Source organism: Pseudomonas sp. F220 (assembly GCF_057813935.1).
On sequence record NZ_JBVASJ010000018.1, the window covers coordinates 1 to 56,863 of the forward strand.

Below are 56,863 nucleotides of genomic sequence, written 5' to 3' on the forward strand. Positions count from 1 at the left end.
AAAGGAGTGCTTTCCCAAGTCGATGGCAGCAATATCTACTTTGTTCATGGCAACGGTCTCCGGTGAGCCCCCTGTGAAAGCTTAGTGGGCGTTCACAGGGGGCGGCGGGGGTAGCCATTTCATTACTTGATCTTCGCTGCTCGCTTAATTACCGGTATCAGGTTAAGCCTACTCAGGGGTTTTCGGCTTCTCTAAAGCCCTGAATTCCAAGGGGTGGCACCGTGCTAGTAAAAAAAATCAAAAATTCCCTCAAGCAACGCCGGTTCACGACGATAACCATTACGAAGGTTCTCTAGGCCACACCCGGCGGTTGCCAGGGCCGGAAGCCGCAGCATCCAACCCACGAGGAATTCGTCATGTCGTTAACCGTTAATACCAACATCACCTCTCTTTCTGTTCAGAAAAACCTGAACAAGGCTCACGATGCTCTGAGCTCCTCGATGAACCGCCTGTCTTCCGGCCTGAAAATCAACAGCGCCAAAGATGACGCCGCCGGCCTGCAGATCGCCAACCGTCTGACCAGCCAGATCAAGGGTCTGGGTGTAGCGGTAAAAAACGCTAACGACGGCATCTCCATCGCCCAGACTGCTGAAGGTGCGATGCAAGAATCCACCAACATCCTGCAGCGTATGCGTGAACTGGCTCTGCAATCGGCCAACGGCTCGAACAGCGATAACGACCGTACTTCCCTGAACCAGGAATTCACCGCGTTGTCGGGTGAGCTGAACCGTATCTCCAACACCACTACCTTCGGTGGCAAGAACCTGCTGGACGGTTCGTTCCAGAACACCAGCTTCCAGGTAGGCGCCAGCGCTAACGAAAGCATTTCCTTCGGTATGGGTAACCTGAGCGCATCTGGCCTGAAGGGCGATTACAAAAGCGCCTCCGTGACCAGCGGCAACCTGTCTGGCATGGCCGCATCGCTTTCTGGTGGCATTGTTTCGAACGGCGCAACTTCGGTTGTAGGTAGCGCTGCTGCTGCATTCGTAGCGGTTGGCGGTGAGAAATTCAGCGTCAACGGTAAAGATGTCGTTCTTGTAGCGGGCGACACCACTGCTACGGCGACAACAAAAATTACTACTGCATTGGGGGCCGGCGCTGCAACAACAGCTACAGAAGCCGCAGGTGTCATCACACTTACCAACGCCTACGGTCCAATTTCCATCGCAGGTACTGACGCTGAAAAGTTGGGTTTGACCGTAGGCACCACAAGCCAACCATCCACAGGCGCTTCCAAGATGTTCGCGCCCGGTACTATCAACGTCAACGGCACTGATGTAGTTTGGGCTAAGGACGATACCGTTAATACGATCCTCGGGAAAATTAATGCCCTTCCCGGCGTTGGCACTAACAATGCCACCATTACCAATGGTCAGATTTCAATCAAGTCTCAAAACGGCACGAGTCTGGTCCTGATGGACGGCACTGGCGCTAACAGCGGCTCGCTGAAAGCTCTGGGGCTGACCAGCGGCACCACTGACGTCAAGACCACTGGCGATACGTCGTTAAAGATTGGTGCAACTGAAGTCAAGATCAGCAAAGGTAGCGACCTGGACGCAGTAGTTTCGGCTATCAACAGCGCCAGTGCTGGTGTTGCTGCAAGCAAAACTAATGGCCAGATCACCCTGTCGGGTATCAAAGACATCACTATCAGCGCCGGCTCGACGGGTAGTTTGACTGACCTCGGTCTGGTTGCAGGTACCACAAGCGCCCTCTCGACCCAAACATCGGTCGGCGATCTGGACATCCTGAGCGCTGCGGGTTCCCAGCAATCGGTTCAGGCGCTGGATGCGGCCATCCAGCAGATCGACAGCCAGCGCGCCGCGCTGGGTGCTGTTCAAAACCGTTTCGACAGCACCGTCGCCAACCTGCAAAGCATCTCGGAAAACTCCACCGCTGCTCGTAGCCGCGTGCAGGATGCCGACTTCGCTGGTGAAACCGCAGAGCTGACCAAGCAACAAACCCTGCAACAGGCTTCCACTGCGATCCTGTCCCAGGCTAACCAGCTGCCTTCCGCTGTCATGAAGCTGCTTCAGTAATTTCGGCGTCTGGTAAATGACGGAAGGGCGCGGCGACGTGCCCTTCCGTTTTTTTTGATTGTGAGAAGTGCTGGGCATGGAGTGCAGGCCTGACTTGGCACGAGAATTGTTGCTGTCCGCTTTCAAGCGATGCTTTGTCAATAAAGCGACAGCCACCGAATAAGGAGCGTGATGATGGCGAGTTCAACTGTCAGTGGTATAGGGTCGGGGGTCGATACGCAAGGGATCGTCAAGGCGTTGGTGAATGCCGAGAAATCCCCGAAACAAACGCAGATCAATAGTCAAACCAGCACTGCGACCACGACATTGTCTGCCATCGGCACCATCAAAGGCGCCCTGGATACTTACCGGGCCGCCATCAGCAAGCTTAATACGCCAAGCAGCTTCAACGGCTTGGCGGGTACCTCGTCCGATATCACGATAGCCAAGGTTACTGTCTCCGATAGCGCCTCCAGTGGTAGCTATGCGCTGGAAGTGAAGCAATTGGCGACGGCGTCCAAGGTCTCGACCACCGTTTACGCTGAAGGTGCGTCGGCAGTTATCAACAATACTGGCGCTGCAACGACATTGACCATCGGGCAGTCAGGCAGCAACTATGACGTCAGTATCGCTTCGGGTGCGACCCTTCAGCAGGCGCGGGATACGATCAACAGCCAACTGCAATCCAAGGGTATCAGTGCCAATATTCTGACCGATGCCAGCGGTTCGCGGCTGGTATTCAGCTCTACCACAACCGGTGCAGGTACCAAGTTGACGCTTGCAGGCGACTCGGCTCTTGCTACGGGCTACACCACTGTTGCCACGCCACAAAATGCCAAGTACACCATCGACTCGATCGAGATGGAGTCGGCTTCCAGTTCGGTGACCAACGCGATCAGTGGCCTGAATATCGATCTGGTCAAGGAGGGCAAGTCGACCATTACTGTCGCGACCGGCACGGATACGTTGAAGACGTCGGTGCAGTCGTTCGTCAGTGCCTACAACGCGCTGATGACGTCTATTAACACCCAGACCAAAGTGACCACTTCGGCGGACGGTAGCGCCACTGGTGCGGGGACGTTAACTGGTGATGCAACCATGCGTGCGCTGGTGACCGCGGTCCGCGGTGAGCTGGTCAGAAGTTCGGGGACTGGTGCGCTCCAATCGCTGTCGCAACTAGGTATTAACACCGCGCAGAAGACTGGCTTGCTTGAGCTGGACAGCACCAAGTGGGATAAGGCCGTCGCTGCAAACGGGCCGGCTATCGCAGGCCTGTTTACCGGCAAAGACGGTCTGCTCAGCCGTATGACGGTCACTACCGACGGCTACGCGAAGGCCGGTGGGGTCCTGACTTCGCGCCAGGCGAACCTGACCACTCAGTTGGCTGATCTGACCAAGGCACAACAGACGCTTGACCGGCGCATCGAGTCGCTCACCACGACGCTGTCGAAAAAGTACAACGCTATGGATACCCTGGTCGCCCAGCTCAATGCCACGAGTACGAGCATCATGACCACGCTTAATGCACTGAATAACCCCAAAAGCAATTAACGGGGCGCAGGCCTGATTGCGCCCAGGTTCATTGCTGGACGGTGTCGACCTAAAGTTTTTTGTGAAAGCACCGACATAACAACTATGTGGCGAGCCACTCCAACATCAAGCGTTAACGAGGTAGCAACATGAATCCAATAAAAGCCCTTCGCCAGTACCAGAAGGTCAACTCCCATGCGCAAATCTCCGAGGCGAGCCCCCATCGTCTGGTGCAGATGCTGATGGAAGGCGGTCTCGACCGTATGGCTCAGGCCAAGGGTGCTCTGGGTCGTGGCGACATTGCGCAGAAGGGCCTCATGATCGGCAAGGCTGTCGATATCATCGGTGGATTGCGCGAAGGCATCGACCCCGAGAAGGCCAAGGAAGATGAATCCCTACAACGTCTCGATAGCCTCTATGGGTATATGATTCAGCGCCTGACCAACGCCAATGTGCACAATGACTCACAGATCATCGACGAAGTGATGGGGCTGTTGGTTACCGTCAAAAGTGGCTGGGATGAGATTGCAACGCAATAAGCCGGCAGGTTTGAGGATGACGTCATGAGCCATGCACTGCAGCGGATAGAAGAAGCCCGTGAAGCCTTGATAGGTGCGTTGGCCGAGCGCAATTGGGATGCGATCGGCGAGCTGGACGTGGCCTGTCGGGTCTGTATCGATGAGGTGCTCTGTGAGGCGCCGGTGGACGAGGCGGCTTTGCGCGAGAACCTTGAAAGTCTGCTGGTGGTTTACCGCCAGCTACTGGAAGTGACGACCGGGGAGCGTCAAGCGATAGTCGCTGAGATGTCGCAGATCACCCAAGCGCAGAGCGCGGCAAAGGTTTACCATCTGTTCGGTTAATCCTCAGTTAATCCGAACTTTGTGCGCCATAAATTTGACTGTGCACGCTTTTTTGACTTAACTAGTGGCTGTTTCAAGATTTCAGGCGCCTATCCGGCAGAAAATGCCTACACGCGTCTAGCTTGCCCCGCATTTTGGGCATTGAGTTGACTAGGGAAGTTGCTATTGCATGTGGCGTGAAACCAAAATTCTGCTGATTGATGACGATAGCGTCCGTCGCCGCGACCTTGCGGTGATTTTAAATTTTCTTGGCGAAGAAAATTTACCCTGTGGTAGCCATGATTGGCAGCAGGCTGTCGGCTCTTTGTCATCCAGTCGTGAAGTGATCTGTGTCCTCATCGGGACCGTAAATGCTCCTGGCGCGCTTTTGGGTTTGTTAAAGACACTCTCAACCTGGGATGAGTTCCTTCCAGTTTTGTTAATGGGCGATATTTCTGCCGTTGACCTGCCTGAAGACCAGCGTCGCCGAGTGCTTTCCACACTGGAAATGCCCCCCAGCTACAGCAAGTTGCTGGACTCCCTGCACCGTGCCCAGGTCTATCGCGAGATGTACGACCAGGCCCGCGAGCGCGGCCGTCATCGCGAACCCAATCTTTTCCGCAGTCTTGTCGGCACCAGTCGGGCGATTCAGCACGTCCGCCAGATGATGCAGCAAGTGGCCGATACCGACGCCAGCGTGCTGATTCTTGGCGAGTCCGGTACCGGCAAGGAAGTGGTCGCGCGCAACCTGCACTACCACTCCAAGCGTCGTGACGGGCCGTTCGTGCCGGTCAATTGCGGTGCGATCCCGGCCGAGTTGCTGGAAAGCGAATTGTTTGGCCATGAGAAGGGCGCTTTCACCGGGGCGATCACCAGTCGTGCCGGGCGCTTCGAGCTGGCCAATGGCGGTACGCTGTTCCTCGACGAGATTGGCGACATGCCGTTGCCGATGCAGGTCAAGCTGTTGCGGGTATTGCAGGAACGTACCTTCGAGCGCGTGGGCAGCAACAAGACTCAAAGCGTCGATGTACGGATCATTGCGGCGACCCACAAGAACCTTGAAAGCATGATCGAGGTCGGCAGTTTCCGCGAAGACCTGTACTACCGCCTGAACGTATTCCCGATCGAAATGGCGCCGCTACGCGAGCGTGTCGAAGACATTCCGTTGCTGATGAACGAGTTGATCTCGCGCATGGAGCACGAGAAGCGCGGTTCGATCCGTTTCAATTCGGCGGCGATCATGTCGCTGTGCCGTCACGGTTGGCCGGGCAATGTTCGCGAGCTGGCCAACCTGGTGGAGCGCATGGCGATCATGCACCCGTACGGGGTGATCGGTGTGGTCGAGCTGCCGAAGAAATTCCGTTACGTAGACGACGAAGACGAGCAGCTGGTCGACAGCCTGCGCAGCGACCTGGAAGAGCGGGTGGCCATCAATGGACATACCCCGAACTTCGCGGCCACCGCGATGCTTCCGCCGGAAGGTCTGGACTTGAAGGACTACCTCGGTGGTCTGGAACAAGGCTTGATTCAGCAGGCGCTGGATGATGCCAATGGCATCGTGGCTCGGGCTGCCGAGCGTCTGCGTATTCGTCGCACCACGCTGGTAGAGAAGATGCGTAAGTACGGTATGAGTCGTCGTGACGGTGAAGAACAGGCGGATGATTGACGCATACTGAAAGGTAAGTGCCCCCGTCTCGACAATAACTGTTCGTTTTTGACGGCGTCTCTTGCCGAGACGGCATAGGTATCTACACAATTTTGAGGGCTCGGTCTCTCGTAGCAGCTGCCGAGCCTGCGAGGCTGCGTTCGGCTGCGCAGCAGTCGTAAAACCGGCAACTGCGGTGCATCAGGGCAAACGCATCTGCCGGACTACGACTGCTGCGCAGCCGAACGCAGCCTCGCAGGCTCGGCAGCTGCTACGGGCACGGCTCAATATCGCGTTTCAAAGATGTGTGGATATCTATGGCCGAGACGGGGCACAGGTTTTTTTCGGCACGGGTATTGCTATAGCTCTCTTAACGTTCCGTTTAACTGACGGTCAGCCAAGCGAGAGAGCACGATGCCCCCAGCCGCCCAGATGTCTCCTGCCCCTGATGCTCAGGGGCAATCGTCGTCCGTAGAGCAGGTGAGTCGGCTTGGGCTTGAGCAGGCTTTTACACTGTTCAACCAGATGTCGAGCCAACTGACCGACTCCTACAGCATGCTGGAAGCGCGAGTCACCGAGCTCAAGGGTGAGCTGGCGGTGGTCAGTGCTCAGCGCATGGAAGAGCTGGCCGAAAAAGAGCGCTTGGCCAACCGTCTGCAAAACCTCCTTGATCTGTTGCCCGGTGGCGTCATCGTCATTGATGCGCAAGGCATGGTCCGCGAAGCCAATCCGACCGCGTGTGAATTGCTCGGCCTGCCGCTGGTGGGCGAGCTCTGGCGTCGGGTTATCGCCCGCTGCTTCGCGCCCCGTGACGACGACGGTCATGAAATTTCCCTGAAAGATGGTCGGCGGTTATCGATTGCCACTCGTTCGCTGGATGCCGAGCCGGGCCAGTTGGTGCTGCTCAACGACTTGACTGAAACCCGTCACCTGCAAGATCAGCTTGCCCGCCATGAACGCTTGTCGTCCCTGGGGCGAATGGTCGCTTCTTTGGCTCACCAGATTCGCACGCCGTTATCGGCGGCATTGCTATACGCCAGTCATTTGACTGAGCAGGAGCTGCCGGTCGCCACTCAGCAACGCTTTGCCGGACGGTTGAAAGAGCGTTTGCACGAGCTGGAGCATCAGGTGCGTGACATGCTGGTGTTCGCTCGTGGCGAGCTGCCATTGACTGACCGCGTTACCCCCAAAGCCTTGATGCAGTCGCTGCAAGCAGCGGCACTGACCCATGTTCAGGATTTGCCGGTTCGCTGGCAGTGCGACAGTCATGCCGGCGAGTTGCTGTGCAACCGCGACACGCTGGTGGGGGCCGTGCTTAATTTGATTGAAAACGCCATTCAGGCCAGCGCCGGCAATGTCCGTTTGAAGGTGCATCTCTATACCCGTGAAAGCATCCGTGAAAACACCTTGCGACTGTGCATCAGTGACAGCGGCAGCGGTATCGAAGCGGCTGTGCTGTCCCGATTGGGCGAGCCATTTTTTACCACCAAAACGACGGGGACTGGCCTCGGCCTGACCGTGGTCAAGGCGGTGGCACGTGCTCATCAGGGAGAATTGCTACTGCGCTCGCGGCTGGGTCGCGGCACCTGTGCGCTGGTGGTTTTGCCGCTTTTTTCTGGTGAGCAGTCCAGCGTTCAAGGAGTGGAATAAAGGTCATGGCGGTCAAGGTGTTGTTGAAGGTATTGCTGGTCGAAGATGATCGTGCCCTGCGCGAGGCGTTGGCGGATACGCTGTTGCTGGCCGGGCATGACTACAAGGCCGTCAGCTCGGCAGAGGAGGCGCTGGAGGCGGTCGCCGCCGAAGCGTTCAATCTGGTGGTCAGTGACGTGAACATGCCGGGTATGGACGGCCATCAGTTGCTTGGCGTGTTGCGTGCGCGTCATCCGCAATTGCCCGTCCTGTTGATGACGGCTCACGGCGCGGTCGAGCGGGCGGTGGACGCGATGCGCCAAGGCGCAGCCGATTATCTGGTCAAGCCGTTCGAGCCCAAGGCGTTGCTCGATCTGGTGGCGCGTCATGCCTTGGGTTGTCTGGCTGCACAGGACGAAGGCCCGGTGGCCTTCGAGCCCGCCAGTGCGCAGTTGCTTGAGTTGGCGGCACGGGTTGCCCGAAGTGATTCCACGGTGTTGATTTCTGGTGAGTCCGGTACGGGCAAGGAAGTGCTGGCACGTTATATCCATCAGCATTCCCATCGAGCCAGCCAGCCGTTTATTGCGATCAACTGTGCGGCGATTCCCGACAACATGCTCGAGGCCACCTTGTTCGGCCACGAGAAGGGCTCTTTCACTGGCGCCATTGCAGCTCAGGCCGGCAAGTTCGAGCAGGCTGATGGCGGCACTATTCTGCTCGACGAAATTTCCGAAATGCCTCTGGGGCTGCAAGCCAAGCTGTTGCGTGTATTGCAGGAGCGCGAGGTCGAGCGCGTCGGTGCGCGCAAACCGATCACCCTGGATATCCGCGTGGTGGCGACCACCAACCGTGATCTGGCTGGCGAAGTGGCGGCGGGGCGGTTTCGTGAAGATCTCTACTATAGGCTGTCAGTGTTTCCGCTGGCCTGGCGTCCGTTACGCGAACGCACCGCCGATATCCTGCCACTGGCTGAGCGTCTTCTGGCCAAGCACGTCAATAAAATGAAGCACGCCGCCGCGCGGTTGTCGGCCGAGGCTCAGGCTTGCCTGATCGGCTATCCGTGGCCGGGGAATGTGCGTGAGCTGGATAACGCAATCCAGCGTGCGCTGATTTTGCAGCAGGGTGGATTGATTCAGCCCCAGGATTTTTGTTTGGCGGGGCCTGTGGCCTGTGCGCCGCTTCCGGTTTTGGGTGTGCCCAGCCAGCCGCAAGTGCGCGCCACCCTGGTAGACCCGGCGCAGGGTGAGTCGGTGGGCGGGTTGGGCGATGATCTGCGTCGTCGCGAGTTCCAGATGATCATCGATACCTTGCGTTCCGAGCGCGGTCGGCGCAAAGAGGCGGCCGAGCGTCTGGGGATCAGCCCACGGACGTTGCGCTACAAATTGGCGCAAATGCGCGATGCCGGAATGGACGTGGAGGCTTATTTGTTCGCGACCTGATTCGTCTGTGCGCAGAAGCCGGGACCGGCTTTTTGTTCGGTGTCGCCATAGAGCTGGCACCCTTGTTGCTAACACCTCACTACCCGCTGCGTGAGCGTCAAAAAATTGCGGGTCGTCAGAGAGAGCAGACCATGAGCCAAGGTATTGAATTTAATCGATTGATGTTGGACATGCGTTCCATGCAGATGGATGCCATGGCTCAACCTAAATCGGCTGTCGCAGTGCCGGAAGTGGGCGGCAGCAGCTTCTCCGACATGCTCGGGCAGGCCGTCAACAAGGTCAATGACACTCAGCAGGCATCGAATCAATTGTCCAGTGCCTTCGAAATCGGCAAAAGCGGCGTCGACCTGACGGATGTGATGATTTCCTCGCAGAAGGCCAGCGTCTCTTTCCAGGCGTTGACCCAAGTGCGTAACAAGCTGGTTCAGGCATACCAAGACATCATGCAGATGCCGGTTTAAGGACGAGATTGAGTCATGGCAGAAGCAGTCTCCGATAACATTCCGGCCAAGGCCCGCTCAGCAGACGGCAAGCCGCCGCTGTTCGGTTTGTCCTTTCTGGAAAACCTCTCCGAGATGACCATGTTGCGTCAGGTTGGCCTCATGGTCGGTCTGGCAGCGAGCGTGGCGATTGGTTTTGCCGTGGTGTTGTGGTCCCAACAGCCCGATTATCGTCCGCTGTACGGCAGCCTTGCCGGTATGGATGCCAAGCAGGTCATGGATACCCTAGGCGCCGCAGACATTGCCTATACCGTTGAGCCTAACTCCGGTGCGTTGCTGGTCAAGGCTGACGATCTGCCACGGGCGCGACTCAAACTTGCCGCTGCCGGTGTGACGCCGAAAGACGGCAATATCGGTTTTGAAATCCTCGACAAGGACCAGGGCCTGGGTACCAGCCAGTTCATGGAAGCGACCCGTTATCGTCGCGGTCTTGAAGGTGAATTGGCGCGGACCATTTCCAGCCTGAACAACGTCAAGGGTGCCCGCGTGCACCTGGCGATTCCGAAAAGCTCGGTGTTCGTGCGCGACGAGCGCAAGCCAAGTGCTTCGGTATTGGTTGAACTGTATTCCGGTCGCTCTCTGGAACCGGGTCAGGTGGTGGCCATTATCAATCTGGTGGCAACCAGCGTTCCTGAACTGAGCAAGTCGCAAATCACCGTGGTCGATCAGAAGGGTACGCTGCTCTCCGACCAGGCGGAAAACTCCGAACTGACCATGGCCGGCAAGCAGTTCGATTACAGCCGCCGCATGGAAAGCATGCTGACTCAGCGTGTGCACAACATTCTGCAACCGGTGCTGGGCAACGACCGCTATAAAGCCGAAGTGTCTGCTGATGTGGACTTCAGTGCCGTCGAATCGACTTCCGAACAGTTCAACCCGGATCAACCTGCGCTGCGCAGCGAACAGTCAGTTAACGAACAACGCTCCAGCAGTAACGGCCCGCAAGGCGTGCCGGGTGCGCTGAGCAATCAGCCGCCGTCGCCGGCCTCCGCGCCGCAAACCACGGCCGGCGCTGCGTCTGCTGCCGGTATGGTGCAGCCAGGTCAACCGTTGCTCGATGCCAACGGTCAGCAAATCATGGACCCGGCCACCGGTCAGCCGATGCTGGCACCGTATCCGGCGGACAAGCGTCAACAATCCACCAAGAACTTCGAGCTTGATCGCTCCATCAGCCACACCAAGCAGCAGCAGGGGCGTTTGAATCGCCTGTCGGTTGCGGTGGTTGTCGATGATCAGGTCAAGGTCAATGCGGCCAATGGCGAAATTACCCGTGCACCGTGGAGCGCCGACGAATTGGCGCGCTTCACTCGCCTGGTTCAGGACGCCGTCGGTTTCGACGCCAGCCGTGGTGACAGTGTCAGCGTGATCAACGTGCCATTCTCCGCTGAGCGCGGTGAAGTGATTGCCGAAACTCCGTTCTACTCGCAACCGTGGTTCTGGGACATCGTGAAGCAGCTGCTCGGGGTATTGTTTATCCTGGTGCTGGTGTTCGGTGTGCTGCGTCCGGTGCTCAACAACATCACCGGCAAAGGCAAACAGTTGGCTGGCATCGGTAGCGACGTCGAGCTGGGTGGCATGGGCGGCCTGGATGGCGAACTGGCCAACGACCGCGTCAGCCTCGGTGGCCCGCAAAGCATCCTGCTGCCGAGCCCGAGTGAAGGCTATGACGCACAGTTGAACGCAATCAAGAGTCTGGTGGCAGAAGACCCGGGCCGCGTGGCTCAGGTCGTGAAAGAGTGGATTAACGCAGATGAGTGATAACCGAGCCGCCACCGCCAAACTTTCCAAGGTCGACAAAGCCGCGATTCTGCTGCTGTCCCTGGGTTCAACCGACGCCGCGCAAGTGCTGCGGCACATGGGGCCCAAAGAGGTCCAGCGCGTCGGCGTGGCCATGGCGCAAATGCGCAATGTGCACCGCGAGCAGGTCGAGCAGGTGATGAGCGAGTTCGTCGACATCGTCGGCGATCAGACCAGTCTCGGAGTCGGTTCCGATGACTATGTCCGCAAGATGCTCACCCAGGCCCTGGGCGAAGACAAGGCCAATGGCCTGATCGACCGGATCCTGCTGGGCGGCAATACCAGCGGTCTGGACAGTCTGAAATGGATGGAGCCGCGAGCGGTGGCGGACGTGATCCGTTATGAGCACCCGCAGATCCAGGCCATCGTCGTCGCTTACCTGGACCCGGATCAGGCCGGCGAAGTGCTTGGGCATTTCGACCACAAGGTGCGGCTCGACATCGTTCTGCGAGTTTCCTCGCTCAATACTGTCCAGCCTGCGGCCCTGAAAGAACTCAACCAGATTCTCGAGAAGCAGTTCTCCGGCAACTCAAACGCCTCGCGTACGAACTTGGGTGGTATCAAGCGTGCTGCCGACATCATGAACTTCCTCGACAGCTCGATGGAAGGTCAACTGATGGACTCGATTCGCGAAGTCGACGAAGACCTGTCCACCCAGATCGAAGACCTCATGTTCGTGTTCAACAACTTGTCCGATGTCGACGATCGCGGTATTCAGGCGTTGCTGCGCGAGGTCTCCTCGGACGTGCTGGTGCTGGCCCTCAAAGGCTCGGACGAAGGCGTCAAAGAGAAGATCTTCAAGAACATGTCCAAGCGTGCGGCCGAACTGCTGCGCGACGACCTCGAGGCCAAGGGCCCGGTGCGCGTCAGCGATGTGGAAACCGCGCAGAAAGAAATCCTCACCATTGCCCGCCGTATGGCCGAAGCCGGAGAAATCGTTCTCGGCGGGAAGGGCGGCGAAGAAATGATCTAAGGTCACTCTGTCATGTCGTCAAAAAATGATGAGTCCCCCAGCGACCTGATCCGTGCGCGAGACGTCGGTGGTTTCGACGTCTGGTCACTGCCCAGTTTCGACCCGCATCAACCGGAACCTGAACCCGAGCCGGTAGAAGCACCGCCGGAGATGGAAGAAGTGCCGCTGGATGAAGTCCAGCCGCTGACCCTCGAAGAACTCGAAAGCATCCGTCAGGAGGCTTATAACGAGGGCTTCGCTACCGGCGAGAAAGAGGGCTTTCACAGCACGACGCTGAAGGTTCGCCAGGAAGCCGAAATTGCCTTGGGTGCCAAACTGGCGAGCCTTGAGCTGCTGATGGGCAACCTCTTCGAGCCGATTGCCGATCAGGATTCGCAGATCGAAAAATCTATGGTCGGGCTGGTCGAGCACATCACCCGTCAGGTGATTCAGCGCGAGTTGGCTATCGACTCGACGCAGCTCGAAAAAGTAATGCGCGAGGCGTTGAAGCTGCTACCGCTGGACGCTGAGAACGTGCGTCTCTTTATCAATCCGCAGGATTTCGACCAGGTCAAAGCCCTGCGCGAGCGGCATGAAGAAAAATGGCGGATTGTCGAAGACGCCGCGTTGCTGCCCGGTGGTTTGCGGGTTGAAACCGCCCACAGCCGCATTGATGCGAGCATCGAAACGCGCATCTCACAGGTCATGGCCAAACTTTTCGACCAATTACATGAACAGGCCCTGCATCCGGCCGAGTCTGACCTGAGTGTCGAGCTTGCTGCTGTTGAGCAAGCGGTCGCAGATCAACGCGTTGGTGAGAAAAAACGCGCCGGCCTGGACACTCTGAATGCGCCTTGAGCGAACCAGCTTCAGCAAGCGCCTGAGCAGCTATGCCGATGCCACCGGGTTGGCGGGGCAGCCGATTCTTGAAGGGCGCTTGCTGCGCATGGTCGGCCTGACCCTTGAAGCCGAAGGCTTGCGCGCCGCCATGGGCAGTCGCTGCGTGGTGATCAACGACGACAGCTATCACCCGGTGCAGGTTGAGGCGGAAGTCATGGGCTTCTCCGGCAACAAAATCTTTCTGATGCCTGTGGGCAGTGTCGCCGGCATCGCGCCGGGCGCGCGGGTCGTTCCGTTGGCTGATACCGGGCGTTTGCCGATGGGCATGAGCATGCTCGGGCGGGTGCTCGATGGCGCCGGGCGCGCACTGGACGGCAAAGGCGGCATGAAAGCCGAAGACTGGGTGCCGATGGACGGCCCGACCATCAACCCGCTCAAGCGTAATCCCATCAGCCAACCGCTGGACGTTGGTATTCGCAGCATCAATGGATTGTTGACGGTCGGCCGCGGTCAGCGCCTCGGGCTGTTTGCCGGTACCGGCGTCGGCAAGAGTGTGCTGCTGGGTATGATGACCCGCTTTACCGACGCCGACATCATTGTTGTCGGGCTGATCGGCGAGCGGGGTCGTGAAGTTAAAGAGTTCATCGAGCATATCCTCGGTGAAGAAGGGCTCAAGCGCTCGGTGGTCGTTGCCTCGCCAGCGGACGATGCGCCATTGATGCGCCTGCGTGCCGCCATGTATTGCACACGCATTGCCGAGTATTTCCGCGACAAGGGTAAGAACGTTCTGTTGCTGATGGATTCCCTGACCCGTTTCGCTCAGGCCCAGCGGGAAATTGCTCTGGCTATCGGTGAGCCGCCGGCAACCAAGGGTTATCCGCCTTCAGTGTTCGCCAAATTGCCGAAACTGGTGGAGCGCGCAGGTAACGCCGAAGCGGGTGGGGGGTCGATCACGGCTTTCTATACTGTGCTTTCAGAAGGTGATGATCAGCAGGACCCGATCGCCGACGCGGCGCGGGGCGTGCTTGACGGTCATATCGTGCTGTCGCGGCGGTTGGCCGAGGAAGGTCACTACCCGGCCATTGATATCGAGGCGTCCATCAGTCGGGTCATGCCTTCGGTGGTCAGTGCAGAGCATATGTCGCGCGCGCAACACTTCAAACAACTGTGGTCGCGCTACCAACAGAGTCGCGACTTGATCAGCGTCGGTGCCTATGTGCCTGGCGGTGATCGGGAAACCGATACGGCCATCGCCTTGCAGCCGTCGATGGTCACCTACCTGCGCCAAGGGTTGAACGACAACATCAGCATGGGCGAGAGCGAGGCACATCTCGCGTCGGTGTTTGCTCCCGCGGCCGGCGGTTAAGTCGCCATGGCCCAATACCAATCGGTTGAGAGACTTCAGGCCCGGCACGTATCTGTAGCAGCCTGCGTCCGGCTGCGTAGCAGTCGCAAATCCTGCTTGCACGGTTCACCTGAAGCACCGCAGTGCCTGATTTTACGACTGCTACGGTCGAGCGCGACCCCGGTCCGGACGCAGCCTGGCGGCAGCTGTTACAGATCCCGTGTCACCTTAGCTGGCTGGCATTAGGTCGTGGCTCAGAGCCGTGCGGCGCGCCTGGCGCCAGTGGTCAACATGGCCGAAAGCGCCGAGCGCACCGCTGCCCAGCGTCTGGGGCACTTTCAGGGCCAGGTCCGTCTGGCGGAAAGCAAGCTGGGTGACCTGGAGCGTTTTCGTGCCGAGTATCAGCAGCAATGGATCGACCGTGGCAGTCATGGTGTATCCGGGCAATGGCTGATGAATTACCAGCACTTCCTCAATCAACTGGAAACGGCCGTCGGCCAGCAGCGGCAAAGCCTTGCCTGGCACCAGAACAACCTCAACAAGGCGCGAGAAACCTGGCAGCAGGCTTATGCGCGAGTTGAGGGGTTACGCACTCTGGTCCAGCGCTATATCGATGAGGCGCGTCAGCTCGAAGACAAGCGCGAGCAGAAGCTGCTGGATGAGTTGTCTCAGCGCTTGCCGCGTCAGGATCAATATTGACCCTGCATTTTAGGTTTTGCCGGTTGCCCATGCATCTGCGAGGTGCTAAACCTTGTAAACGTTGCCAATGACAAGGAAGCATTATCATGTCGGTTGTATCTGAAGTATCACCGGACGGGCAAAAGCTGACGATCTCGATCACGGGACGTTTTGATTTTGGCAAACATCAGGAGTTTCGCGACTCCTACGAGCACCTCAACCAGACGCCAAGCGCGATTGTGGTCGACTTGAAAGACGCGACCTATCTCGACAGTTCGGCGCTGGGCATGCTGCTGTTGCTACGTGATCACGCCGGCGGAGAGAACTCCGACGTGCGAGTGATCAACGGTAGCTCGGATGTTCGCAAAATTCTCGCCATCTCCAACTTCGACAAACTCTTCGACATCAGTTGATCGGCATGCAGTCGGTGTCTGAGCCGCTGACGGTGTTGATCGCCGAAGACAGTGCAGCCGATCGTATGCTGCTGTCGAGTATCGTCCGTCACCAGGGTCATGAAGTGCTGACGGCCAGCAACGGTGCCGAGGCCGTGGCAATTTTCGAGCAGCAGCGACCGCATCTGGTGTTGATGGACGCCATGATGCCGGTCATGGACGGTTTCGAGGCGGCGCGGCAGATCAAGCAATTGGCCGGCGAAACCCTGGTGCCGATTATCTTCCTGACCTCACTGACCCAAAGCGAAGCCCTGGTTCGTTGCCTGGAAGCGGGTGGCGACGACTTTTTGGCAAAACCCTATAACCAGGTGATTCTGGCCGCCAAGATCAAAGCGATGGACCGTTTGCGCCGGTTGCAGGCAACGGTGCTTGAGCAGCGCGACCTGATTGCCAGGCACCATGACTACTTGCTCAATGAGCAGCGGGTCGCCAAGGCCGTATTCGACAAGGTGGCACATTCCGGCTGCCTGAATGCGCCGAATATCCGTTACCTGCAATCGCCTTATGCCTTGTTCAATGGCGACTTGCTGCTGGCTGCCTTCACGCCTGCCGGCGACATGCACGTTCTGCTGGGCGATTTCACCGGCCACGGTTTGCCCGCTGCGGTCGGTGCCATGCCGTTGGCGGAAGTGTTCTATGGCATGACGGCCAAGGGCTATGGCCTGCCGGAAACCCTGCGCGAAATGAACGCCAAGCTCAAGCGCATCCTGCCGGTTGATATGTTTTGCTGCGCAACCCTGCTTTGCCTGAGTTTTCAGCGTCGGGCGGTGGAGGTCTGGAATGGCGGGATGCCGGATGGTTATCTACATTGCATCGCGACGGGCGAACGTACGCCGCTGGTGTCGCGGCATTTGCCGTTGGGTGTACTGAGCGCGCACGCCTTCAATGACCGGACCGAAGTCTTTCCTATGGCGCTCGGGGATAGGGTTTTCCTGTTGTCAGATGGGGTGATCGATACCTGTGATGCCAATGAGCAACTGTTTGGCGTTGAGCGATTAGAGCGGGTATTTGCTGCCAATCACCATCCAGCCCGGCTGTTTGAGGAGATCGAGCAAGCGCTGAAGGATTTTCGCGGTGAGGCCCGCGATGATGTCAGCATGGTCGAGGTGAGTTTGCTGGAGGCGGCACAGCTGAATCCTCCGGTGATGGTTTACTCCGACAGTGGGCAGTCCAGTCCTCTGGATTGGTCGGTGAGTTTCGAGTTTCGCGCGGCCACGCTCAAGCGTTACAACCCCCTGCCATATTTGCTGCAGTTGTTGCTTGAGGTGCATGGTCTGCGGGCGCAAAGCGGAGCGCTCTACAGTGTGATGGCCGAGCTTTATTCCAATGCTCTGGAACACGGCGTGCTGGGTCTTGATTCAAGCCTCAAGCGCGATGCCCGAGGTTTTGCGCAGTACTATCAGCAGCGCAACGCGCGCCTGAGTGAACTTGAAGACGGCTACGTGCGGGTGCACCTGCAGGTGGAGCCGCGAGGCGAGGGTGGATGCCTGGTGGTTCGGATCGAGGACAGTGGTGCAGGCTTTGATGTACAGCGAGTAATGGCCAGGCCCGTCGATATCGATAAATTGTCGGGGCGTGGGGTGAGCCTGATTCGCCAGTTGAGCCAAAGCGTGAGTTGGTCCGACGATGGACGGAGTGCCCGCGTGGAGTTTTCCTGGGAGGCTCTGGCATAATCCGCGAATTCTTGATCAGGGAGCGAACAAGTGGCTGAGATTCATCTGGACCACGATGTGTTGAGCGCATTGCAGGAAGTTATGGAGGATGAGTATCCGCTGCTGCTGGATACCTTCCTCTCTGATTCGGAAGAGCGTTTGAGGCAGTTGCATGCAGCTGATGATGCAGACCAGCTCATATCTACGGCCCATAGCTTCAAGGGCAGTAGCAGCAATATGGGCGCTGTCCGTCTCGCCGAGCTGTGCCATCAACTTGAGCAGCGGGCCAAAGAGCTGTCGCCTGCCGGTATCGAAAAACGGGTGGCTGAGATTGACGGCGAGTTCGCTATTGTCCGTTCTCTGTACAAAGAGGAGCGCGAGCGTTTCCATTGTTGAAAAAAAACCGCCGCCTGGCGGTTTTTAGCTTCGGCGAAGCAATCTGGCTCGACCTTTGCTTTATGTTCTCCAACTGTACCTACGATCCTAGTGCAGCGGAGACCGTTTTATGCCCCTTACCCCGAACATGCTTCTTCAGGCCGCGTCGAAGGCCAAGACTCAGGCTGCCACTGCCAATACCCCGTCAGTTGCTGCCGGGCCTGGGGATAAGGCTTCAAGCTTTGCTCAGGTCTATGCCAAAGAGTCGCAGAACAAACCCGTCGTGACAGGTGAGGGGGCTGCCAAGCCAGTGCGTGCCAAGGTCACGGATAATGCGGGCAAGAAGGACGCGGTCAGTGATAAGGCTGCCGCCCCGGAACCGGCAGTGGCCGATAGCGGCAAATCCTTGCCTGCCGATGGAAGTGCCGATTCGCCCGATAAGCTCGCCAGTGAGGATGTGCCCGCGACCGACACCCCGGTGGCTGGCAGTGTTGCGCTCGACCCAATGCCCGACCCAACGCTGGACCCCGCGTTGATGCAAGCAGTGCTGCCGGTCGTGCAGCCGGTTGTTCCGCCACCTGCGGCCGAAACGCCGCCTGCGGTTACGCAAGTGCAGCCGCAGGTTGAAGCTCCGCTTGCCGCAGCGGCAGCTGCCAAAGTGGTGGTGGCAGATCCCCCGTTTGACCCTCACGCCGACCCGCTCGATGCGCTGCCCGCAGTGCGTCTGGCCCTTGAGCAAAGTGGCCATGTTTCGGCTTCCAGTCAGCCTCAGTCCAAAGCTGCACCGGCTCAGGCTGAGCTGACTCCGGCACAAAACTTTGCCAACGGTCTGGTGACCATGGTTGATCAGCAGGCGAGTAAAGACAGTACCGGCCAGGGCAGTGACAAGGCTTTCAGCGGCTTGATTGATGAGGGTCTCAAAGACCTGAAAAATGCCTCCAGTGATACTCGTGTCGATGACTTCGCCAACCGTCTGGCGGCGCTGACTCAGGCTGCAACGCCAAAGACCGCCAATGCGCTGCCGGTGAATCAGCCGTTGGCCATGCATCAGAGTGGCTGGACCGAAGAGGTGGTCAACCGGGTCATGTACCTGTCCAGCGCCAATCTCAAGTCTGCCGATATTCAGCTGCAGCCGGCTGAATTGGGACGACTGGATATTCGCGTGAACATGGCCGCGGATCAGCAGGCTCAAGTGACCTTTATCAGTGGTCATGCCGTTGTGCGTGAAGCGCTGGAAGGGCAGATGCACCGCCTGCGCGACATGTTTACCCAGCAGGGACTGGGACAGGTCGACGTCAACGTGTCCGATCAGTCCCGTGGCTGGCAGGGCCAGGAGCAGGCCCGGCAAGGGCAGAACCGCAGTGGCGGTAATGGCGATCGGCTGGATTCGAGCGACGATGAGCTGCCGATGAGTGTGGCTGACGTCGCTGCCAGCACTACCAGTGTCGTGGGGTCCAGTGCGGTGGACTATTACGCCTGATTAATCTGCGTCGCCTGTGAAAAGATCGTCCGAACGCGGCCCGAACCTGCGGCAGCTCCTACGGATTAGCGTACGCCTGGATATCCCGGGTGCGCGCGGTCTCTCCCTGGAGCTGCAGCAGACTGGGATCTTTTGATTCATCCCTGCACCCCCCGATCCGTCCTACTCCCGACAACTCTGGCATAACACTTGCTCTTGCCTTGCCGTGCGACTGTGAAAACCCGAATAGTGACGGATTATTGGCATGGCGAAGAGCGAAGCAGTGAAAGACCCCGCCGGGAAAGGCAAACTCAAGCTTATTCTCCTGATTGTTCTGGCGTTGCTGCTGGTAATCGGCGTGTCCATTGGGGCGACCTGGTACGTCATGCACAGTGCCAAGAGCAAGCCTGAACCGACTTCGGATGTGGTCAGCAACGTAAAATCTGCAGCGATCTATGAACCGATGGCTCCAGCCTTCGTGGCCAACTTCAACCAGAACGGTCGTCAGCGTTACATGCAGGTGAGCATTACGATGCTTGCGCGTAACCAGGCCGATCTGGATGCGCTGAAAGTCCACATGCCGGTGATCCGCAATAACCTGGTCATGCTCTTCTCCGGGCAAAGCTTCGATGCCTTGGCGACCCCGATCGGCCAGGAAATACTGCGCCAGAAGGCGACTGCCAGCGTGCAGGAAGTGGCGCAGAAAGAAGTTGGCAAAGTGGTGGTCGAGCAGTTGCTCTTTACTAACTTCGTACTGCAGTAGGAACACGACATGGCCGTGCAGGACCTGCTGTCACAGGATGAGATCGATGCGCTGTTGCATGGTGTCGACGACGGTCTGGTACAGACCGACAACGCTGCCGAACCCGGAAGCGTCAAAAGCTATGACCTGACCAGCCAGGATCGCATCGTCCGCGGACGCATGCCGACCCTGGAAATGATCAACGAACGTTTCGCCCGCTACACCCGGATCAGCATGTTCAACATGCTGCGTCGTTCGGCGGACGTTGCCGTCGGTGGTGTGCAGGTCATGAAGTTCGGCGAATACGTGCACTCGCTGTATGTGCCGACCAGTCTCAACCTGGTCAAAATCAAACCGTTGCGCGGCACCGCGTTGTTCATCCTCGACGCCAAACTGGTGTTCAAACTGGTGGATAACTTTTTCGGTGGCGACGGTCGTCACGCGAAGATCGAAGGTCGTGAGTTCACTCCGACCGAGTTGCGCGTGGTGCGCATGGTGCTGGAGCAGGCCTTCATCGATTTGAAGGAAGCCTGGCAGGCGATCATGGAAGTGAACTTCGAGTACATCAACTCGGAAGTGAACCCGGCCATGGCCAACATCGTCGGACCGAGCGAGGCCGTTGTGGTCTCGACCTTCCACATCGAACTCGATGGTGGTGGTGGCGATCTGCACGTGACCATGCCGTACTCGATGATCGAGCCGGTCCGGGAGATGCTCGATGCCGGCTTCCAGTCGGATCTCGATGACCAGGACGAGCGTTGGGTCAAGGCGTTGCGCGAAGACGTGCTGGACGTCGATGTGCCGCTGAGCGCCACCGTCGCGCGTCGTCAGTTGCGTCTGCGGGACATCCTGCACATGCAGCCCGGTGATGTGATCCCGGTGGAACTGCCCGAAGAATTGATCATGCGTGCCAATGGCGTGCCGGCCTTCAAGGTCAAACTGGGCTCCCACAAGGGCAACCTGGCGTTGCAAGTGGTTGAGCCGATCGTGCGCCGTTAAGCGGTGCATGTACCCATTCGCTTTTGTTAAATGATTTTTTGCCCGCCGAGGACAACTGATGGCTAATGACGATGTAATTTCCGCGGAAGATCAGGCCTTGGCTGATGAGTGGGCTGCTGCTTTGGGAGAATCCGGTGATGCCAGCCAGGACGATATCGATGCCTTGCTGGCCGCCGATGCCTCAACCGGATCGGGCTCTAACCGTTTGCCGATGGAAGAGTTCGGCAGCGTGCCAAAAAATAACCAACCAGTCAGCCTCGATGGTCCGAACCTGGACGTGATCCTGGATATCCCGGTGTCGATTTCCATGGAAGTGGGCAGTACCGAAATCAACATCCGCAACCTGTTGCAGTTGAACCAGGGTTCGGTGATCGAACTGGATCGTCTGGCGGGTGAACCACTGGACGTGCTGGTCAATGGCACGCTGATCGCTCACGGCGAAGTAGTGGTGGTCAACGAGAAGTTCGGCATTCGCCTGACGGACGTGATCAGCCCTAGCGAACGCATCAAGAAGCTGCGCTAAGTGAAGAAGTTTCTCGGCGTATTGCTGGTCTTGCCGTTCAGCGTATTAGCGGCAGAACCGGTGGCGCAGGTCACTGCGCCGGTGGCCAGTAGCGGTATTGCCGGGCAACTGACGCAGTTGGTGTTGGGCCTATTGCTGGTGCTGGGCCTGATCTTCTTCCTGGCCTGGCTGTTGCGTCGGGTTCAACAGGCAGGACCTGCCGGCAAAGGGCAGGTGATCGAACTGATCGGCTCGCGGGCCCTTGGGCCGCGAGATCGTCTGGTGTTGGTGCAGGTCGGCAGCGAGCAGATTCTGCTGGGTCTGACGCCGGGCACCATCACGGCCTTGCATGTACTCAAGGAGCCGGTTCAAGTGCCGAGCACCGAGCAAGCGACACCCGAGTTTGCCCAGCGCCTGATGGAGCTGTTGGGCAAGGACAATAAGGATAAGAAGTAATGCCTTTGCGCATAGTGTTGACGCTGGTGCTAATGCTGGCGACGCCGCTGGCGTTCGCCGCCGATCCGTTGTCGATCCAGGCGATCACCTTGGGTACTGGCGCCAACGGGCAGCAGGAATACTCGGTCAGCCTGCAGATTCTGCTGATCATGACCGCGCTGAGTTTCATTCCGGCGTTCGTCATGCTGATGACCAGCTTCACCCGGATCATCATCGTGTTCTCGATTCTGCGTCAGGCCCTGGGCTTGCAGCAGACGCCGTCGAACCAGATTCTCACCGGCATGGCGCTGTTTCTAACCATGTTCATCATGGCGCCGGTGTTCGATCGGGTTAATCAGGATGCTTTGCAGCCCTACCTGGCAGAAAAACTCACGGCCCAGGACGCGGTGGCCAAGGCTGAAGTACCGATCAAGGACTTCATGCTGGCGCAGACCCGCAGTAGCGATCTGGAGCTGTTCATGCGTTTGTCCAAGCGCACCGACATCGCCACCCCGGATCAGGCACCGTTGACCATTTTGGTCCCGGCCTTCGTCACTTCCGAGCTGAAAACGGCGTTCCAGATCGGTTTCATGATCTTCATTCCGTTCCTGATCATCGACCTGGTGGTGGCCAGTGTGCTGATGGCCATGGGTATGATGATGCTCTCGCCGCTGATCATTTCCCTGCCGTTCAAGATCATGTTGTTCGTACTGGTGGATGGTTGGGCGTTGATCATCGGTACCCTGGCGAGCAGTTTTGGCGGTGTTTAAAACCTTGTTGGCGGGTGGTGCGTTATGACTCCTGAAGTTGCTGTAGACATCTTCCGTGAAGCGCTCTGGTTGACCACCATGATGGTCGCTGTGCTGGTCATTCCGAGTTTGCTGGTGGGTTTGCTGGTGGCGATGTTTCAGGCGGCCACGCAGATCAACGAACAGACCTTGAGCTTCCTGCCGCGTCTGCTGGTGATGCTGGTGACGCTGATCGTCGCCGGGCCCTGGCTGGTGCAAACCTTTATGGAATACATCCTGCAGTTGTACGGCAGCATTCCGCAGGTCATCGGCTAAACCATGTCGATGCTTGCGCTGACCGACACGCAGATCAGCACCTGGGTGGCGACGTTCATGTTGCCGCTGTTTCGTGTCGGTTCCTTGCTGATGGTCATGCCGATCTTCGGCACGACCCTGGTGCCCAAGCGCGTGCGTTTGTACTTCGCACTGGCGATCACCGTGGTCATCGTTCCAGGCTTGCCACCGATGCCTGAGGTGCATGCGCTGGACCTCAGTGCGCTGCTGCTGATTGCCGAGCAGATCATCATCGGTGCGATCCTGGGGTTCTCCTTGCAGCTGTTCTTCCAGGCATTCGTGGTGGCCGGGCAGATCGTCGCGATTCAGATGGGCATGGGCTTCGCCTCGATGGTCGACCCTACCAACGGCGTGTCAGTGGCGGTGATCGGGCAGTTCTTCACCATGCTGGTGACGCTGCTGTTTCTATCAATGAATGGCCACCTGGTCGTCTTCGAAGTACTCACCGAAAGCTTCACCACCTTGCCGGTCGGCGGTGGCCTGGTGGTCAACCATTTCTGGGAGTTGGCCGGCAAACTCGGCTGGGTGCTGGGCGCTGCCCTGTTGCTGGTGTTGCCGGCGATCACCGCATTGCTGGTCGTCAACATCGCCTTCGGCGTGATGACCCGGGCGGCGCCGCAATTGAACATCTTCTCCATCGGCTTTCCGCTGACGCTGGTGCTGGGTCTGGTGATTGTCTGGGTCGGTCTGGCCGACATCCTCAATCAGTATCAACCGCTGGCCGTCGAGGCCTTGCAGTTTTTACGCGAACTGGCACAGGCGCGCTGAGGCATGGCTGAGAGCGAAAGCGGTCAGGACAAAACAGAAGACCCCACGGACAAGCGCAAGAAGGATTCGCGCGACAAGGGTGAGATTGCCCGCTCCAAGGAACTCAATACCCTGGCAATCATGCTGGCCGGTGCGGGCGCTCTGCTGATCTATGGCGGCGCGCTGGCGCAGGACCTGCTTGAGCTGATGCGACTGAACTTTTCGCTGCCACGTGAGACGCTGCTCGATCAGCGCTACATGGGGATCTACCTGCTGCACTCGGGGGAAATGGCCATTCTGGCCGTTCAGCCGATTTTGATCACATTGCTGCTGGCGGCGCTGATAGGACCTATTTCGTTGGGCGGCTGGCTGTTCGCGGCGAGCAGCATGGCGCCCAAGTTCAGCCGAATGAACCCGCTCAGCGGCCTCAAACGGATGTTTTCCAGTAAGGCTTTGGTGGAGCTGCTCAAGGCTCTGGCCAAATTCATCATCACTCTGTTCGTGGCGCTTGCGGTGTTGTCCTCGGACATCGATGACCTGCTGCGCATCGCCCATGAACCCTTGGATCAGGCCATCATTCACAGTATTCAAGTGGTCGGCTGGAGCACCCTGTGGATGGCCTGCGGCTTGATTGTGATTGCTGCCGTGGATGTGCCGGTGCAGCTCTGGGAAACCCACAAGAAACTGCTGATGACCAAGCAGGAAGTCCGCGATGAGCACAAGGATCAAGAAGGGCGGCCAGAGGTCAAGCAGCGGATTCGCCAGCTCCAGCGCGAAATGTCGCAGCGGCGGATGATGGCGGCAGTTCCCGAGGCGGACGTAGTGATCACCAACCCGACTCACTACGCCGTGGCCCTCAAGTACGACCCGGAGAAAGGCAACGCACCGGTGCTGCTGGCCAAGGGCAGTGATTTCCTGGCCTTGAAGATTCGCGAAATCGCCGTGGCCAATAATGTGTTGCTGCTCGAGTCGCCAGCCCTGGCGCGTTCGATCTACTACTCCACCGAACTTGAACAGGAAATCCCCGCGGGGCTGTATCTGGCGGTCGCTCAGGTGCTGGCCTACGTCTATCAGATCCGCCAACACCGGGCGGGCAAGGGCAAGCGCCCTGATCCGCTCAAAGACCTGCCGATTCCGCCGGATTTGCGGCGCGATTCCTGAAAGTTGTAGTGATCGTTCCGGCCCCATCGCGAGCAGGCTCGCTCCCACATTGGAATGCATTTCAAATGTGGGAGCGAGCCTGCTCGCGATGGGTCTTCAGCTCAACGCTGAGCTGACTGATAAAACTCCCTACTGCTTGTCCCCTATGCACCCGCTGGCTTCAGCGGTTTTTCCTGCTCCAGCGCCTTTTCGATCAGCAGCAGGCCCAGTTCCAGCATTTGATGAATGGCCAGAGCGAGGTTGCGATCTTTACTTTCGAGATCGTCGGAAAGGTCGAGGGTCAGGGCGGTGGCCGAGCGGAAGGTTTCGTAGGCATAGGCCCGCAACGCTTGGGTGTTGATGTCGGGGGCGACGGCGAAGATCTGCAGGGGGCGATCGTTGCAGGAGCGAGGCTTGGCCGGTGAGTGTGGGTTTAGGTGGTGATCGAGGGCTCGGCGTACGGCTTGGTGGAGTTTTTTCGAGTCGAAGGATTAGTAGGGGGAAATATTTTCGGTTTCGGGGGGATTTGGAGTGACTTTGATCATGGTGAAGCTCCTTTCGTTGGGGAGCCGCCACCGTCTGCCGCCAAGCAGATTTGGGTGACGGATTGCACAAGGTTGGCGGACCGGAACGAAAGGAACCCGGCACCCCCGAAGGGGTCCTCGCGCAATCCGCCATGACACAAGAATGCGGGCGAAAAAAAACGCCTGCAATCGTGTTTGGGGGCGCTGTTGCGCCTTTCGAATATCGGACCGCCAAGCCCGTCCGCTGATTTTGCAGCGACCAGTGAAGGTTATCCGCCGACCTTCGCCAAAGCAAGCCTCAAACCCCCGTCGGAAAACTCTGTTTTGTGTTGCCTGCTTTTGATAGTTGCCAGCCGTACCGGCCTCATCGCGAGCAAGCCCGCTCCCACATCTATGATTTCATTACTAGATCGGCTGCGGACACTTTTTCTGTGTGCGCCATAGATTCAATGTGGGAGCGGGCTTGCTCGCGATAGCGTCCTCCCGGGCACTGCAAATCCCTGATCAACACACTATTTTCTGCCTCTGCAAAAGTTGGAAGGCTTCTTGCAATAGCCGCCTTGCGCCGCTTCAGGCGTCAAAAGTTTGCTTCAAGGAACGGGGAATACCGGTGGATCGCTCTCAGTTAATCAACAACGCCCGCAGCAACCTGGCTGACCTCACTCGAGGCAATCTGGGTGTGCCGCTGCTGCTGTTGGTAATGCTGGCAATGATGATGTTGCCGGTCCCGCCGTTTCTGCTGGACGTGTTCTTCACCTTCAACATTGCCCTGTCGATTGTTGTGCTGTTGGTCTGCGTCTACGCCCTGCGGCCGCTGGACTTTGCGGTGTTTCCGACCATTCTGCTGGTCGCGACCTTGCTGCGGCTGGCGTTGAACGTTGCATCGACGCGGGTGGTGATGCTCCACGGGCATGATGGTCATGCCGCTGCGGGCAAGGTGATTCAGGCTTTCGGTGAGGTGGTGATCGGCGGCAACTACGTGGTCGGTATCGTGGTCTTCGCGATTTTGATGATCATCAACTTCGTCGTAGTGACCAAGGGTGCCGGACGGATTTCCGAGGTGAGCGCGCGCTTTACCCTCGATGCGATGCCCGGCAAGCAGATGGCGATCGACGCCGATCTCAACGCGGGATTGATCGATCAGAACCAGGCCAAGTTGCGCCGTCTTGAAGTAGCGCAAGAGGCAGAGTTCTACGGCTCGATGGACGGTGCCAGCAAATTCGTTCGCGGTGACGCCATCGCCGGCCTGCTGATTCTGTTCATCAACCTGATCGGTGGGATGGCGGTCGGTATCTTCCAGCACAACATGACCTTCGCCGATGCGGGCAAGGTTTACGCGCTGTTGACCATTGGTGACGGTTTGGTGGCGCAATTGCCATCACTGTTGCTGTCGACGGCGGCGGCGATCATGGTGACCCGTGCGTCAGGCTCCGAAGACATGGGCAAGCAAATCCATCGGCAAATGTTCGCCTCGCCCAAAGCGCTGGCGGTGGCTGCCGGGTTGATGGCGGTGATGGGGCTGGTGCCCGGCATGCCGCACTTCTCCTTCCTCAGCCTGGCCGCGGTAGCCGGTGGAATGGCGTATCTGGTCTGGAAGAAGCAAAACATCGTCAAGGTTCAGGCTCTGCAAGAGGTCAAGCGCCAGCAGGAACTGCTGCCTTCACCGTCGCGCGCTCAGGAAACCAAGGAATTGGGCTGGGATGACGTGACGCCGATCGACATGATCGGCCTGGAAGTCGGCTATCGGCTGATCCCGCTGGTGGACCGTAACCAGGGTGGTCAGTTGCTGGCGCGGATCAAGGGCGTGCGCAAGAAGCTCTCCCAGGATCTGGGCTTCTTGATGCCGACTGTGCATATCCGAGACAACCTCGACCTGGCGCCGAGTGCGTATCGCCTGACCCTCATGGGGGTGATCCTGGCCGAGGCAGAGATTTATCCGGACCGGGAACTCGCCATCAACCCCGGCCAGGTCTACGGCACGCTCAACGGTATTACCGCCAAAGATCCGGCTTTCGGCCTGGAGGCGGTCTGGATCGAAGTCAGTCAGCGCGCTCAGGCGCAATCGCTGGGGTACACGGTGGTGGACGCCAGTACCGTGGTAGCCACGCACCTTAACCAGATTCTGTACAAGCACTCCAGCGAGTTGATCGGCCACGAGGAAGTGCAGCAACTCATGCAATTGCTGGCTAAAAGCTCGCCAAAACTGGCAGAAGAGCTGGTGCCGGGGGTGGTGTCGCTGTCGCAGCTGCTCAAGGTGTTGCAGGCGTTGCTGGCCGAACAAGTGCCGGTACGGGACATTCGCAGCATTGCCGAGGCGATCGCGAACAATGCCGCCAAGAGTCAAGATACTGCCGCGCTGGTGGCTGCAGTGCGCGTTGGCGTATCCCGAGCAATCGTCCAAAGCATTGTAGGCACTGACTCCGAGCTGCCAGTAATCACGCTGGAACCAAGGTTGGAACAGATATTGCTCAATAGTCTGCAGAAGGCAGGGCAGGGCCAGGAAGAAGGTGTTCTGCTGGAGCCAAGCATGGCTGAGAAGTTGCAACGCTCGTTGATCGATGCGGCGCAGCGTCAGGAAATGCAAGGTCAACCGGTGATTCTGCTGGTAGCAGGTCCGGTACGCGCGATGCTCTCGCGGTTCGGACGTCTCGCAGTCCCGGGTTTGCATGTGTTGGCGTATCAGGAAATTCCTGACAACAAGCAAGTGACCATTGTTGCGACAGTAGGGCCCAACGGCTGAGGTAGTGGTTTATGCAAGTTAAGCGTTTTTTCGCCGCCGATATGCGTCAAGCCATGAAACTGGTTCGCGACGAGCTGGGCGCTGATGCCGCCATTATTGGTAATCGCCGGATCGCCGGTGGTGTCGAGCTGACGGCTGCCCTGGATTACAAGCTGTCCGCGCTGGCACCGCGAGTGCCGAATATCGAGCTTGAAGACGAGTTGCGCAAAACCCAATCGCGAATCGTCACGGCCCAGGCTGAACTGAGCCTGCGCGGTGAAGGCGATTCAACCACTAATCGTCAGTTGTTCGCCGGTTTGCCGCTGACTGCCGCCGAACCATTGATCGAGCCAACCTTCGCTGAACCCTATCGTCCAGCGCCGGCCCCCGTCGCTTCACCTACCGTGGATCAGCGCGCTTTTGACTCGATGCGTTTCGAACTCAACGGTCTGCGTGAGCTGCTGGAAGTGCAGTTAGGCTCGCTGGCCTGGAACCAGATGCAAGGCAGTCGACCACAACAGGCCAACCTTTGGCGTCGCCTGCAACGCATCGGTTTGTCCGGTCCACTGTCACGCGACCTGCTGGCACTGATTACTGAAATTGAAGAGCCACGTCAGGCCTGGCGCATGCTGTTGGCGCACCTGGCGCGGATGATCGCGACACCCGAGATCGAGCCGCTGGAAGAGGGCGGGGTGATCGCCATGGTCGGCCCCGCCGGCATGGGCAAGACCACCACGCTGGCCAAGCTGGCGGCGCGCTATGTGCTCAAGTACGGCGCGCAGAACATCGCGCTGGTGAGCATGGACAGCTACCGTATTGGCGCCCAGGAACAACTCAAGACCTTGGGGCGCATCCTCAATGTCTCCGTGACTCACCTCGACCCGGGCCAGTCCCTGGCGCAGGCTCTTGATCCGCTGCTGCGCAAGCGTGTGGTGTTGATCGATACCGCCGGCCTTCAGGCCAGTGACCCGGCGTTGCGCATGCAGCTGGAAAGCCTGGCGGGTCGCGGGATCAAGTCAAAAAATTATCTGGTGTTGGCAACAACCAGCCAGAAACAGGTTCTAACCGCCGCTTATCACAGTTACAAACGTTGCGGGCTGGCCGGCTGCATCCTGACTAAACTGGATGAAACGGCAAGCCTGGGCGAAGTGTTGAGTCTGGCGATCAGTCACGAGTTACCCGTGGCCTATCTGACCGATGGGCCGCGGATTCCGGATGATCTACAGTTACCACGTCGCCATCAGTTGGTCAGTCGTGCGGTGAGTGTGCAGATGCAGGAAGAACCCAGCGAAGAAGCCATGGCTGATATGTTCGCTGACCTCTACCACAGCCCGACCAAGCGGGTCGGCTAAGGTAATAACGAATAGATTGCAGTGTACCTACATCGATGGTCTGCCATGCATTGTTCCAATGGTGAACGCGCAGCCAGTTATGTGGCCTCCGTCTAAGTAAGACAAGGTAAAGAAAGAACATGGGCAGCATGCATCCCGTACAGGTGATCGCGGTGACCGGCGGCAAAGGTGGCGTCGGGAAGACTAACGTGTCAGTGAACTTGTCCCTGGCTCTAGCTGAGCTCGGCCGGCGCGTCATGCTGCTGGATGCCGATCTGGGGCTGGCGAACGTCGACGTTCTGTTGGGGCTGACACCCAAACGCACTCTGGCCGATGTGGTCGAGGGGCGCTGTGAGCTGCGCGATGTGCTGCTTCAGGGGCCAGGTGGGATTCGCATTGTCCCGGCGGCGTCCGGTACGCAGAGCATGGTGCATCTAAGCCCGGCCCAGCATGCCGGGTTGATCCAGGCCTTCAGCGATATCGGCGACAACCTCGACGTGCTGGTGATCGACACCGCCGCCGGTATTGGTGAGTCGGTTGTCAGTTTCGTTCGCGCAGCGCAAGAAGTGTTGCTGGTGGTCTGCGATGAGCCGACCTCGATCACCGATGCCTACGCCCTGATCAAACTGCTCAATCGTGACTACGGCATGAACCGCTTCCGTGTGCTCGCCAACATGGCGCAGAGCCCTCAGGAAGGCCGCAATCTGTTCGCTAAGTTGACCAAGGTCACGGATCGCTTCCTGGACGTGGCTTTACAATACGTCGGTGCGGTTCCCTACGACGAGTGTGTGCGCAAGGCTGTGCAAAAGCAGCGCGCAGTCTATGAAGCTTTCCCGCGCTCGAAGTGCTCACTGGCGTTCAAAGCCATTGCCCAGAAGGTCGATACCTGGCCGCTGCCTGCCAATCCACGCGGGCATCTGGAATTTTTCGTCGAGCGGCTAGTGCATCAAATAGCAGGACCGGTGCTATGACCGCCAGCGGTTACAACCTTTACAAGAAGTCGGCACGTGATGACAGTCAGTACGAACTGATCGAGCGCTATGCGCCACTGGTCAAGCGTATTGCCTACCACCTGCTGGCGCGTCTGCCGGCCAGTGTTCAGGTCGAGGATCTGATCCAGGCCGGGATGATTGGCTTGCTCGAAGTGTCGACTAAATACGACGCCAGCAAGGGCGCGAGTTTCGAGACTTACGCGGGTATCCGCATTCGTGGCGCAATGCTCGATGAAGTGCGTAAAGGTGACTGGGCTCCACGTTCGGTACACCGCAATACCCGGATGGTCAGTGACGCAATCCGCTCAATTGAAGCTAAAACCGGTTGTGACGCTAAAGATCATGAGGTTGCGGCCGAACTCCAATTGAGTCTCGACGATTATTACGGGATTTTGAATGACACCTTGGGTAGCCGGTTATTCAGCTTCGACGATCTGTTGCAGGACGGCGAGCATGAAGGGCTGCACGAGGGTGGCGCGAGTACTCATCTCGAGCCGTCGCGTGATCTGGAAGATGAACGCTTCCAGGCTGCGTTAGCGGACGCGATTGCCAATTTGCCGGAGCGTGAGCGACTGGTGTTGGCGCTGTACTACGACGAAGAGCTGAACCTCAAGGAAATCGGTGAGGTCCTGGGAGTCAGCGAATCGCGGGTCAGCCAGTTACACAGCCAGTGCGCGGCCCGTTTACGGGGGCGTTTGGGGGAGTGGCGAGCGCGCTGACAGGCAGTGTGGGGACACTGCGAACGAGGCTGGTACGGCAATAGCTGCACCGGTCACGGCCCGTTGTGCTCCATGCAGTCGTTGAGTGTTACGCCGAATTGATTGAATGGCGTGTCCAGGTGCTGGGCGCGTTTAAGACTGCTTGGAGGTCGAATTGGACAAGAACATGAAAATCCTCATCGTTGATGACTTCTCAACGATGCGGCGGATCATAAAAAACCTGTTGCGTGATCTGGGGTTCACCAACACGGTCGAGGCGGATGACGGTACTACCGCGATTCCGGTCCTCAACAGCGGGAGCATCGACTTTCTGGTAACGGACTGGAACATGCCTGGCATGACCGGTATCGACCTGCTGCGCCACGTACGAGCCGATGAAAAACTCAAACATCTGCCGGTGTTAATGGTCACGGCCGAAGCCAAGCGCGAGCAGATCATCGAAGCCGCTCAGGCCGGTGTGAACGGCTATGTGGTCAAACCATTCACGGCTCAGGCGCTGAAAGACAAGATCGAAAAAATCTTTGAACGCATCGGTTGATGACGTCCGCCATGGGGGAGCTATGGAGCATAACGAATTTTCACAGGGCGATTTTGAATCGACCCTGAAAAAACATGCCCACGAATTGGTCGAGAGCCTTGAAAAAGGCAAATTCGGCGACGCGGTGCAACTGATCCATGAGCTCAACCAGACCCGTGATCGCGGCCTGTACCAGGAAGTTGGCAAGCTCACCCGCGAGCTGCATAGCGCGATCGTCAATTTTCAGATTGACCCGAATATGCCGCAAGCCGAAGAAGTTTCGCAGATCACGGATGCGACTGAACGCCTGTCCTATGTGGTCAGGCTGACGGAGGCTGCGGCCAACCGCACCATGGACCTGGTCGAGAACAGCACCCCGTTGGTCAATGGCTTGAGTACCGAGGCTCAGGCCTTGAGCGTGGACTGGGGGCGGTTCATGCGCCGTGAAGTCGGTGCTGAAGAGTTTCGCGAACTGGCCCGGCGGGTTGATGGTTTCCTGACGCGTAGCGAGCAGCAGACTCGCATCGTGTCGAGCAATCTCAACGACATCCTGCTGGCCCAGGATTACCAGGATCTCACCGGTCAGGTGATCAAGCGCGTGACTCAGTTGGTCACGGAAGTCGAAACCAATCTTCTCAAACTCGTGTTGATGGCCAGTCAGGTCGATCGTTTTGCGGGCATTGAACATGACCGCGAATCGATCCTCGCTGAAAAAGATCCGGAAAAACATCTGTCTCAGGGTGAAGGTCCGCAGATTCATGCCGATAAACGTGAAGACGTTATGTCCGGTCAGGACGATGTAGACGATTTGCTTTCCAGCCTTGGATTTTAGGTTTCTAGGTCGTGATGACGGTTAATGCCGGTCGCGCCATTAACCGTCATCACGACCTACTGTAGGAGCACCCCACCAATGAGCTTCGGCGCCGATGAAGAGATCCTTCAGGATTTCCTGGTTGAGGCCGGCGAAATTCTTGAGCAACTGTCCGAGCAATTGGTCGAGCTGGAAAGCCGACCCGATGATGCGGACCTGCTCAATGCAATTTTTCGCGGTTTTCACACTGTAAAAGGGGGCGCCGGCTTCCTCCAGCTTCATGAGCTGGTGGAGTGCTGTCACATCGCCGAGAACGTCTTCGATATCCTGCGCAAGGGTGAGCGTCGCGTCGACTCGGAATTGATGGACGTGGTTCTGGAAGCACTGGATGCGGTGAACGGTATGTTCACCGAAGTCCGTGAGCGCACAGCGATCACTGCCGCAACACCGGAATTGCTGGCGGCGTTGGCTCGCTTGGCCGAGCCAGCCTCTGCCGATGCTGCACCGGCTGTTGAAGTGGTTGCCGAGCCTGTCGCCCAGAGCGATTCAGGCGATATCACCGACAATGAATTCGAACTGCTGCTCGACTCGCTCAATGCGGTCAAAGCTCAGGCAGAATCGCCTGTAGCGGCTGCACCGGCTCCGGTCGCGGCGGGTAGCGATGAAATCACCGATGCCGAATTCGAGTCGTTGCTCGATCAGTTGCACGGTAAAGGCCAGTTCGCTGTTGGCGCAGTGGTAGCACCGGCTGAGCCTGCGGCACCCAAGGCTGCTGTGGCCAGCAATGAAATTACCGACGACGAATTCGAAGCCCTGCTCGATCAGTTGCACGGCAAAGGTACGTTTGCGGTCGACGCCCTGGAAACCGCTATCGCTGCGGTGCCGGTTGCTGCCGCGCCAAGTGCCAAGGCAGCAGGCAGTGATCTGATTTCCGATCACGAATTCGAGTCATTGCTTGACGAGTTGCACGGCAAAGGCAAGTTCACCGAAGTGTCTGGCGCTGCGACTGCTGCGACTGCTGCGGTTGCGGCGCCTGTCGCCAAAGCGGTTGTGAAGCCGGTTGCAAAAGCACCTGAAGCCAAGGCCGAAGCGCCAAAATCGGCAGCTCCTGCACCGGTTGCGGCCAGAGCGCCTGCGGTTGCGCCAGCAGAAAAGCCGGCCAGTGAAGCCGAGACTACCGTGCGGGTCGATACCGCGCGGCTGGACGAGATCATGAACATGGTCGGCGAACTGGTGCTGGTGCGTAACCGCTTGGTCCGTCTGGGCCTCAACAGCGGCGATGAGGCTATGTCCAAGGCTGTGTCGAACCTTGACGTGGTGACGGCCGACCTGCAAACCGCGGTGATGAAAACCCGGATGCAGCCGATCAAGAAAGTCTTCGGTCGCTTTCCGCGACTGGTACGCGATCTGGCTCGTCAGCTGAAAAAAGAGATCAACCTGGAGCTGGTCGGCGAAGAAACCGATCTCGACAAGAACCTCGTCGAGGCCCTGGCCGACCCGCTGGTCCACTTGGTACGCAACGCGGTCGACCATGGTATCGAGTCCCCGGAAGAACGCGAAGCCTCGGGCAAATCCCGCTGTGGTCGTGTGGTGCTGGCGGCGGAACAGGAGGGTGACCACATCCTGCTGTCGATTTCCGATGATGGCAAAGGCATGGACCCGAATGTCCTGCGTTCCATCGCGGTGAAGCGCGGTGTGATGGACAAGGATGCCGCCGATCGTCTGAGCGACACCGAATGCTACAACCTGATTTTTGCGCCGGGTTTCTCGACAAAAACCGAGATTTCCGACGTGTCCGGTCGTGGCGTGGGCATGGACGTGGTGAAAACCAAGATTTCTCAGCTTAACGGTTCGATCAACATCTATTCGACCAAGGGCCAGGGCTCGAAGATCGTCATCAAGGTCCCGCTGACCCTGGCGATCATGCCGACGCTGATGGTCATGCTCGGCAACCAGGCCTTCGCTTTTCCGTTGGTCAACGTCAACGAGATTTTCCATCTCGACCTGTCGCGCACCAACGTGGTCGATGGCCAGGAGGTAGTGATCGTGCGCGACAAGGCGCTGCCACTGTTCTACCTCAAGCGCTGGCTGGTCGCCTCCGCCGCTCACGAAGAGCAGCGTGAAGGCCACGTGGTGATCCTTTCAGTGGGCACTCAGCGGATCGGCTTTGTCGTCGATCAACTGGTCGGTCAGGAAGAAGTAGTCATCAAGCCATTGGGCAAAATGCTCCAGGGAACTCCGGGCATGTCCGGCGCCACCATTACCGGTGACGGCCGCATCGCTTTGATTCTCGATGTCCCGAGCATGCTCAAGCGTTACGCCACGCGGCGTATTTGATTCTGGTGGTGCGGGGCGGTTTTGCCCCGTCCTGCCTAACGGAGTGTTTATGGTAGTCAAGGTCCTGGTGGTGGATGATTCGGGTTTTTTCCGCCGCCGCGTCTCGGAAATTCTTTCAGCGGATCCGAATATCCAGGTCGTCGGCACGGCGACCAACGGTAAAGAGGCGATCGATCAGGCTCTGGCCCTGAAGCCAGACGTGATCACCATGGACTACGAGATGCCGATGATGGATGGCATCACGGCAGTGCGGCACATCATGCAGCGCTGCCCGACTCCGGTATTGATGTTCTCCTCGCTGACCCATGAAGGCGCTCGGGTCACCCTGGACGCGCTGGATGCCGGTGCGGTGGACTTCCTGCCGAAGAATTTCGAAGACATCTCGCGTAATCCCGAGAAGGTCAAGCAACTGCTGTGCGAGAAGGTTCACAGTATCTCGCGCAGTAACCGTCGTTTCAGCGCCTACAGCACACCCGCGTCGCAACCGGTGGCTGCACCCGCGCCCGCACCGTCTCCGTCTCCCTCGGTCAGCAGTTTCGGCAGCAGTGCACCCGCGCGTTCCGCACCTGCACCGGTTCCTGCCCGTACTCCTGCGGTCAGCCCGAGTTCGCCTGCACCGAAACGCAAATCCTACAAGCTGGTCGCCATCGGTACGTCTACGGGCGGCCCGGTAGCGTTGCAGCGGGTGCTGACTCAGCTCCCGGCAAACTTCCCGGCGCCGATCGTGTTGATCCAGCACATGCCGGCGGCCTTCACCAAGGCGTTTGCCGAGCGCCTGGACAAGCTGTGCCGCATCAGTGTCAAGGAAGCCGAGGACGGCGATGTTCTGCGTCCAGGTCTTGCTTTGCTGGCGCCCGGTGGCAAGCAAATGATGATCGACGGCCGTGGTGCGGTGAAAATCCTCCCGGGCGACGACCGTCTGAACTACAAGCCGAGTGTGGACATTACCTTCGGCTCGGCAGCCAAATCCTACGGTGACAAGGTTCTGGCGGTGGTGCTCACCGGCATGGGTGCCGACGGCCGCGAAGGCGCACGAATGCTCAAGCAGGGCGGCAGTGCGATCTGGGCCCAGGATGAGGCCAGTTGCGTGATCTACGGCATGCCAATGGCCATCGTCAAAGCTAACCTCGCTGACGCGGTATACGGCCTGGATGAAATTGGTAAGCATCTGGTCGAGGCGTGCATCTGATGGATGTTTTAAGCCTTATCGGGATCATCATGGCGTTCGTCGCCATCATCGGTGGCAACTACCTGGAAGGTGGTCATCTCGCCGCACTGGCCAACGGCCCGGCGGCGCTGATTGTGTTGGGTGGTACCGTCGGTGCTGCATTGCTGCAGTCACCGATGAGCGCCTTCAAGCGCGCCATGCAGATTTTTGGCTGGATTCTGTTTCCGCCTCATGTCGATCTGGCCGGTGGCATCGATCGCGTGGTGAACTGGAGCCAGACCGCCCGCAAGGAAGGCTTGCTGGGTCTTGAAGGTGTGGCCGATGCAGAGCCCGACAGCTATTCGCGCAAAGGCCTGCAACTGTTGGTCGACGGTGCCGAACCGGAAGCGATCCGCAGCATCCTTGAAGTGGACTTCTACACCCAGGAAAGGCGTGACATCGACGCTGCCAAAGTGTTTGAAAGCATGGGCGGTTATGCGCCGACCATCGGCATCATCGGCGCGGTCATGGGCCTGATCCATGTGATGGGCAATCTGGGCGACCCTTCGCAACTGGGCAGCGGGATTGCCGTGGCCTTCGTCGCGACTATCTACGGTGTCGCCAGCGCCAACCTGGTGCTGCTGCCGATTGCCAGCAAACTCAAGTCGATCGCCATGCGCCAGTCGCGTTATCGCGAGATGTTGCTTGAAGGCATTCTGTCGATTGCCGAAGGTGAGAACCCTCGTTCCATTGAGTTGAAGCTTCAGGGCTTCATGGACTGATGGGGTAGCAGGGCGTGCTCACAGTGAATGGCGAAGCGCGCAGTGCCCCGCAAGCCGCAAGACCAGGCATGAGGAGAGAAGTTTGGTTGCTTCAAATGAACGACGAATAACGACGTATTGCGGCTTGCGGGGCGCTGCCCTCCGGGTTGGTGCTGTGATTGCGCGAGGCTGCGTTGCGGGACTTGAGAAGGGAACAGCCATTCTCGGCGTCCTGCGCCTTGCCTGGCGCAATCACAGCGCCAACGCGCTTCGCCATTTACTGTGAGCACGCCCTGACTATGGCTCGTCGTCGCCAACCTGAAGAACACGTCAACCACGAACGGTGGCTGGTGTCTTACGCCGACTTCATCACGCTGCTGTTCGCTTTCTTTGTGGTGATGTACTCGATTTCGTCGATCAACGAAGGTAAATACAAAGAGATTTCCCAGGCCCTGATCGGCGTGTTCAATGACCCGGAGCGCACCCTCAAGCCGATTCCCATCGGTGATGAACGTCCGAAAACTGTCACGCCGGCCCAACCGCTGGTCAAGGACAGCGAGCAGATTGACGCAGGCATTGCTCAGGCGAGTAACGATCCGCTGAAGTCCATTGCCGACGACATCAGCGCCGCGTTCGGCGATCTGATCAGTTCCAGGCAGATGACCATCCGCGGCAACGAGTTGTGGGTCGAAATCGAATTGAACTCCAGCCTGCTGTTCGGCAGCGGTGACGCTATGCCCAGTGATATCGCGTTCAATATTATCGATAAGGTGGCGAAGATTCTGAAACCCTTCGACAACCCGATTCACGTCGAAGGCTTCACCGACGATCAGCCGATCCGCACCGCGCAATACCCGACCAACTGGGAGCTGTCCTCAGCCCGCTCGGCCAGCATTGTGCGCATGCTCGCCATGGAGGGTGTGAATCCGGGCCGCCTGGCCTCGGTCGGTTATGGCGAATTTCAGCCGGTGGCCAATAACGCGACGTCCGAAGGCCGTGCGCGCAATCGCCGCGTGGTGCTGGTGGTGTCGCGCAACCTTGATGTGCGCCGCAGTCTGACGGGCACCGGAGCGGCCAATGCCAAACCCGATGCCGCATTGAAGCGTGCTGGCACACAAACTGCACCCACGCCTGTAAAGTCGCCGGGACGAGGGAACACCGTCAATTCTCCGTCGCCCGCCCTATAACTTAGCGCCATTTCTCGGTTGAGCCTGTTCGACCGGGAGGAACAATCTGAATGAGAGTCTGGGCAGTTGCCAATCAAAAGGGTGGTGTTGGTAAAACCACCAGTTCCATCGCTCTAGCCGGTTTGCTGGCTGAGGCGGGCAAGCGCGTGGTTGTGGTCGATCTCGACCCCCATGGCTCCATGACCAGCTACTTTGGCTATGACCCCGACAGCCTGGAACACAGCAACTACGACCTGTTTCTGCACAAGGGCAGCGTGCCTGCGGGGTTGCCCGGTCAATTGCTGCTGCCCACCAGTGATGAACGTATCTCCCTGTTGCCTTCCAGCACTGCGCTGGCCACCCTTGAGCGCCAGTCGCCGGGGCAGAGCGGCTTGGGCCTGGTGATCGCCAGGAGTCTCGCGCAGTTGTGGCAGGATTTTGATTACGCGGTGATCGACAGCCCTCCATTGCTCGGTGTGCTGATGGTCAATGCCTTGGCGGCGAGCCAACAGTTGGTGATCCCGGTACAGACCGAACACCTGGCGGTCAAAGGCCTGGAGCGCATGGTCAACACCCTGGCGATGATCAACCGTTCGCGCAAGCAGGCGTTACCCTTCAGCATCGTGCCGACCCTGTTTGACCGCCGGACCCAGGCTTCCCTGGGTACGTTGCGGGTGCTGCGCGACATGTATCCCGAGGACATCTGGCAAGGCTACATTCCGGTCGATACCCGCTTGCGAGATGCCAGCCGGGCAGGGCTGACGCCTTCTCGGTTCGACGGTAAAAGCCGAGGAGTTCTGGCCTATCGCGCGCTGCTCAAGCACCTGCTTTCCCAGCAGCTCGTCCCGCAGGTGGCTTGAGATGAGGCTTCTTTCTGTAGGCGTTGCCGCAGGCTGTGATCTTTTGATCTCGCCCTGCGACGCCCTCAATATCGTCAAAAGATCGCAGCCTGCGGCAGCTCCTACGGGAGTGGCATTCCAATGAACCGGCCGGTAAAAATCACTACTCGCCCGCAACTGGCGCTGCAGTCCTATCTGGACGCTCTGCTGCAGGACGCGACCGAAGAGTTGACGCTCGAAGCGTTGCCTGAGGTTGTAGAGCCGCAAGGCACGCTTGATGAATTTCAAGCCGCTGTGCTCGAAGAGCAGGCCCGCGATGCGCAAAAGCAACCTGTGATCACCCCGATTGTGGCTGCCGTTGTGCATGCTCCGACGCCAGTTGTTGTGCCGGTGCTGGAAGCGCCTGCACCGATTCTCGCTACGGTTTCGCCTATCGCGCCGATGGTGCAAGCGTTGGTCGAGCCGGTGGTCGACGTTCATCTGCCGCCGAGCAACACACCACCGCCAGTAGACGGTGACGGTCGCCCATCGTGGGCAGCCGAGCCGTTTGAATGCCTGCTGTTCGATGTGGCCGGTCTGACGCTGGCAGTGCCGCTGGTTTGCCTGGGCTCTATCTACTCCTTGGCCGGTCACGAGCTGACGCCGCTGTTTGGTCAACCGGAATGGTTCCTCGGGATTCTGCCGAGCCAGGCTGGCAACCTGAAAGTGCTGGATACCGCACGCTGGGTCATGCCGGATCGTTACCGTGATGATTTCCGTCAGGGCCTGCAATACGTGATCTCGGTTCAGGGCTATGAATGGGGGCTGGCGGTGCATCAGGTCAGTCGTTCCTTGCGCTTGAACCCGAACGAAATCAAATGGCGCACTCATCGTGGTCAACGTCCGTGGCTGGCCGGCACGGTGATTGAGCACATGTGTGCGTTGCTGGATGTGTCGGAGTTGGCTGAGCTGATTGCCAGCGGTGGAGCGAAGCAGATGCTCAACAGTCAGCCGACCAACAAACGTACATAACAAACAATAGGCGGCACCTTGGGTGCAGCCAGACAGAACACACACCGTTTCCAACGGTTTTTTGAGGGGTCAGGGGTATGAATAAGTCGTCGTCTCTACAGAGTTCCGAAGATCCGATCCTGCAATGGGTAACCTTCAAACTGGACAATGAAACCTACGGCATCAACGTGATGCGCGTTCAGGAAGTCCTGCGTTACACCGAAATCGCCCCTGTGCCGGGTGCCCCAAGCTACGTGCTGGGCATCATCAACCTGCGCGGCAACGTGGTCACCGTGATCGACACCCGTCAGCGCTTTGGCCTGATGAACGCCGAGATCAGCGACAACACCCGTATCGTGATCATCGAAGCCGACAAGCAAGTGGTCGGGATCATGGTCGACAGCGTGGCGGAAGTGGTTTATCTGCGTCAGTCGGAAATCGAAACCGCGCCGAACGTTGGTAACGACGAGTCGGCCAAGTTCATCCAGGGCGTGTGCAACAAGAACAACGAGTTGCTGATTCTGGTCGAGCTGGACAAGATGATGAGCGAAGAAGAATGGTCGGACCTGGAGCAAATCTGATTGATTCTTGAGGTTGCTGTGATTGTTCTGGGCATCCTCTGGGTAGCAACCCTGGGGCTGTTCCTGGCCTATGTTCAACGTCAGCGGCAGATTGCCGTGCAACAGGCCAAGGGTGATGCGCTGCGTGATCAGCGCATCAAGGACCTGGCCAAGCGCGTCGACGACTACCAGAACGGTAATGTCCGGATGGGCGACGCTTTGCACGAACTGCGCGCCGTGGTTGGGCCGTTGCCGGACAAGCTGGCCCAGCTGGAGCAGCGCGATCCGACCAGCCTTTCATTCGCCCAGGCCGCGCGTCTGGTGGGGATGGGAGCGAGCGTCGATGAGCTGACTCAATCCTGCGGATTGACCCAGGCCGAAGCCGAGTTGATGCGCAAGTTGCATAAAAGCTAAAAGTGACGCGGTCAACGTAGCAGCTGCCGAAGGCTGCGTTCGGCTGCGCAGCAGTCGTAAACCTTGTGACCCGTTTTCATGCAAAGATTGAGTCGCCCGGATTGCGACCGCTTCGCGGCCGAACGCAGGCTTCGCCAGCTGCTACAGGGCCTGCGTTCACCTTGCTGATCAATAATCCTCCCCCCGATTCGTCACATCCCGCTCCACCCTCGGCGCCTGCGGGTCATGGCCTTCGGGGAACTTGCCTTTGAGATTCCAGGCAAAGGCAATGATTTCGGCGATGGTCCGGTACAACTCCTCCGGAATGCTGTCGCCCAACTCCATTCTTGCCAGCAGTTTCACCAGCTCGGCGTTTTCGTAGATCGGCACTTCATAGTCGCGGGCAATCTTCAAAATGGCCTCGGCCAGTGCGTCGTCGCCCTTGGCAGTGAGGGTCGGTGCGTGTTGGCCATCGTATTTGAGAGCGATGGCCTGGCGTGGCGGGTTGGGGCTTTTCATGCGGTTTCGTCGACCCAGCGTTGTTCGAGACGGGTTTGCGCACCTTGAGGAGGTGTGCCGAGATGACAGTCCAGATCGCCGACGTTCAGGCCGGATGCAATCAGGCGTTCACGCAGCCCGCTCAAGTGGCTCTCGATCAGGCTGGCGGTATACGGGCGCTCGGCCCATAGCTGGCTGGACAGGCGACCTTGGACAAGCTGCGCCTGAACCTGCAGCGGTCCCAACGGTTCCATGTCGAACGCCAGCTCAACCCGCCACAACTGCTGCTTGGGTTCGCGCTCCTCTTTCTTTTCGCTCTGTTCTTTCTCAGGCATGTCTTCTCGTTGGAATTTGACCTGTAACGGCACGATGTCCTGCAGGTTGCGCATGGGGATTTCCAGCTGCCAAGTGCTAAGCAGGTTGCCGTCAGGCGTGGTACCCGTCTGCTCCAGGCTCGACAGCTGATGGCTTTGCAAGCGCGAAACGGCCGCGGCGGCCAGGCGCAGCAAGTGCTCCAGATCTCCTTCACCTTCCAGGCTTTGCAGTAAACGTGAGGGCAGGGGGAAGCTAGTGGGCTGGGGTTTTGCACTGACCTGACCGAGGGTTCCAAGGGCGCTGCGCACAAAGCTCGGCAACGTCTGGGCCAGGGTATTGGCGGCGATGATTGCGTTGAAATTAGTGTTGGCCGGCAGGCCGGGAGCGATTTGTGCAATCAAGCGCAGCAGATTGCCTTTCATGTCCGGTGTCAGTGCCGGGTTCTGACCGGCGAGCAATTTAGCTTCAAGGAACAGGCCGCTGTTGGCCAATGCCTGGGCCAAGCCCTTTGGCGTGCTCAGTTGCTGAATGTCCGGCAACCCAGCCAGCAGCTTGTCGACTGCCGCACGCAAGTCGGTGGACGTTGCGTCGGACGGCGGCTGGTTTTGCAGGGCTTTGATCAGCCCATCCAGCGAGCCCTGACGGCTCTGTTGGCTGATCAATTGCTGCGCTACTGCCAGTTGCTCCTGACGACCGCTCAGGGGCACAAAGCTCAGCGACTGTGAACCCTGAACCATCGCGCTGAGCAGGCTGCCAATGCGTAATGGTTGCGGGCTGTCGATGCTCAACGTGCTGCCGCTCAAGGCGGTATTGAGCAAGCTCACCAGCGAGCGATAGACCGACGGTTGGCCAGTGGTTTGTGGCATCAGTTGAGTGGTCAGTACCTTGCCTTGCAACAAGGTGCCGACCGGCAATTGCGACGTATCCAGACGAGTGAGGGTGGCGACGTTAGAGGCGATGGCCTGTTGCACCGTGATCGCCAGATTGCCTGCCGACGGCTGGCTCACTGTCAGGTTCGTCCCTTGAGGCAACGGTTGGCTGCTGGTGGCCTGAACCGTGGTCTGGCGGCCGCTGTCGAGCGTGACCTTGAGCAGCAACTGGAAAGTCTGATCCGCTTGCTTGAGCGACAGCACTTCAGCTTTGGCGGTCTGACCGTCGGCGATCAGGCCTTCCTGCGGCTGCAGCAGCGTGAGCAGTTCGCCACTCACCACGGCCGGACGCATGGCGCCGGGGGTTGGCTGCGGCAGCGGGAGGATGTTCATTTCGCCTGTCATCGGGTCGCAACCTGTCGAAATTGCCCTCTTTAGAGTAGGGCACTGCATGTATAATGCCGCCCGTCTTTGGGGGAGTGGCGAAAACATTACAAATGTTTGACGCAGCTCTCTAGAACAGGCCGCCAATGCATTTATTCTGCATCACGTTAACGGCCGCTCCACCGCCGACTTGAACCGTAAAGGCCCGCGATCTCTTGACCAGCCCTCTTCTAGAAGCCGTAGCGCTCGCCTGTGAGCGAGACTGGCGGATGCTCTTCGAAAACCTCGAATTGCGTCTGGCGGGCGGTGATATGTTGCAGATCAGTGGCCCCAACGGCAGTGGCAAGACCAGCCTGCTGCGCCTGCTTGCAGGTCTCATGCAGCCGACCGCAGGCCAGGTCTTGCTTAACGGTCAGCCGTTGAGAGCGCAGCGCAGCGAGCTGGCGCATAACCTGCTGTGGATCGGCCACGCCGCCGGGATCAAGGATTTGCTGACCCCGGAAGAAAACCTCAGCTGGCTTTGTGCCCTGCATCAGCCAACTAGCCATGAGGCCATCTGGCAGGCGCTGGAAGCGGTGGGGTTGCGCGGTTTCGAGGATGTGCCGTGCCACACCTTATCGGCCGGTCAGAAGCGCCGTGTGGCTCTGGCCCGGCTGTATCTGGACAGCCCGAAGCTGTGGATCCTTGATGAGCCCTTCACTGCACTCGATAAACAAGGCGTGGCGCAGCTCGAAGAGCATCTGGTCGCTCATTGTGAGCAGGGTGGCATGGTGGTATTGACCACTCACCACACCTTGAAGCTCATGCCTGCCAGTTATCGCGACATCGATTTGGGGTGCTGGGCCGTATGAGTGTTTTCGGACTACTGGTCGCCCGTGAGGCGCGGTTGTTGTTTCGGCGTCCGGCCGAACTGGCCAATCCGCTGGTTTTCTTCGCAATTGTCATTGCATTGTTTCCGTTGGCCGTCGGTCCGGAGACTCAATTGTTGCAAACCTTGTCTCCGGGACTGGTCTGGGTAGCCGCCTTATTGTCCGTCCTGCTCTCGCTGGACGGGCTTTTCCGCAGTGATTTCGAGGATGGATCACTGGAGCAGTGGGTCCTTTCGTCGCACCCCCTGCCTCTTCTGGTTTTGGCCAAGGTACTGGCACACTGGGCGTTTTCCGGCCTGGCACTGGTTTTGCTCGCACCGTTGTTGGCGTTGATGCTCGGATTGCCTGCCGTTTGTCTGCCGGTGTTGCTGCTTTCCCTATTGCTGGGTACACCGGTGCTAAGCCTGCTCGGTGCGGTGGGCGCAGCGCTGACGGTAGGATTGAAACGCGGTGGCCTGTTGTTGGCGCTGCTGATTCTGCCGTTGTACATCCCGGTGTTGATTCTCGGCAGTGGCGCCTTGCAGGCGGCATTGCAGGGCATGCCGGCGACCGGTTATCTCTTGTGGCTTGGTAGCCTGACCGCCCTGACGATAACCCTGACACCCTTTGCAATAGCTGCTGGCCTGAAGATCAGCGTCGGCGAATAATAATGAGGTCTGATCATTTTTTGATCACTTTTTTTGAAAAAAAGGCAGACCCTTGGCTGCTCGTGATGGCGAGTAGCAACCGTGATGGAAACAGTAATGAACTGGACCTGGTTTCATAAGCTCGGCTCGCCCAAGTGGTTTTACGGCATCAGCGGCAAACTGCTGCCCTGGCTCAGTGTCGCCGCCGTGCTGCTGATCGGCATCGGCGTGGTCTGGGGCCTGGCGTTCGCGCCGCCGGACTACCAGCAAGGCAATAGTTTTCGGATCATCTACATCCATGTCCCGGCCGCCATGCTGGCGCAGTCCTGCTATGTGATGCTGGCGGTGTGCGGTGTCGTCGGTCTGGTGTGGAAGATGAAGCTGGCCGACGTCGCCCTGCAATGCGCGGCACCGATCGGTGCCTGGATGACCGCCGTGGCGCTGGTCACCGGGGCGATCTGGGGTAAGCCGACCTGGGGCTCGTGGTGGGTCTGGGATGCACGACTAACGTCCATGCTGATTCTGCTGTTTCTGTACTTCGGTCTTATTGCGCTGGGCAACGCCATCAGCAATCGTGACAGCGCGGCGAAGGCCTGCGCGGTGCTGGCGATTGTCGGCGTGATCAACATACCGATCATCAAATACTCGGTGGAGTGGTGGAACACACTGCATCAAGGTGCGACATTCAGTCTCACTGAGAAACCGGCCATGCCCGCTGAAATGTGGCTACCGCTGCTACTGACAGTGCTGGGCTTCTACTGTTTCTTCGGCGCCGTGTTGTTGCTGCGCATGCGCCTTGAAGTGCTCAAGCGTGAGGCCCGCAGTAGCTGGGTCAAGGCCCAGGTGCTGAATACTCTGGAGGCTGCACAATGAGTTTTGCATCCTTCGGCGATTTTCTCGCCATGGGTCATCACGGTTTATATGTCTGGTCAGCCTATGGCATCTGCTTTGCAGTGCTGGCCCTCAACGTTGCAGCGCCGATCCTGGCCCGCAAGCGTTATCTGCAACAAGAGGCGCGTCGTCTGCGCCGGGAGAACGGCAAGTGAATCCGCTGCGTAAAAAGCGACTATTGATCATCCTCGCGATTCTGGTTGGGGTCGGCGCTGCTGTTGGCCTGGCCTTGAGCGCCTTGCAGCAGAATATCAATCTGTTCTACACCCCGACCCAGATCGCCAACGGTGAGGCACCGCTAGACACCCGCATTCGTGCCGGCGGTATGGTCGAAAAGGGGTCGCTGGAGCGCTCCGGGGATTCCCTGGACGTGAAATTCATCGTCACCGACTTCAATAAATCCGTCACCATCACTTATCGCGGCATCCTTCCAGACCTGTTCCGCGAAGGGCAGGGCATTGTTGCCCTTGGCAAGCTCAACGGTGAGGGCGTGGTAGTGGCCGACGAAGTGCTCGCCAAGCACGACGAGAAGTACATGCCGCCGGAAGTGACCAAGGCCCTGAAAGACAGCGGCCAGTCGGCGCCTACACAAGCCAAAGAGGGTTAACCGATGACTTCCGCACTCTTTGGTTCAGGGCTGTTTATCCCCGAGCTGGGCCATCTGGCGATGATCCTGGCGCTGTGTTTTGCCATCGTTCAAGCCATCGTGCCGTTACTCGGTGCCTGGCGCGGTGATCGGCTGTGGATGAGCCTGGCTCAGCCGGCCGCCTGGGGGCAGTTCGCCTTTCTGGTATTCGCTTTTGGCTGCCTGACCTACGCCTTCATGACCGATGACTTTTCCGTCGCCTATGTCGCCAACAACTCCAACAGCGCCTTGCCTTGGTACTACAAGTTCAGCGCGGTATGGGGTGCCCACGAAGGCTCGTTGCTGCTCTGGGCGCTGATCCTCGGCGGCTGGACTTTTGCGGTGTCGGTGTTCTCCCGGCAGTTGCCGCAAGTGATGCTGGCGCGGGTGCTGGCAGTGATGGGCATCATCAGCACTGGGTTTCTGCTGTTCCTGATCCTCACCTCCAACCCGTTCGCGCGCATCCTGCCGCAAATCCCGACCAATGGTCATGACCTCAATCCACTGCTGCAAGACATCGGTCTGATCGTCCACCCACCGATGCTTTACATGGGTTATGTCGGTTTCTCCGTGGCCTTCGCCTTCGCCATCGCTGCCTTGCTCGGTGGTCGTCTTGATGCGGCCTGGGCTCGCTGGTCGCGTCCATGGACCATCGTCGCCTGGGCCTTCCTGGGTATCGGCATCACCCTCGGTTCCTGGTGGGCCTACTACGAACTCGGTTGGGGCGGCTGGTGGTTCTGGGACCCGGTGGAAAACGCGTCCTTCATGCCATGGCTGGTCGGTACCGCGTTGATTCACTCGCTGGCCGTTACCGAAAAACGTGGTGTGTTCAAAAGCTGGACCGTGCTGCTGGCCATCGCCGCATTCTCCCTGAGCCTGCTGGGAACCTTCCTGGTGCGTTCCGGCGTGCTGACGTCAGTGCATGCCTTCGCTTCCGACCCGGAGCGCGGCGTGTTCATCCTGATCTTCCTGCTGTTCGTGGTCGGCGGGTCGTTGACGTTGTTCGCTTTGCGCGCGCCAGTAGTGAAGAGCCATGTCGGTTTCAACCTCTGGTCGCGGGAAACCCTGTTGCTGGGTAACAACCTGGTATTGGTGGTTGCCGCATCAATGATTCTGCTCGGCACGCTGTACCCGCTGGTGCTTGATGCCCTGACCGGCGCCAAGCTGTCGGTCGGCCCGCCGTACTTCAATGCGCTGTTTATTCCATTGATGGCATTGCTGATGGTGGTGATGGCAGTCGGCATGCTGGTGCGCTGGAAAGACACTCCGGTCAAATGGCTGGTGGGCATGCTCACCCCCGTGCTGCTCGGCAGTGCAGCGCTGGCCGTGGTGGCTGGCATCGCGTATGGCGACTTCAACTGGGCAGTGTTGGCGACCTTCATGCTCGCCGCCTGGGTGTTGTTGGCTGGTGTGCGCGACATCTTTGACAAAACCCGTCACAAAGGCCTGATCAAAGGCCTGCCAACCCTGACCCGCAGCTATTGGGGTATGCAGGTGGCGCACCTCGGTATCGCCGTCTGCGCGTTGGGTGTGGTGCTTTCCAGCCAGAACAGCGCCGAGCGTGACCTGCGTCTGGCACCGGGCGAATCCATGGATCTGGCCGGTTACCACTTCATCTTCGAGGGTGCCAAACACTACGAAGGGCCGAATTTTACCTCCGACAAAGGCACTATTCGTGTCATTCGCGGCGGTAAAGAGGTCAGCGTATTGCACCCGGAAAAACGCCTCTACACCGTGCAGAACTCGATGATGACCGAGGCCGGGATCGACGCTGGTTTCACCCGTGACCTATACGTTGCCCTTGGTGAGCCACTGGGCGATGGCGCCTGGGCGGTACGGGTGCACGTCAAACCGTTTGTACGCTGGATCTGGTTCGGCGGCCTGCTTACAGGTTTCGGTGGTTTGCTGGCGGCACTGGATCGGCGTTATCGGGTCAAGGTGAAAAGCCGCGTGCGGGAAGCACTGGGCATGACTGGAGCCACTGCATGAGACGTTGGATAATGTTGTTGCCGCTGGCGCTGTTTCTGGTGGTGGCGGTGTTCCTTTACCGAGGGCTGTACCTGGACCCGGCCGAACTGCCATCGGCGATGATCGACAAGCCATTCCCCGAGTTTTCCCTGCCGTCGGTACAGGACGGCAAGACCCTGGCCAAGGCCGATATTCTGGGCAAGCCAGCGTTGGTCAACGTCTGGGGCACCTGGTGCATTTCCTGCCGGGTCGAACACCCGGTGTTGAACAAACTGGCCCAACAGGGCGTGCTGATCTACGGCATCAACTACAAGGACGTCAACGCCGACGCCTTGAAGTGGCTGGTGGAGTTCCACAACCCGTACCAACTGGATATTCGTGACGATGAGGGCACCCTGGGCCTGAATCTCGGCGTCTACGGCGCTCCGGAAACCTTCTTCATCGACGCTAAAGGCATCATCCGCGACAAGTACGTCGGGGTGATCGATGAAGTGGTCTGGCGCGAAAAGCTGGCTGCCAAGTATCAGGCGCTGGTTGATGAGGCCAAGCCATGAAGCGCTGGATAGCGGCGGCCGTTCTCGGCCTGAGCATCGCCGGTGTGGCTCACGCCGCCATCGACACTTACGAGTTCGCCAATGACGGCGACCGCGAGCGTTTCCGCGAGCTGACCAAAGAGCTGCGTTGCCCCAAGTGCCAGAATCAGGACATTGCTGATTCCAATGCACCGATTGCCGCTGACTTGCGTAAAGAGATTTTCCGCATGCTGGGCGAGGGCAAAGACAATCAGCAGATCATCGACTTCATGGTCGATCGCTACGGCGATTTCGTGCGCTACAAGCCGGCTCTGACTGCCAAGACCGCGCTGCTCTGGTTCGGCCCGGCCGGTTTGCTGTTGGGCGGCGTCGTAATCATTGGAGTGATCATCCGCCGTCGTCGCGTACAGCGCACTGACACCCTGGATACGCTTTCTGCCGAGGAGCGCAAGCGCCTCGACCAACTGTTGGATAAAGACCACGAATGATTGATTTCTGGCTCGCTGCAGGTCTGCTCCTATTGGTAGCTCTGAGTTTTCTGCTGATCCCGGTTTTACGCGGCCGCCGCGCCCAACGTGAAGAGGATCGTACCGCGCTGAACGTAGCGCTTTACCAAGAGCGCGTGGCTGAGTTGCAAACTCAGCAGGAAGAAGGCGTACTCACTCCCGTGCAAATGGACACCGGTCGCGCGGAAGCGGCCCGTGAACTGCTGGACGACACCGAAGGTGCCGATACCGAGCGGGTTTCGCGTTTGGGCAAGCCGCTGCCGTTGTTGGCCGCGATTCTGGTGCCGGTGTTGGGCCTTGGCTTGTACCTGCATTTCGGTGCCAGCGACAAGGTCGAGCTGACCCGCGAATTTGCCCAGGCACCGAAATCGATGGAAGAGATGACCCGCCGTCTTGAGCGTGCCGTCGCAGCGCAGCCGGATTCGGCTGAAGGTCTGTACTTCCTCGGTCGGACCTACATGGCTCAGGATCGCCCGGCAGATGCGGCGAAGATCTTCGAGCGCACCGTAGCGTTGGCCGGTCGTCAGCCTGAACTGCTCGGCCAATGGGCTCAGGCGCAATACTTTGCCGACAACAAACAATGGTCGGACAAGGTTCAGGCGCTGACGGATGAAGCATTGAAAGCCGATCCGAAAGAAGTCACCAGCCTCGGCCTGCTGGGTATCGCCGCCTTCGAAGGCGAACGTTACCAGGACGCCATCGACTACTGGAATCGTCTGCTGGCGCAACTGCCGCCGGAGGATAACTCCCGTACCGCGCTGCAAGGCGGGATCGCCCGGGCCAGTGAGAAACTGCAGGCCAGTGGCGGCAAAGTCGCTCAAGCGCCGGCCGTTGCGGCGAAAACTGCAGCATTGCTCAAGGTTCGCGTTGATCTGGCGGCTGATCTGAAAGCCAAGGTTCAACCGGGCGACAGTGTGTTCATCTTCGCCCGTGCCACTTCCGGCCCGCCCGCGCCATTGGCCGCCAAGCGTCTGACTGTGGCTGACTTGCCAGCGACCGTCGAGCTGGGTGACGCCGACGCGATGATACCGCAGTTGAAACTGTCGAACTTCCCTGAAGTCCAACTGGTTGCACGCATCTCACGCGCCGGCCAACCGACTGCCGGCGAATGGATCGGTCGCAGCCAGCCCCTGGCCAGCAGCACCACCGCGCCGCAGCAATTGACCATCGACAGCCCGGATAAATAACAGAGAAACCGCTATGAGCGCCATTGCACGTATCACCCTGCTCAGTCTGGTCCTGGGGTTAAGCGCCTGTGCGGTCCAGCAGCCGGCGCCGACCACCTTGCCACCGATCCCGCCTTCGGGACCGAGTACCAAGCCGGTTCCATCCACGGCGCCTGGCAAACCGACCACACCGGCTAAACCCGCCAAGCCGCTGCCGCGCACCTCCGCCAGCTTTGCTCCGCCACCGGGCGGTAATAGCCATTGGGATGCGCAGATGGGCGTCTACGTCCTCGACGACCAGACCGACACCTTCTACCGCCAACGCACCTACTACCGCTGGAACAACGGCTGGAGCCGCTCCATCAGCCCGAACGGGCCTTGGGAAGAGACGGATATTCATGGCGTGCCGTCGGGGTTGGGGCGTCAGTATCACGATTGAGTGACCCATTGCGCTCGTCAGACAGAACAAGCTGTCTGACGTGCGACGGCTTCGCGTTCGATCGCGGGCAAGCCTCGCGCCTACGAATGTTGCGCTGTAACTGTAGGCCCGAGGCTTGCCCGCGAAGCTTTTAATACATCACGCAGTCGCCAGCGACCCTTTCTCGGAAACACTCAAAAACCGCACCGCAGCAGAACTCAAACAGTAGGGTGATTGTGGTCGTGCCGACGTGCGGCCAAGGGAAGATGACGAGTGAGGCTAAGGAATGGCCGGCGACTCAGTCGGTAACCCGAGGCGATAGCATTTATGCCGAAAAGGAATGAGCGAACGGCTCTGAACGCAAACATCACAGAAACGTGAAACCTTGCGACAAAGCCCGATGATACCTTTACCGACATCTACTGCCTCAGCGACTGCGTTATCTCGCAAGGAGCCCGTTATCAGCACTCGTCGCGTTCACCCTTTACCCATTCGGTTCACCCATTGGATCAATGCCCTGGGCATGCCCTGCATGATCATGAGCGGCTGGGGTATCTACAACGCCTCGCCCTTGTTCGCCTTCAGGTTCCCGCATTGGGCAACTCTCGGCGGATGGCTCGGGGGTTCGATTGCCGTGCATCTGGCGGTCATGTGGCTGCTGGTGGTCAACGGCCTGATCTATCTGGCATATGGCCTGGTCAGTCGGCATTTTGGCCGTCAGTTGTTGCCCATCTCGGTGCCGGCAATCAAGCAGAACCTGAGCGATGCGTTGCACCTCAAGCTCACTCACCACCTGGGACATTACAACGCCGTTCAACGTTTGCTGTATTGGTTGGTCTTGCTGATGGGCGTGCTGGTGGTGCTTTCCGGCCTGTCGATCTGGAAGCCGGTGCAGCTGCAGGGTCTGGTGCAACTGATGGGCGGTTACGACGCGGCGCGCTACGTGCACTTTTTCGCCATGAGCGGAATCGGCCTGTTTATCGTGGTCCATCTCTTGCTGGTAGTGCTGGTGCCGCGAACCTTACTGCCGATGATTACTGGCGGCACTCGGGAGAATCCCCATGACTGAGCGCAAACCATCTGTGAAACTTGAGCCTGCACAGCGCACGCAACTGGTCGATGTGCAGCGACGGCTGTTCCTGCGCTCGGGGCTGACCATTGGCGCGATGTCGATGCTCAGCGGTTGCAACCTTGCGGACGGCGATCAAGTCGACAAAGTGCTGTGGGCCATGTCGCGCTGGAACGACAAGGTTCAGGGCTGGCTCTTCAGCGGTCAGCGGCTGGCGCCGGTCTACAGTGAAGCGAAGCTTACCCAGCCGTTTCCGTTCAATGCCTACTATGAACAAACCGACATTCCCGACATCGACCTCAGCGATTACCGGGTCGAGGTCTCGGGGTTGGTCCGCGACAAACAGAACTGGACCCTCGAAGACCTGCGCCGCCTGCCACAACGCAGCGATATCACCCGCTTGATCTGTGTTGAAGGCTGGAGCGCCATCGGTCAGTGGGGCGGTGTGCCGTTGCGCACATTCCTGGAACACATCGGTGCTGACCTGACGGCCAGGTACGTGGCCTTCAAGTGCGCCGACCGTTATTACTCCAGTATCGACATGCCGACCGCCTTGCATCCGCAGACGTTGCTGGCGCTGGACTTTGGCAAGGTCGCACTGCCGCCCCAGTACGGCTATCCGTTGCGACTGCGGGTGCCGACCAAGCTGGGTTTCAAGAATCCCAAACACATTGGCGCCATCGTGGTCACCAATGAGTACCCGGGAGGTTACTGGGAAGATCAAGGTTATAACTGGTTCAGCGGTATTTGAATAAGCATCGGTCCGATGCCCTACACCTCAGCACAGGAAACCCCCTCAGATGACTTCGATTTTCGGCAAGGCGTCGCGTGTCAGCGCATTGGCTTCAGCAATCGCTGTGACAGCGTTGATGATGATTGGCACGGTTCAGGCTGAAGACGCTCCGGCTCAGCGTGTCGGTGTGCGTGGAGCGATCACCGCACTGGACGGTGACGTGATGAAAGTTCATAGCAACCGCGACGGCGACGTGACCGTCAACCTGACCAAAGACACTCAGGTTCGCGGTGTGACGCTGGCGCAAATCTCCGACATCAAGCCCGGCAGCTACGTCGGTTCGGCCGCCGTGCCGCTGCCCGATGGCACCTTGAAGGCGTTGGAAGTCCACGTGTTCCCGCCAGACATGGCCGGCACCGGCGACGGCCATCGTCCTTTTGATCTGGCCAAGGACAGCAGCATGACCAACGGCAGCGTCGGCGATCTGGTGACCAGCAATGGCCGAACCATGACCGTCAACTACAAGGGCGGTAAAAAAACCATCGTAGTACCGGACGACGTACCGATCGTCAATCTGGTGGCCGGCGACCGAAGCTTGCTCAAGCCAGGTGTCAAAGTCGTGCTGTTCGCCCAGAAAGCTGCGGATGGCAGCCTGACAGCGCAATTCATCTCGGCCGGCAAAGACGGCGTGACGCCGCCGATGTGACATCAACGTCAGGCGCTGCGAGCGGTATCAAAAAAGGCGACCCGAGGTCCAATGCCAGTCACTTAAGCGAACGCAGCCTCGTGTAGGAGCGAGCTTGCTCGCGATGGACGTTAACGATAATGCGTGTTTTCTGAATAAACGCGTCGTCCTTGAGTCCATCGCGAGCAAGCTCGCTCCTACAGAGACCTCATTTTCTTAACTAACTGGCATTGGACTGGACCTCAGGTCGCCTTTCTCATTTCAACTCAACGCTTACTGCGCATAGATCTGATCGAAGATCCCGCCATCGTTGAAGTGGGTCTTTTGCACAGTGCGCCAGTCACCGAAGGTTTTCTCCACCGAGAGGAAGTCGACTTTCGGGAAGCGGTCGGTGTACTTGGCCAAGACTTTTGGGTCCCGTGGGCGCAGGTAGTTGGCGGCAGCGATTTCCTGACCTTCTGGAGACCAGAGGTATTTCAGGTATTCCTCGGCCACGGCGCGAGTGCCTTTCTTGTCGACGACTTTGTCGACCACAGTTACTGGCGGTTCGGCTTCGGCGGAGACGCTTGGGTAGATCACTTCGAACTGGTCGCGACCGAATTCGCGAGCGATCATTTCGGCTTCGTTTTCGAACGTCACCAGCACGTCGCCAATCTGGTTGGTCATGAAGGTGGTGGTGGCGGCGCGGCCACCGGTGTCGAGTACCGGCGCTTGCTTGAACAGCTTGCCGACGAATTCTTTGGCTTTGTTTTCATCGCCACCGTTTTTCAGCACGTAGCCCCAGGCCGAGAGATAGGTATAGCGGCCGTTACCGGAAGTTTTCGGGTTCGGCACGATGACTTGCACACCGTCCTTGAGCAGATCAGGCCAGTCTTTCAGGGCTTTCGGGTTGCCTTTGCGGACGATGAATACAGTGGCCGAGGTGAACGGCGCGCTGTGGTCCGGCAGGCGGGTGACCCAGTTGTCGGGAATCAGTTTGCCGTTGTCGACCAAGGCGTTGATGTCGGTGGCCATGTTCATGGTGATGACGTCAGCCGGCAGGCCGTCGATGACCGAACGGGCTTGTTTGCTGGAACCGCCGAAGGACATCTGCAAGGTGATGTTTTCGTTGTGCTCGGCTTGCCAGTGTTTCTGGAAGGCAGTGTTGTAAGCCTTGTAGAAGTCTCGCATCACATCGTAGGAAACGTTAAGCAGGGTCGGTGCGGCCTGGGCCACGCTGCTCAAGGCCAGGCCAGCGGCCAACAGTGAGGCGCCAAAGAGTTTCTTCACCGGGCATTCCTTGTTCTAGTAAAAGTGGGCAATTTGCCAGCGACTATAGCCGTGGCTGCATATCTCTTTAAAGATTAAAAAGTACTTTGCTTATTCTGTTTTCTTAAACAGCGCATTGCCGCAGCGCGAGCAGAATGCCGCGCCATGCTCGTGATTGTCTTTCTTGCACACCGGGCAGTCGTGCTGCAACTGTTCACCGCGCATGGCGTTGGCCAGTTCGGCGGTGAAGATTCCGGTGGGTACGGCGATGATCGAGTAACCGGTGATCATCACCATGGCCGAGATCACTTGCCCCAGCGGGGTTTTCGGCACGATATCGCCGTAGCCAACTGTGGTCAGGGTGACGATAGCCCAGTAGATCCCCTTGGGGATGCTGGTGAAGCCGTGTTCAGGACCCTCGACCACGTACATCAGGGTACCGAACACCGTCACCAGGGTGCAGACACTGAGCAGGAATACGATGATTTTTTGTTTGCTGCCGTGCAGGGCATCCAGCAGGTAATTGGCTTGTTTCAAGTACGGGCTGAGCTTGAGCACACGGAAGATTCGCAGCATCCGGATGATTCGGATGATCAACAGGTACTGAGCATCGCTGTAATACAGCGCGAGGATCCCCGGGACGATCGCCAGCAAGTCCACCAGCCCGTAGAAGCTGAAGGCGTAACGAAGCGGCTTGGGCGAGCAGTACAGCCGCAGGCCGTACTCGATGACGAAGATGACAGTGAAGCCCCATTCGATGTAGGCCAGAGCATTGGCGTAGTTCTGGTGAACGGCGTCGATGCTGTCGAGAATCACGATCACCAGGCTGGCGAGAATGATCAGCAACAGGGTACTGTCGAAGCGCCGTCCGGCCACCGTGTCGGTGTGGAAAATCATCACGTAGAGGCGGTTGCGCCACGTGTTGTTGCTGTCCATGGAGATCGCCTTGGCCTTAGATCAGCGAAGCCTAGGGTGATTGTCCCTGATAGCGCAAGACGCACTGTCCAACGCGGCCGGGCGTAGTACTCGGATACCAGCACGGACCAGCCAGCAGGCAAGGATGAAGGGGGCGGTGAGGGTCGCCAGACCCAGAGCGGCGAAGCCCGGTGTGAGCAACACTGCCAATACAATTCCCAGCAGCGGCAGCCAGGGTTGGCGACGTTGCTGGCTGAAGGCAAGGGCGGCGAGCACTGCGTTGTAACCGCTCAAACCCAGCAGCGCGTTTGACGTTTCGTGATGCAGCAAGGCAAAGCACAGACCCGCGGCAGAACCCAGCAGCGCCCATAAGAAAGCGCGGCGGTCGGCGATCAGCAATCCGATAGCAATCAGTGCACCGGCCAGCGGATGACCCAGAAACATGACCTGACCAAGCCCTTTCAACGAGGCCGCGACCAGGTTGAGGGTGTTCATTTCAATCAAGGGTGCAGGGGGCTGGGGCGCAGCAAAACTCAGGAGCAACCAGCTCAATCCAACGAAGGGTGCGGTGTAGGCGGGCAGGCAATGCTGATCGCGGGCGCGCTTGAGCCATTGCTGAGTGAGCATCGCACTCAGGCCGCCGCAGGCGATGATCAGCGGCGGCAACATCGCTGACCAGGGGAAATAAAGGCTCAGCAGCAAGCCGAGCAAAACGCCGTTGTAACTGAACAGGCCGGCCTGACGATCAGCCTTGGCATAACTGCGACGTTGCGCGGTGAGCAACCCGGCGACACCGCCCAGCAGCGCGCCGCCGAGCAGGGCTGGAGCAGTAAACAGAATGGCCAGCAGGCACAGCAGACCAAACAGCGGATGGCACTGCAGGAAAATCTGACTGAAACCGTTGAGCAGGGCCGTGGCCCAGTCGGGGCATTTGTTGTTGAAGTGGTGTGTGGACATGGTGGCGTCTGTGAAAGGCGATGTGCTTGATAAACCGCGGTGCCCCAATCGCGAGCAAGCTCGCTCCTACAATCGGTGTACACGCAATATGTGTTCAATGCCGATGTAGGAGCGAGCTTGCTCGCGATGAGGCCGGCACAGACGCTAGATCAGCGTCTCAATACGTAACGAATTAGTCGACCCAGGCTGCCCAAACGGCACACCCGCCGTGATCAACAACGTATCGCCCCGTTTGGCCATCCCCTGCGCCTGGGCAATTTCGAGGGCCGTGGAGCACACCTCGTCCACCTGACGCAGCCGATCATTAACCACCGAATGCACGCCCCAGGCCACGGTCAGGCGGCGTGCGGTTTGCAGGTTCGGTGTCAGGTTGAGAATTGGTACCGTCGGCCGTTCACGCGCTGCCCGCAAACTGGAGCTGCCGGACTCGCTGTAGTTCACCAGCACCGCCACCGGCAGAATGCTGCTGATGCGGCGGATCGCACAGCTGATGGCGTCAGACACTGTGGCTTCGGCCTGTGGTCGGCTAACGTCCAGTTGCGCCTGATAATCCGGGCCATTTTCGACCTGACGGATGATCTTGCTCATCATCTGCACGGCTTCCAGCGGGTAATCACCGGAGGCGGTTTCTGCCGAAAGCATCACCGCATCGGCCCCTTCGGCCACAGCGTTGGCGACATCCGTGACTTCGGCGCGGGTCGGTGCCGGGGAGAAACGCATCGACTCGAGCATCTGCGTCGCCACCACCACGGGTTTACCGAGCTGGCGGCAGATGGTGATGATGTTCTTCTGAATCTGCGGCACGCTTTCTGCCGGCACTTCCACGCCCAGATCGCCGCGCGCAACCATGATTGCGTCGCTCAACTCGGCGATTTCGCGCAAGTGTTCGACGGCTGACGGCTTCTCGATTTTCGCCATCAGAAAGGCTTTGTCGCCGATCAACTCGCGGGCTTCGAGGATGTCTGCCGGACGCTGCACAAACGAC

The 56,863-nt window shown here is 58.7% G+C and carries 59 protein-coding genes (1 of these 59 cut by a window edge); 52 read left to right on the plus strand and 7 right to left on the minus strand.

The genetic code is table 11. The annotated features are described in order from the left end of the window. The first annotated feature begins 356 nt into the window (after positions 1-356). From ACZYSM_RS16650 to flhB, 25 genes are all read left to right on the plus strand, one after another. Positions 357-2,039, plus strand: a complete 1,683-nt coding sequence (locus ACZYSM_RS16650) for a flagellin N-terminal helical domain-containing protein (protein WP_489072578.1) — start codon at positions 357-359, stop codon at positions 2,037-2,039. 174 nt (positions 2,040-2,213) lie between these two features. Beyond that, complete coding sequence (gene fliD / locus ACZYSM_RS16655; protein WP_489072580.1) at positions 2,214-3,569, plus strand: flagellar filament capping protein FliD; 1,356 nt, start codon at positions 2,214-2,216, stop codon at positions 3,567-3,569. A gap of 128 nt (positions 3,570-3,697) precedes the next feature. Next, positions 3,698-4,087 carry a flagellar export chaperone FliS gene (fliS, locus tag ACZYSM_RS16660; protein WP_489072582.1) on the plus strand — a complete coding sequence of 130 codons (390 nt, stop codon included), beginning with the start codon at positions 3,698-3,700 and terminating at the stop codon, positions 4,085-4,087. Between the two features lie 24 nt (positions 4,088-4,111). Then, entirely contained in the window at positions 4,112-4,408 is a 297-nt protein-coding gene (gene fliT, locus ACZYSM_RS16665; RefSeq protein WP_489072584.1) for a flagellar protein FliT, read from the plus strand. 169 nt (positions 4,409-4,577) lie between these two features. Further along, a complete protein-coding gene (locus tag ACZYSM_RS16670) occupies positions 4,578-6,053 on the plus strand; it encodes a sigma-54 dependent transcriptional regulator (protein ID WP_489072586.1) in 1,476 nt (491 codons plus the stop codon). 411 nt (positions 6,054-6,464) lie between these two features. Next, positions 6,465-7,682, plus strand: coding sequence for a sensor histidine kinase (locus ACZYSM_RS16675; RefSeq protein WP_489072766.1), 1,218 nt, complete (start codon positions 6,465-6,467; stop codon positions 7,680-7,682). A gap of 5 nt (positions 7,683-7,687) precedes the next feature. Then, positions 7,688-9,100 (plus strand): sigma-54-dependent transcriptional regulator, encoded by a 1,413-nt coding sequence (locus ACZYSM_RS16680; RefSeq protein WP_489072588.1) that lies wholly within the window; start codon positions 7,688-7,690, stop codon positions 9,098-9,100. 131 nt (positions 9,101-9,231) lie between these two features. Then, positions 9,232-9,561 (plus strand): flagellar hook-basal body complex protein FliE, encoded by a 330-nt coding sequence (fliE, locus tag ACZYSM_RS16685; RefSeq protein ID WP_489072590.1) that lies wholly within the window; start codon positions 9,232-9,234, stop codon positions 9,559-9,561. 15 nt (positions 9,562-9,576) lie between these two features. Continuing rightward, a complete protein-coding gene (fliF, locus tag ACZYSM_RS16690) occupies positions 9,577-11,358 on the plus strand; it encodes a flagellar basal-body MS-ring/collar protein FliF (protein ID WP_489072592.1) in 1,782 nt (593 codons plus the stop codon). After that, on the plus strand, positions 11,351-12,370 hold the full coding sequence (gene fliG, locus ACZYSM_RS16695) for a flagellar motor switch protein FliG (protein ID WP_489072594.1): 1,020 nt from the start codon (positions 11,351-11,353) through the stop codon (positions 12,368-12,370). The genes fliF and fliG overlap by 8 nt, the downstream gene beginning before the upstream one ends. Positions 12,371-12,382: 12 nt before the next feature. Next, on the plus strand, positions 12,383-13,207 hold the full coding sequence (gene fliH, locus ACZYSM_RS16700) for a flagellar assembly protein FliH (RefSeq protein WP_489072596.1): 825 nt from the start codon (positions 12,383-12,385) through the stop codon (positions 13,205-13,207). Then, the gene (gene fliI, locus ACZYSM_RS16705) at positions 13,197-14,555 is read left to right on the plus strand and encodes a flagellar protein export ATPase FliI (protein WP_489072598.1); all 1,359 of its coding nucleotides are present in this window, start codon (positions 13,197-13,199) and stop codon (positions 14,553-14,555) included. The genes fliH and fliI overlap by 11 nt, the downstream gene beginning before the upstream one ends. A gap of 228 nt (positions 14,556-14,783) precedes the next feature. Beyond that, positions 14,784-15,233 carry a flagellar export protein FliJ gene (gene fliJ, locus ACZYSM_RS16710; RefSeq protein ID WP_489072600.1) on the plus strand — a complete coding sequence of 150 codons (450 nt, stop codon included), beginning with the start codon at positions 14,784-14,786 and terminating at the stop codon, positions 15,231-15,233. An 86-nt stretch (positions 15,234-15,319) separates the two neighbouring features. Further along, on the plus strand, positions 15,320-15,625 hold the full coding sequence (locus ACZYSM_RS16715) for an STAS domain-containing protein (protein WP_489072602.1): 306 nt from the start codon (positions 15,320-15,322) through the stop codon (positions 15,623-15,625). Between the two features lie 5 nt (positions 15,626-15,630). Next, positions 15,631-17,337, plus strand: a complete 1,707-nt coding sequence (locus ACZYSM_RS16720; RefSeq protein ID WP_489072604.1) for an ATP-binding SpoIIE family protein phosphatase — start codon at positions 15,631-15,633, stop codon at positions 17,335-17,337. Between the two features lie 30 nt (positions 17,338-17,367). Continuing rightward, complete coding sequence (locus ACZYSM_RS16725; protein ID WP_489072606.1) at positions 17,368-17,712, plus strand: Hpt domain-containing protein; 345 nt, start codon at positions 17,368-17,370, stop codon at positions 17,710-17,712. Between the two features lie 109 nt (positions 17,713-17,821). Further along, the gene (locus ACZYSM_RS16730; RefSeq protein ID WP_489072608.1) at positions 17,822-19,171 is read left to right on the plus strand and encodes a flagellar hook-length control protein FliK; all 1,350 of its coding nucleotides are present in this window, start codon (positions 17,822-17,824) and stop codon (positions 19,169-19,171) included. A gap of 244 nt (positions 19,172-19,415) precedes the next feature. Next, positions 19,416-19,913: a flagellar basal body-associated protein FliL gene (fliL, locus tag ACZYSM_RS16735; RefSeq protein WP_489072610.1), complete on the plus strand. Its 498-nt coding sequence runs from the start codon at positions 19,416-19,418 to the stop codon at positions 19,911-19,913. A 9-nt stretch (positions 19,914-19,922) separates the two neighbouring features. Continuing rightward, a complete protein-coding gene (gene fliM / locus ACZYSM_RS16740; protein WP_489072612.1) occupies positions 19,923-20,891 on the plus strand; it encodes a flagellar motor switch protein FliM in 969 nt (322 codons plus the stop codon). A 58-nt stretch (positions 20,892-20,949) separates the two neighbouring features. Further along, complete coding sequence (fliN, locus tag ACZYSM_RS16745; protein WP_489072614.1) at positions 20,950-21,414, plus strand: flagellar motor switch protein FliN; 465 nt, start codon at positions 20,950-20,952, stop codon at positions 21,412-21,414. After that, positions 21,415-21,849, plus strand: coding sequence for a flagellar biosynthetic protein FliO (gene fliO / locus ACZYSM_RS16750; RefSeq protein ID WP_489072616.1), 435 nt, complete (start codon positions 21,415-21,417; stop codon positions 21,847-21,849). Continuing rightward, positions 21,849-22,598 (plus strand): flagellar type III secretion system pore protein FliP, encoded by a 750-nt coding sequence (fliP, locus tag ACZYSM_RS16755; RefSeq protein WP_489072618.1) that lies wholly within the window; start codon positions 21,849-21,851, stop codon positions 22,596-22,598. Before fliO ends, fliP begins: the two co-directional genes overlap by 1 nt. Positions 22,599-22,622: 24 nt before the next feature. After that, a complete protein-coding gene (fliQ, locus tag ACZYSM_RS16760) occupies positions 22,623-22,892 on the plus strand; it encodes a flagellar biosynthesis protein FliQ (RefSeq protein ID WP_007948918.1) in 270 nt (89 codons plus the stop codon). 3 nt (positions 22,893-22,895) lie between these two features. Continuing rightward, positions 22,896-23,678, plus strand: a complete 783-nt coding sequence (gene fliR / locus ACZYSM_RS16765; protein WP_489072621.1) for a flagellar biosynthetic protein FliR — start codon at positions 22,896-22,898, stop codon at positions 23,676-23,678. 3 nt (positions 23,679-23,681) lie between these two features. Continuing rightward, positions 23,682-24,818 carry a flagellar biosynthesis protein FlhB gene (gene flhB / locus ACZYSM_RS16770; protein WP_489072623.1) on the plus strand — a complete coding sequence of 379 codons (1,137 nt, stop codon included), beginning with the start codon at positions 23,682-23,684 and terminating at the stop codon, positions 24,816-24,818. Positions 24,819-24,961: 143 nt separating this feature from the next. On the opposite strand, the gene ACZYSM_RS16775 is transcribed toward flhB, so the two are convergent. After that, entirely contained in the window at positions 24,962-25,186 is a 225-nt protein-coding gene (locus ACZYSM_RS16775) for a DUF6124 family protein (RefSeq protein WP_489072768.1), read from the minus strand. A 745-nt stretch (positions 25,187-25,931) separates the two neighbouring features. Here ACZYSM_RS16775 and flhA point away from each other — a divergent pair. The 14 genes from flhA (at position 25,932) to ACZYSM_RS16845 (ending at position 40,624) form a co-directional block, all read left to right on the plus strand. Next, positions 25,932-28,061: a flagellar biosynthesis protein FlhA gene (flhA, locus tag ACZYSM_RS16780; RefSeq protein WP_489072625.1), complete on the plus strand. Its 2,130-nt coding sequence runs from the start codon at positions 25,932-25,934 to the stop codon at positions 28,059-28,061. An 11-nt stretch (positions 28,062-28,072) separates the two neighbouring features. Beyond that, on the plus strand, positions 28,073-29,392 hold the full coding sequence (gene flhF, locus ACZYSM_RS16785; protein WP_489072627.1) for a flagellar biosynthesis GTPase FlhF: 1,320 nt from the start codon (positions 28,073-28,075) through the stop codon (positions 29,390-29,392). A gap of 119 nt (positions 29,393-29,511) precedes the next feature. Further along, positions 29,512-30,342: a flagellar synthesis regulator FleN gene (gene fleN / locus ACZYSM_RS16790; RefSeq protein ID WP_489072629.1), complete on the plus strand. Its 831-nt coding sequence runs from the start codon at positions 29,512-29,514 to the stop codon at positions 30,340-30,342. Continuing rightward, a complete protein-coding gene (fliA, locus tag ACZYSM_RS16795; RefSeq protein WP_489072631.1) occupies positions 30,339-31,082 on the plus strand; it encodes an RNA polymerase sigma factor FliA in 744 nt (247 codons plus the stop codon). Before fleN ends, fliA begins: the two co-directional genes overlap by 4 nt. Positions 31,083-31,248: 166 nt before the next feature. Then, entirely contained in the window at positions 31,249-31,620 is a 372-nt protein-coding gene (locus ACZYSM_RS16800) for a chemotaxis response regulator CheY (RefSeq protein ID WP_024012118.1), read from the plus strand. 22 nt (positions 31,621-31,642) lie between these two features. Beyond that, positions 31,643-32,431: a protein phosphatase CheZ gene (locus ACZYSM_RS16805; RefSeq protein ID WP_489072633.1), complete on the plus strand. Its 789-nt coding sequence runs from the start codon at positions 31,643-31,645 to the stop codon at positions 32,429-32,431. 78 nt (positions 32,432-32,509) lie between these two features. Further along, positions 32,510-34,747 (plus strand): chemotaxis protein CheA, encoded by a 2,238-nt coding sequence (locus tag ACZYSM_RS16810; protein WP_489072635.1) that lies wholly within the window; start codon positions 32,510-32,512, stop codon positions 34,745-34,747. Positions 34,748-34,796: 49 nt separating this feature from the next. Beyond that, a complete protein-coding gene (locus ACZYSM_RS16815) occupies positions 34,797-35,936 on the plus strand; it encodes a protein-glutamate methylesterase/protein-glutamine glutaminase (RefSeq protein ID WP_489072637.1) in 1,140 nt (379 codons plus the stop codon). Then, positions 35,936-36,676: a flagellar motor protein gene (locus ACZYSM_RS16820; RefSeq protein ID WP_489072639.1), complete on the plus strand. Its 741-nt coding sequence runs from the start codon at positions 35,936-35,938 to the stop codon at positions 36,674-36,676. The genes ACZYSM_RS16815 and ACZYSM_RS16820 overlap by 1 nt, the downstream gene beginning before the upstream one ends. 278 nt (positions 36,677-36,954) lie before the next feature. Then, positions 36,955-37,842 (plus strand): flagellar motor protein MotD, encoded by an 888-nt coding sequence (gene motD, locus ACZYSM_RS16825; RefSeq protein WP_489072641.1) that lies wholly within the window; start codon positions 36,955-36,957, stop codon positions 37,840-37,842. A 50-nt stretch (positions 37,843-37,892) separates the two neighbouring features. Continuing rightward, on the plus strand, positions 37,893-38,681 hold the full coding sequence (locus ACZYSM_RS16830; RefSeq protein WP_489072643.1) for a ParA family protein: 789 nt from the start codon (positions 37,893-37,895) through the stop codon (positions 38,679-38,681). Positions 38,682-38,801: 120 nt separating this feature from the next. Next, entirely contained in the window at positions 38,802-39,671 is an 870-nt protein-coding gene (locus tag ACZYSM_RS16835) for a CheW domain-containing protein (RefSeq protein ID WP_489072645.1), read from the plus strand. A 77-nt stretch (positions 39,672-39,748) separates the two neighbouring features. Beyond that, positions 39,749-40,231: a chemotaxis protein CheW gene (locus tag ACZYSM_RS16840; RefSeq protein ID WP_489072647.1), complete on the plus strand. Its 483-nt coding sequence runs from the start codon at positions 39,749-39,751 to the stop codon at positions 40,229-40,231. Next, positions 40,232-40,624 carry a DUF2802 domain-containing protein gene (locus ACZYSM_RS16845; RefSeq protein WP_489072649.1) on the plus strand — a complete coding sequence of 131 codons (393 nt, stop codon included), beginning with the start codon at positions 40,232-40,234 and terminating at the stop codon, positions 40,622-40,624. A 168-nt stretch (positions 40,625-40,792) separates the two neighbouring features. On the opposite strand, the gene ACZYSM_RS16850 is transcribed toward ACZYSM_RS16845, so the two are convergent. Both ACZYSM_RS16850 and fliK read right to left on the minus strand, forming a co-directional pair. Next, positions 40,793-41,122 carry an EscU/YscU/HrcU family type III secretion system export apparatus switch protein gene (locus tag ACZYSM_RS16850; protein WP_489072651.1) on the minus strand — a complete coding sequence of 110 codons (330 nt, stop codon included), beginning with the start codon at positions 41,120-41,122 and terminating at the stop codon, positions 40,793-40,795. After that, the gene (fliK, locus tag ACZYSM_RS16855; RefSeq protein ID WP_489072653.1) at positions 41,119-42,690 is read right to left on the minus strand and encodes a flagellar hook-length control protein FliK; all 1,572 of its coding nucleotides are present in this window, start codon (positions 42,688-42,690) and stop codon (positions 41,119-41,121) included. Before fliK ends, ACZYSM_RS16850 begins: the two co-directional genes overlap by 4 nt. Before the next feature lie 194 nt (positions 42,691-42,884). On the opposite strand from fliK, the gene ccmA reads away from it, so the two are divergent. From ccmA to ACZYSM_RS16920, 13 genes are all read left to right on the plus strand, one after another. After that, positions 42,885-43,520, plus strand: coding sequence for a cytochrome c biogenesis heme-transporting ATPase CcmA (gene ccmA, locus ACZYSM_RS16860; protein WP_489072655.1), 636 nt, complete (start codon positions 42,885-42,887; stop codon positions 43,518-43,520). Continuing rightward, positions 43,517-44,185 (plus strand): heme exporter protein CcmB, encoded by a 669-nt coding sequence (gene ccmB / locus ACZYSM_RS16865; protein WP_489072657.1) that lies wholly within the window; start codon positions 43,517-43,519, stop codon positions 44,183-44,185. The genes ccmA and ccmB overlap by 4 nt, the downstream gene beginning before the upstream one ends. A 96-nt stretch (positions 44,186-44,281) precedes the next feature. Beyond that, a complete protein-coding gene (locus ACZYSM_RS16870) occupies positions 44,282-45,037 on the plus strand; it encodes a heme ABC transporter permease (RefSeq protein ID WP_489072659.1) in 756 nt (251 codons plus the stop codon). Beyond that, a complete protein-coding gene (gene ccmD / locus ACZYSM_RS16875) occupies positions 45,034-45,210 on the plus strand; it encodes a heme exporter protein CcmD (protein ID WP_489072661.1) in 177 nt (58 codons plus the stop codon). The genes ACZYSM_RS16870 and ccmD overlap by 4 nt, the downstream gene beginning before the upstream one ends. Continuing rightward, positions 45,207-45,662: a cytochrome c maturation protein CcmE gene (gene ccmE / locus ACZYSM_RS16880; protein WP_489072663.1), complete on the plus strand. Its 456-nt coding sequence runs from the start codon at positions 45,207-45,209 to the stop codon at positions 45,660-45,662. Before ccmD ends, ccmE begins: the two co-directional genes overlap by 4 nt. A 3-nt stretch (positions 45,663-45,665) precedes the next feature. Continuing rightward, the gene (locus tag ACZYSM_RS16885; RefSeq protein ID WP_489072665.1) at positions 45,666-47,669 is read left to right on the plus strand and encodes a heme lyase CcmF/NrfE family subunit; all 2,004 of its coding nucleotides are present in this window, start codon (positions 45,666-45,668) and stop codon (positions 47,667-47,669) included. Further along, the gene (locus ACZYSM_RS16890; protein WP_489072667.1) at positions 47,666-48,202 is read left to right on the plus strand and encodes a DsbE family thiol:disulfide interchange protein; all 537 of its coding nucleotides are present in this window, start codon (positions 47,666-47,668) and stop codon (positions 48,200-48,202) included. The genes ACZYSM_RS16885 and ACZYSM_RS16890 overlap by 4 nt, the downstream gene beginning before the upstream one ends. Then, positions 48,199-48,669, plus strand: coding sequence for a cytochrome c-type biogenesis protein (locus ACZYSM_RS16895; RefSeq protein ID WP_489072669.1), 471 nt, complete (start codon positions 48,199-48,201; stop codon positions 48,667-48,669). The genes ACZYSM_RS16890 and ACZYSM_RS16895 overlap by 4 nt, the downstream gene beginning before the upstream one ends. Next, positions 48,666-49,874 (plus strand): c-type cytochrome biogenesis protein CcmI, encoded by a 1,209-nt coding sequence (ccmI, locus tag ACZYSM_RS16900; protein ID WP_489072671.1) that lies wholly within the window; start codon positions 48,666-48,668, stop codon positions 49,872-49,874. The genes ACZYSM_RS16895 and ccmI overlap by 4 nt, the downstream gene beginning before the upstream one ends. Before the next feature lie 13 nt (positions 49,875-49,887). Beyond that, on the plus strand, positions 49,888-50,292 hold the full coding sequence (locus ACZYSM_RS16905) for a hypothetical protein (RefSeq protein ID WP_489072673.1): 405 nt from the start codon (positions 49,888-49,890) through the stop codon (positions 50,290-50,292). Positions 50,293-50,731: 439 nt separating this feature from the next. After that, the gene (locus ACZYSM_RS16910) at positions 50,732-51,340 is read left to right on the plus strand and encodes a cytochrome b/b6 domain-containing protein (protein WP_489072770.1); all 609 of its coding nucleotides are present in this window, start codon (positions 50,732-50,734) and stop codon (positions 51,338-51,340) included. Then, positions 51,333-52,091, plus strand: coding sequence for a molybdopterin-dependent oxidoreductase (locus tag ACZYSM_RS16915; RefSeq protein ID WP_489072675.1), 759 nt, complete (start codon positions 51,333-51,335; stop codon positions 52,089-52,091). The genes ACZYSM_RS16910 and ACZYSM_RS16915 overlap by 8 nt, the downstream gene beginning before the upstream one ends. A 118-nt stretch (positions 52,092-52,209) precedes the next feature. Further along, positions 52,210-52,779 (plus strand): DUF5666 domain-containing protein, encoded by a 570-nt coding sequence (locus ACZYSM_RS16920; RefSeq protein WP_489072772.1) that lies wholly within the window; start codon positions 52,210-52,212, stop codon positions 52,777-52,779. A gap of 252 nt (positions 52,780-53,031) precedes the next feature. Here the strand turns inward: ACZYSM_RS16920 and ACZYSM_RS16925 are convergent, their stop codons facing one another. The 4 genes from ACZYSM_RS16925 to pyk all read right to left on the minus strand — a co-directional run. Next, positions 53,032-54,027 carry a sulfate ABC transporter substrate-binding protein gene (locus ACZYSM_RS16925; protein ID WP_489072677.1) on the minus strand — a complete coding sequence of 332 codons (996 nt, stop codon included), beginning with the start codon at positions 54,025-54,027 and terminating at the stop codon, positions 53,032-53,034. A gap of 90 nt (positions 54,028-54,117) precedes the next feature. Further along, on the minus strand, positions 54,118-54,942 hold the full coding sequence (locus tag ACZYSM_RS16930) for an ion transporter (RefSeq protein WP_489072679.1): 825 nt from the start codon (positions 54,940-54,942) through the stop codon (positions 54,118-54,120). A 21-nt stretch (positions 54,943-54,963) separates the two neighbouring features. Continuing rightward, positions 54,964-55,878 carry an urea transporter gene (locus ACZYSM_RS16935; protein ID WP_489072681.1) on the minus strand — a complete coding sequence of 305 codons (915 nt, stop codon included), beginning with the start codon at positions 55,876-55,878 and terminating at the stop codon, positions 54,964-54,966. 144 nt (positions 55,879-56,022) lie between these two features. Next, positions 56,023-56,863 carry the 3' portion of a pyruvate kinase gene (gene pyk / locus ACZYSM_RS16940; protein ID WP_489072683.1) on the minus strand. 575 nt of this gene lie beyond the right edge of the window, so only the last 841 of its 1,416 coding nucleotides appear in the window; its start codon lies off the right edge, out of view — the gene reads right to left on this strand; it ends in the stop codon at positions 56,023-56,025.

Coding starts and splice junctions, on each gene's coding strand:
- fliA (WP_489072631.1), top strand. CDS start 30,339: ATGACCGCCAGCGGTTACAACCTTTACAAGAAGTCGGCACGTGATGAC.
- ACZYSM_RS16680 (WP_489072588.1), top strand. CDS start 7,688: ATGGCGGTCAAGGTGTTGTTGAAGGTATTGCTGGTCGAAGATGATCGT.
- ccmD (WP_489072661.1), top strand. CDS start 45,034: ATGAGTTTTGCATCCTTCGGCGATTTTCTCGCCATGGGTCATCACGGT.
- flhB (WP_489072623.1), top strand. CDS start 23,682: ATGGCTGAGAGCGAAAGCGGTCAGGACAAAACAGAAGACCCCACGGAC.
- ACZYSM_RS16650 (WP_489072578.1), top strand. CDS start 357: ATGTCGTTAACCGTTAATACCAACATCACCTCTCTTTCTGTTCAGAAA.
- ACZYSM_RS16820 (WP_489072639.1), top strand. CDS start 35,936: ATGGATGTTTTAAGCCTTATCGGGATCATCATGGCGTTCGTCGCCATC.
- fliD (WP_489072580.1), top strand. CDS start 2,214: ATGGCGAGTTCAACTGTCAGTGGTATAGGGTCGGGGGTCGATACGCAA.
- fliK (WP_489072653.1), bottom strand. CDS start 42,690: ATGACAGGCGAAATGAACATCCTCCCGCTGCCGCAGCCAACCCCCGGC.
- ACZYSM_RS16805 (WP_489072633.1), top strand. CDS start 31,643: ATGGAGCATAACGAATTTTCACAGGGCGATTTTGAATCGACCCTGAAA.
- ACZYSM_RS16840 (WP_489072647.1), top strand. CDS start 39,749: ATGAATAAGTCGTCGTCTCTACAGAGTTCCGAAGATCCGATCCTGCAA.
- ccmI (WP_489072671.1), top strand. CDS start 48,666: ATGATTGATTTCTGGCTCGCTGCAGGTCTGCTCCTATTGGTAGCTCTG.
- fliI (WP_489072598.1), top strand. CDS start 13,197: ATGCGCCTTGAGCGAACCAGCTTCAGCAAGCGCCTGAGCAGCTATGCC.
- flhF (WP_489072627.1), top strand. CDS start 28,073: ATGCAAGTTAAGCGTTTTTTCGCCGCCGATATGCGTCAAGCCATGAAA.
- ACZYSM_RS16885 (WP_489072665.1), top strand. CDS start 45,666: ATGACTTCCGCACTCTTTGGTTCAGGGCTGTTTATCCCCGAGCTGGGC.
- fliQ (WP_007948918.1), top strand. CDS start 22,623: ATGACTCCTGAAGTTGCTGTAGACATCTTCCGTGAAGCGCTCTGGTTG.
- ACZYSM_RS16890 (WP_489072667.1), top strand. CDS start 47,666: ATGAGACGTTGGATAATGTTGTTGCCGCTGGCGCTGTTTCTGGTGGTG.
- ACZYSM_RS16835 (WP_489072645.1), top strand. CDS start 38,802: ATGAACCGGCCGGTAAAAATCACTACTCGCCCGCAACTGGCGCTGCAG.
- ccmB (WP_489072657.1), top strand. CDS start 43,517: ATGAGTGTTTTCGGACTACTGGTCGCCCGTGAGGCGCGGTTGTTGTTT.
- fliS (WP_489072582.1), top strand. CDS start 3,698: ATGAATCCAATAAAAGCCCTTCGCCAGTACCAGAAGGTCAACTCCCAT.
- fliM (WP_489072612.1), top strand. CDS start 19,923: ATGGCCGTGCAGGACCTGCTGTCACAGGATGAGATCGATGCGCTGTTG.
- ACZYSM_RS16715 (WP_489072602.1), top strand. CDS start 15,320: ATGTCGGTTGTATCTGAAGTATCACCGGACGGGCAAAAGCTGACGATC.
- ACZYSM_RS16815 (WP_489072637.1), top strand. CDS start 34,797: ATGGTAGTCAAGGTCCTGGTGGTGGATGATTCGGGTTTTTTCCGCCGC.
- fliT (WP_489072584.1), top strand. CDS start 4,112: ATGAGCCATGCACTGCAGCGGATAGAAGAAGCCCGTGAAGCCTTGATA.
- fliR (WP_489072621.1), top strand. CDS start 22,896: ATGTCGATGCTTGCGCTGACCGACACGCAGATCAGCACCTGGGTGGCG.
- ACZYSM_RS16920 (WP_489072772.1), top strand. CDS start 52,210: ATGATGATTGGCACGGTTCAGGCTGAAGACGCTCCGGCTCAGCGTGTC.
- fliF (WP_489072592.1), top strand. CDS start 9,577: ATGGCAGAAGCAGTCTCCGATAACATTCCGGCCAAGGCCCGCTCAGCA.
- ACZYSM_RS16800 (WP_024012118.1), top strand. CDS start 31,249: ATGAAAATCCTCATCGTTGATGACTTCTCAACGATGCGGCGGATCATA.
- fliG (WP_489072594.1), top strand. CDS start 11,351: ATGAGTGATAACCGAGCCGCCACCGCCAAACTTTCCAAGGTCGACAAA.
- ACZYSM_RS16675 (WP_489072766.1), top strand. CDS start 6,465: ATGTCTCCTGCCCCTGATGCTCAGGGGCAATCGTCGTCCGTAGAGCAG.
- fliL (WP_489072610.1), top strand. CDS start 19,416: ATGGCGAAGAGCGAAGCAGTGAAAGACCCCGCCGGGAAAGGCAAACTC.
- ACZYSM_RS16915 (WP_489072675.1), top strand. CDS start 51,333: ATGACTGAGCGCAAACCATCTGTGAAACTTGAGCCTGCACAGCGCACG.
- fliE (WP_489072590.1), top strand. CDS start 9,232: ATGAGCCAAGGTATTGAATTTAATCGATTGATGTTGGACATGCGTTCC.
- ACZYSM_RS16895 (WP_489072669.1), top strand. CDS start 48,199: ATGAAGCGCTGGATAGCGGCGGCCGTTCTCGGCCTGAGCATCGCCGGT.
- ACZYSM_RS16730 (WP_489072608.1), top strand. CDS start 17,822: ATGCCCCTTACCCCGAACATGCTTCTTCAGGCCGCGTCGAAGGCCAAG.
- ACZYSM_RS16720 (WP_489072604.1), top strand. CDS start 15,631: ATGCAGTCGGTGTCTGAGCCGCTGACGGTGTTGATCGCCGAAGACAGT.
- ACZYSM_RS16870 (WP_489072659.1), top strand. CDS start 44,282: ATGAACTGGACCTGGTTTCATAAGCTCGGCTCGCCCAAGTGGTTTTAC.
- ACZYSM_RS16810 (WP_489072635.1), top strand. CDS start 32,510: ATGAGCTTCGGCGCCGATGAAGAGATCCTTCAGGATTTCCTGGTTGAG.
- ACZYSM_RS16670 (WP_489072586.1), top strand. CDS start 4,578: ATGTGGCGTGAAACCAAAATTCTGCTGATTGATGACGATAGCGTCCGT.
- fleN (WP_489072629.1), top strand. CDS start 29,512: ATGGGCAGCATGCATCCCGTACAGGTGATCGCGGTGACCGGCGGCAAA.
- fliN (WP_489072614.1), top strand. CDS start 20,950: ATGGCTAATGACGATGTAATTTCCGCGGAAGATCAGGCCTTGGCTGAT.
- ACZYSM_RS16850 (WP_489072651.1), bottom strand. CDS start 41,122: ATGAAAAGCCCCAACCCGCCACGCCAGGCCATCGCTCTCAAATACGAT.
- fliH (WP_489072596.1), top strand. CDS start 12,383: ATGTCGTCAAAAAATGATGAGTCCCCCAGCGACCTGATCCGTGCGCGA.
- fliP (WP_489072618.1), top strand. CDS start 21,849: ATGCCTTTGCGCATAGTGTTGACGCTGGTGCTAATGCTGGCGACGCCG.
- ACZYSM_RS16830 (WP_489072643.1), top strand. CDS start 37,893: ATGAGAGTCTGGGCAGTTGCCAATCAAAAGGGTGGTGTTGGTAAAACC.
- ACZYSM_RS16930 (WP_489072679.1), bottom strand. CDS start 54,942: ATGGACAGCAACAACACGTGGCGCAACCGCCTCTACGTGATGATTTTC.
- ACZYSM_RS16935 (WP_489072681.1), bottom strand. CDS start 55,878: ATGTCCACACACCACTTCAACAACAAATGCCCCGACTGGGCCACGGCC.
- motD (WP_489072641.1), top strand. CDS start 36,955: ATGGCTCGTCGTCGCCAACCTGAAGAACACGTCAACCACGAACGGTGG.
- ACZYSM_RS16905 (WP_489072673.1), top strand. CDS start 49,888: ATGAGCGCCATTGCACGTATCACCCTGCTCAGTCTGGTCCTGGGGTTA.